Source organism: Bacillus sp. PPSBB_11 (genome assembly GCF_038023285.1).
Classification (GTDB): domain Bacteria; phylum Bacillota; class Bacilli; order Bacillales; family Bacillaceae; genus Bacillus; species Bacillus altitudinis.
The window spans coordinates 309,489-367,159 of the sequence record NZ_CP150633.1 but is presented as its reverse complement, the minus strand read 5'-3'; the positions used below and the strand labels follow the sequence as shown (position 1 = coordinate 367,159).

Below are 57,671 nucleotides of genomic sequence, written 5' to 3'. Positions count from 1 at the left end.
GGAGGATGGAACATCTTCAGCTGTTTCAGAGGAAGAGCTTCCACTGATTTTGCCTAAGACGACTGAGATTAAGCCAAGCGGAACAGGTGAATCACCTTTAGCCAATATTAAAGACTGGGTTGAGGTTGTAGATCCTGTAACAGGTAAGAAAGGCCGCCGTGAAACGAATACGATGCCACAATGGGCAGGTAGCTGCTGGTACTTCTTACGTTATATTGATCCACATAACACAGAAGAACTTGCATCTCCTGAAAAGCTAAAGAAATGGCTTCCGGTTGATGTGTATATTGGTGGAGCAGAACATGCTGTGCTTCATCTGCTATATGCACGATTCTGGCATAAATTCTTGTATGATATTGGTGTTGTTCCAACAAAAGAACCGTTCATGAAATTGTTCAACCAAGGAATGATTCTTGGTGAAAATAATGAAAAAATGAGTAAATCAAAAGGGAACGTTGTCAACCCAGATGATATTGTAGAATCTCATGGTGCAGATACATTAAGACTGTATGAAATGTTCATGGGGCCTTTAGATGCGTCAATTGCTTGGTCTGAAACAGGTCTTGATGGTGCTCGTCGTTTCCTAGATCGTGTATGGCGTCTGTTTACAAATGAAGATGGCTCCATCAGTGATAAAGTGACAGAGCAATCTGGCGGGCCATTAGAGCGAAGCTACCATGAAACCGTCATGAAGGTAACAGATCATTATGAAGGCTTACGTTTCAATACTGGGATTTCACAATTAATGGTGTTCATCAACGATGCATACAAGGCTGACACACTACCGAAAGAATATGCAGAAGGCTTTGTGAAACTTCTTTCTCCAATTGCACCGCATGTAGCGGAAGAGCTTTGGAACAAACTTGGTCATGAAGGGTCTATTTCTTATGAAGCATGGCCGCAATATGATGAGTCAAAACTTGTCGATGATGAAGTGGAAATTGTCGTACAGCTAAATGGAAAAGTGAAAGCAAAATTAACGGTTCCTGCTGATGCAACAAAAGAGCAACTAGAAGAGCTTGCGAAAAATGATGCACGGATAAAAGAACAGCTTGAAGGGAAAACAATCCGTAAAGTGATTGCGGTTCCTGGAAAACTTGTCAATATTGTCGCGAACTAATGAACGCACCCATCGGTATCAGCCGATGGGTGTTGTTTATTTCCCGGGACATAATTTTGTCGAAAACAAGGTGATTCCTCCATCAATCTCGTATTTAACAAGTTGATCAAGAAAATGAGGAGTGACGTCAATGGAAAAGGAAAGCAAACGTGAACAACTGCTCAGTTTATTAGGGGAAATGCCAGAGCGCCATCGTGTGGAGGCGTATACGTTAAAGATTGAGGAACGTGAATCGTACTTAGTAGAAACACTCATTCTCTCTATTCATGGGGTGGAGGAAGTTCCGGCTTATTTTGTGAAGCCGAAAGATACAGTGAAAAAAAGGCCTGTTGTCTTGTTCCAGCATTCTCATGGTGGGAATTATGTGGATGGGAAAGAAGAGTTATTGAAGGGGGCTCATTATTTGCAAGCGCCTTCATACGCAAAAGAATTCACTTCAAAAGGTTATAGTGTGTTGGCGATTGACCATGCGGGATTTGGTGAAAGAAGGGGCAGAACTGAAAGTGAAATTTTCAAAGAAATGCTGTTAACAGGAAAAGTGATGTGGGGCATGATGCTGTATGAGAGCATGTGTGCAATTGATTATTTGTTGTCCCGCTCTGATGTGCTCCCAGAGCGTTTAGCTGTTTTTGGGATGTCAATGGGCGGTCTTCTTTCATGGTGGACGGCAGCACTTGATGAGAGGGTCAGTGTGTGTGTGGATCTTTGCGCACAGGTTGATCATCACACATTGATTGAAACGAATCATTTAGATAGACACGGTTTTTACTATTATGTACCAAGCTTAGCTAAGCACTTTACAGCAGCTGACATCCAAGAAATGATTTTCCCGAGACCGCATTTAAGCTTAGTTGGAAAACATGATCAGCTTACACCTGCTGAAGGTGTTGGACGAATTCAACAGACATTAAGTCAAGCCTATCAAGCTGCTTCCTTAAAGGAACGTTATCAGCTTATAGGTCTACATGCAGGTCATTTTGAAACGGCTGCTATGCGCCACGAGGCTACACGTTTTTTGAAAAAGTGGCTGTAATCAATAGACGGCATGGACATACTACTCCGATAGAAGATGAAGGAGGAAACAGATGAAAAAAATCACCATGATTGGCGGATGTGGTGTCATCGGACGTTTATTAACTAAAGAGCTCTCTTCGGAGTATGACCTGACCATCATTGATCAAACAAGATGTGTAGAAGAAGTCATTTTTGCAAATGCGGCAATTGAAGAGGAGTTGTTTCAAGCCATTCCAAGAGATACAGATGTGATCATTCATCTTTTAAACATAGACATGACGCATGATGTGATGAATGAAAAGGAGTTTGCAAAAATGAATGAGGTGTTTTGGATAAGCACGTATAATATGTTTCGTTCAGCGGCCAGGTTAAGCATTCCAAAAGTCATTTTTGCAAGCAGTAACCATGTGACAGATCGCTATGAAAAAGATGGTCACTCCTTACTAGGGAGAGAAATTACGACTGATGATGTACCAGCAACGAAAAATGTGTATGGCATTTTAAAATTTGCTTCCGAACAGCTTGGGCGTTTGTTTCACGATCAAACAGGTATGTCTGTCATCAATTTGAGAATTGGAACCGTCGTGACAGATGAGGTGGAAGGATTGCACACCAAAAAAAGAACGAAACGAACGCTTCTTTCACATGAAGACCTTTTCGGCATGATCAAGGCTGCCATCGAAACGGACGTTCCATTCGGGACTTATTATGCTGTATCAGAAAACGAAGGAAAACCTTGGTCTACTCAGTCAACGAAGCAGGAGTTAGGCTACTGGCCAGATGTCAATACGGCAGAAATTTTGAAAGAAAACGATCAGGCATAGGGCATAATCATGACATTAGCTCATGATCTTTTTCTTTTCATTGATGAGGCTAAAAGCACGAATGGCATGATCATCTCTGTGGTCTGTCATGATGATTATAGACGCTTTCTTCCCCCGTTTGTTACATTTTAATCACGATATCGTCAAAGGCTGCAGCTTATGTTCAGACGAAATGATAACGCTTACAAAGAAAGGGCGTGATGAACATAGATCGTTCTATTAAAGGCCGATTGTTCAATGTATTTAATTACTCTTTTCTACTCATGTTCGCATTAATATGTGTGCTCCCGTTCATCCATGTCATTGCCGCCTCTTTTGCGACAGTAGAAGAGGTCATCTCAAAGAAGTTTATTTTGTTTCCAACGACGTTTTCTCTAGAGGCCTATCGCTATATCTTTTCTACAGATATTGTGTATCGCAGCCTGATTGTATCCATTCTTGTGACACTCGTTGGAACAGCGGTCAGCATGTTTTTGTCCTCACTCATGGCGTATGGGCTGTCTCGTCAGGAGCTAAAGGGCAGGAGAACCCTCATGTTTCTCGTTGTCTTCACGATGCTGTTTAGCGGAGGGATGATTCCGACGTTTATTGTCGTGAAAACACTTGGGCTGCTTGATACTTACTGGTCACTCATTCTGCCAGTGGCCATCAATGCATTCAATTTGATCATTTTGAAAAACTTCTTTCAAAACATTCCGGCAAGCCTTGAAGAATCAGCGAAGATGGACGGCTGTAACGATTTAGGGATCTTCTTTAAAATCGTGCTGCCACTTTCTTTGCCAGCTATTGCGACGATTTCACTTTTTTATGCCGTGACGTATTGGAATACGTACATGACAGCCATTTTATATTTAAACGATTCGGTGAAATGGCCAATTCAGGTCCTGTTAAGACAAATCGTCATTGTATCAAGCGGTATGCAGGGAGATATGTCAGATATGGGCTCATCCACACCGCCGCCAGACCAAACCATTAAAATGGCGGTCATCGTCGTGGCGACCATTCCCGTTCTGCTTGTCTATCCATTTATTCAAAAGCATTTCAACAAAGGGGCATTACTAGGTTCTGTAAAGGGTTAAAAAGATGGAATAACGGAGGGATCTTATGGGGAGAAAGAAATTATGGCTGATTGCCTTTGTTTTGTTATTTGCCGCAAGCGGTATTCTGTCAGCTTGTTCAAGTAAAGGGGCAAGCTCATCAGATGAAAAGGTTGATTTAGACAAAAAGGTGAAGCTGTCATGGATGGCGATTTTGTATCATCAGCAGCCGCCAAAAGATTCAGTGTTAGAAGAGATTGAGAAGCTTACAAATACAGAGCTTGATATTACGTGGGTGCCTGATGCGGTGAAAGAAGACCGTTTAAATTCAGCACTTGCCGCAGGGAACCTCCCGCAAATTGTGACGATTCAAGACATTAAGAATTCATCTGCTATCAATGCGTTCAGATCAGGCATGTTCTGGGAAATCGGTCCATACTTAAAGGATTATCCAAATTTAAGTAAGATGAACGAACTGATTAATAAAAATGCCTCTATCGATGGGAAGCTTTATGGCATTTATAGAGAGAGACCACTTTCAAGACAAGGGATTGTCATTCGAAAGGATTGGCTTGAAAATTTAAATTTGGATACACCAAAAACGCTAGATGACCTTTATGAGGTAGCCAAGGCATTTACTGAAAAAGATCCGAACAAAAATGGCAAGGACGATACAATTGGTTTTACAGACCGTAATGATTTGATTTACGGTGCATTTAAAACGCTTGGTTCTTATGAAGGAATGCCAACAGATTGGAAAGAAGAAAATGGCAAATTTACGCCAGACTTTATGACAGATGAGTATATGAATACAATGAAATATATGAAAAAGCTGCGTGACAATGGTTATATAAACAAAGACTTCCCAGTCACAAGCAAAACGCAGCAGCAAGAATTGTTTTCACAAGGAAAAGCGGGTATCTATGTTGGAAATATGGTAGATGCAGTGAACTTAAGAGATGATGCAACAGATAAAAACATGGAAGTGGATATTATCAACCGAATCAAAGGCCCAGATGGCAAAGAACGTGTATGGGCATCAGGCGGCCATAATGGCATCTTCGCCTTCCCGAAAACAAGCGTCAAATCAGAAGCAGAGTTAAAGAGAATTTTGGCTTTCTTTGACCGCATTGCAGAAGAAGACGTGTATGGTCTCATGACATACGGGATTGATGGAAAGCATTATAACAAACAAGATGGAAATACATTTGTGAGGGAAGAAAGCCAAGTGAAAAGCTGGCAGACAGATGTACAGCCGCTTGTCAGCCTCGTAGGGATTGATAAACGTTACTTGAAAAATAAAGGCGATGCAGTTCGTACAAAATATGAAGAGCTGGAAGAAGACAATAAAAACATCATTGTCGCTAACCCTGCTGAAAGCCTGTATTCAGAAACAGCATCAGAGCGAGGAAATGAATTGAAGAAAATCATCGATGATGCGACCTATAAGTTCATTCTTGGTGATATCAACGAAGAACAATTTAAGAAAGATGTAGAGAAGTGGAAATCAAATGGTGGAAATAAAATCATAGAAGAATATGAAGCTTCCTTTAAAAAATCAAAATGATGAACATGAAGACCCCCGCTTAGTAAAAAGCGGGGGTGTTTTCATTAAAAATCGAAGTTGTCTGGATCAGGACCAATTCGTTTATTTTCATTTAAGTCAGACAGGCGCTTCATATCCTCATCAGATAGGACAAAATCAAAAATATCGGCATTTTCTTTTAAACGATGGGCTTTCGTTGATTTAGGAATCGTAATGACGCCTTTTTGCACATCCCAGCGCAAAATAATTTGAGCAGGTGTTTTGCTGTATGTGCCTGCAAGCTCCATGATCAGCGGGTGGTGCAGCAGCTCTCCCTGCATAAGTGGTGACCAGGCTTCCATTTGGATGCCATGTGTTTTCAAATACGTAAACAGCGTTTCCTGCGTGAGTTTTGGATGAAACTCGACTTGATTAATCGCTGGAATGATGTCCGCATCTTTCAATAATTCATCAAGATGATGCGGCTGGAAATTACTCACACCGATTGCTCTGACTTTTCCTTCACGGTACAGCGTTTCAAGTGCGCGCCATGCTTCCTTGTATTTTCCTTCAACTGGCCAGTGAATTAAATACAGATCAAGGTAATCAAGTTGAAGTTTTTTCAGGCTGTCTTCGTATGCTTTTAGTGTCGCTTCATATCCTAAATCGGCATTCCACACTTTGGATGTCACAAAGATGTCTTCGCGGCGAAGGCCTGTTTCTGCTAGACCAAGTTGTATGCCTCGTCCAACACCTTCTTCATTGCCGTAAATAGAAGCTGTATCAATACTGCGATATCCTAATTGAATGGCTGTTTTAACAGCTTCAATTAATTCCGTTCCCTCTTCAACCTGAAAGACCCCAAGACCAAATCCTGGCATGCGGACGCCGTTGTTTAATGTTTTTGTACTTTGTAAATCGTTCATATGAAAGACTCCTTTACATGGTTTGTTTGTATTCTTTTTGTTCGATTTGATGACTCACCATCGTGAGTATGGCCGCCATGAGCACCATGATGCCGCCAACCCAGCCGGTATGCACAAGCCCAAGGGTATCTGTCACGATGCCGCCTAAAAATGAACCAATGGCGATACCTGCATTAAAGGCAGCGATATTCAGAGCGGAAGCAACGTCGACAGCTCCAGGTGTATACCTTTCTGCAAAATCAACGACGGCAACTTGAAGGCCGGGGACATTCATGAAAGCAAACAGTCCCATCAGCATTACAGTTCCAATCCCGAGTGCCATAAATCCAGCAGTAAAGCTAAGGATAAACAAGATGAGACTTTGAATGATAAACATATAAATCAGTGCTTTCATTGGCTGTTTATTCGCTGCTTTTCCGCCAATGACATTCCCAGCGGCGATGGTCATCCCGTATAACAGCAGGATCAAGGCAACTGTTCCAGGTGCAAGGCCTGTCACATGCTGTAAGAGAGGGGATAAATAGGTGAAGACGACAAAGGTTCCTCCATACCCTGTAGCAGTAATGACAAATAAAAGCAAAATTCTTTTCGTCTTTAATAAGGCCGCTTGATCCTTAAACGTTGTTTTCACGCCCTGTTTCAATTGAGACGGAACAAGGAAATAGTTAGAAATCAGTGCGATTAGGCCAATCATGACAATCACACCAAATGACGTACGCCAGCCGAGCTCATGACCAAGAAACGTACCGAATGGCACACCGGTCACAGTAGCGACTGTTAAACCAGTGAACATAAAGGCAATAGCGCTTGCCCGCTTTTCTTTCACCACAAGGCTTGCGGCAATGGTCGAGCCAATCGACATAAATACGCCATGTGATAGGGCTGAAATCACTCGTCCGATTAAGAGCACAGAAAAAGTTGGGGCAATCGTGGCGAGTGTATTTCCGATCAAAAAGACGAGCATAATGAGCAAAAGCAATGTCTTTTTTTTCATTGTTGACGTAAGTGAGGTTAGAATTGGTGCGCCAAAGGTAACACCGAGCGCATATAAAGAAACGGTCCATCCGGCCTGACTGACACTCACGCCAAAGTCTTCTGAGATCATCGGCAGAAGACCTACAGAGATAAATTCAGTTGTACCTATAGCAAATGCACTAATCGCTAGTGCGAGAAGGGCAAAGTGATTTTGTTTGTTTTGCATCGTGATTCACATCCTTCTTTCATGACATTTTGATAGACGAAGCCGATCGGCAAGAGTTATTATCTAACATAGATGACAGAAAAAAAAGTACGTACTTTTTTGTAATATAGGTACTAAAAAGTGCCTGTACAGCATCAAAAGGAGTGAAGCGACGTTGGAAAAGAAGAAATATAATATCTCTGTGGAGGCAACGCTTGAGGTGATCGGCGGGAAATGGAAGTGTGTCATCTTATGTCATTTAACACATGGGAAAAAGCGGACGAGTGAACTGAAGCGCCTCATGCCAAATATCACCCAAAAAATGCTCACACAGCAGCTGCGAGAGCTTGAAAATGACGGTGTGATTAACCGCATTGTATATGAACAAGTGCCGCCTAAAGTGGAGTATGAATTAAGTGAATACGGACAGTCACTTGAGCGAATTTTGAATGCGTTATGTGATTGGGGGGCAGCCCATATTGAACGAGTGTATGGCGAGCCGCTTTCAGTGCTGGAAGACAGTATTCTAAATGAACAGTTTAAATAAAAAAGTCCCGCTTCTTGTGAGAGCGGGACTTTGCTTTATGTGCCTTTTTTCTGATCACGGTATTTTCCAGGCGTCGTGCCTTCCAGCTTTTTAAAGGAGCGGATGAAATTTTGCGGATTTTTGTATTTTAGCTTTTCCGAAATTTCTTTCACCGACATATCCGTCTCTACCAACCAGTTTTTGGCGACATGATGTCTGTAAGACGAGAGATATTCACTAAAGGAGATATCCATTTCTTTTCTAAAAATACTACTTAAATAATTTGGATTGTAGTGCAGGCGTGTAGCGATTTCGTCCAATGTCAGATCTGAGTCAAATTCTTGATGAATGATATGAATGATTTTCTCTGAGATATTTTTATATTGAGAGTCTTCACGTGCGCCGAGCTGATCAATGATGGGTCGAATGATCTCATGTTTCAGCCACGCTTCTGTATCTTCAAACGTTTTAAACTCAAAGATCGTATCATAGAGCATTTTATTATCTTCGACTTCAAACAATTCAATGCCTAGCAAATGCATCAGCTCGATGAGATTGTTTAAAAAACGAGCGAGAGCAATCTGGTACTCATGTGGTCCAGCATTTTTAGAAAAAATGGATTGCAGAAGCACATGTAAATAGTGATCTGCCTTGCCTTGATCGCCTGCTTTAATGGCATCGAATAAATCATGTTGCAGCTGTTTTGGGAAGTGAGTTTTAAACGTCTTTCCTTGCTGAATGTGTTCGTATAAAAGAATGGATTTTTTCTCTGCTTTGAGCCTGTATTTTAAGGCTTCTTTTCCCTCAATATAAGCATGTTTGGCCATAGAGAGCTCTTTAAATGAGCGACTGATCCCAATGCTGATCGACAAGCCCAGCTCTTCCTCAATTCGCTGCTGAATTGTTTCGGCTAATTGATTTAAATATTCAGTAAATTCCTCTTCTGACTTCGATTGATTGAGGACAATCGTCGTTTGATGCTGATTGACAACGGTTGGCTGAAGATGCTCCTCTAGCGGAATAATCTGCTCAATCAGTCCATTTATCGCAAATAAAAGCAAGTCTGCATCCTTTTTTTCATACGGCGTTCCTTTTAGTGTATCGATTTGGGTCACAAGCATGGACAAATGGGACCAGTCACGAGGAAAGCCTAGACTTTGAAATCGGTTGTGAATCTCTTCTTCCGTCAGCTTGCCAAGCAGCAACCGCACCATAAAGTATTGCTGTAAGTGTGTCACTTGCTGCTCAATCCGTTCCTCTAGATCATTGTTTTGATCTTTCATTTGTTTAATGCTCGATTCGATGAGCTCAAATTCATTTTGGAAAGGCTGTTTATGCAAAAACGACTCATTACGTGCAAAGGATTCGTATAATAAGCGAATCGGTTTATAAAAGTGTCTAGAGCCAAACCATGAAAATAATAATGAAAGCGCTAACAAAATAAAGCAAATAATAAAGGTGATCCACCCGATTGATTTCGTTTGTTGCTTTAGTTCGGGAATGGAGACAAAGGATAAGTATGTCCATTCGTTATAATCTGATTTTTGAAACGTAATTTGATAGTTTAGTTCATCGATTTTCATATCAAATTGTCCGGATCGTTCTTCAAGTGACAGGACATGTTTGACGAAATCTTGATTTTTTAACGAGTCACCAATTTGTTCTTTTCGATTATGTAGCAGTACTTTTCCGTTTGTATCAATGACAAACATACTATCAGATTGAGAGAAGTCAGGCATGTTGTCAGCAATCACGCAGCTTGGAATGCTGGCGACGGCGATCCCCTTTTTTTGGACACTATTCATCGGAAGCTGCTTGATTAAATTCACATTGTATTTGCAAAAGGATGTCTTTCCTTCTTTTGTTGAGACAAGTGGATTATTTTCTTCAAGTGCCCAGCTGGAATGACTCGGAATATTGAGGTAAGAGGTTAACGCTTTCTCTTGATCCCCGTTTGAGACATGATAAAGACCAGAATTGTTCATATACCAATCTTCCATTTTACTAACAAGTGTAATATTGGAGAGATCGGTGTCGAAGGTTTGCAGGTAATTCAGTTCTTGTTGGACTTGATTATAAAGTTGGAATTGATCTGGATTTAAAGGTTCTGCCAGTGTTTGAAGGAGAGGCGGCGAACTGACATAGTGAGTGAGAGAATGATCTACTGTCTTTAGAATATGCTCAATATTGGATTGCGTTTGTTTGACGCTGTCCAGCTTTTCATTTGAAATATTTTCGAGTGCAGTTTTTTGCGAATGCTGATAAGAAAAAATACCGACAATAATAACAGGAATCGTACTAAGCACGAAAAAAAACGTCACCAGCTTGTAATAAAATTTATACTGCTTTCTTTTCATAAAACCCCCCATTTCAAACGAAACAATCTTTTCCCCTTAGTTTATTAATCCAAAAATCTGGTAGGTTTGTCAATAATCATTTTCTGAGATTAGGATCATTTTCTTATGTTTTATGTAACGTTTTGAGTAGCTTCCCCTGAGTAAATATGATCTGATGATATGATTGTAGACGGATTTTTCATCCTTAAGATACAGTTAACACATGCATCAGCATGAGGGGAGGCTTTATCTGTGAAAACACAGGATGTCACTGCCAAGGGTGTGCCTGCGGCAGCTTTGAAAAAAGAAAAGAGAAAGCGCTTACTTAATCAATTGCTTAGTCAAAAATTTCTGTATTTAATGATTTTGCCAGGGCTCATTTATTTTCTTGTCTTTAAATATGTCCCTATGTGGGGGCTGATCATTGCCTTTCAAGATTACCAGCCGTTTCTCGGAATTCTTGGCAGTGAGTGGGTTGGCTTCAAACACTTTATTCGATTATTTACAGAACCAACATTTTTCATCTTATTAAAAAATACGCTCATTTTATTTGCCATGAATGTCGTGATTTTCTTTCCGATTCCGATCTTATTAGCCCTTCTTTTAAACGAGGTCAGATTGGCACTGTTTAAGAAATTTGTTCAGACGATGATTTATATCCCTCACTTCATGTCATGGGTGATTGTCGTGTCCTTATCTTTTGTTTTGTTAACGGTAGATGGCGGGTTAATCAATGAATTGATTGCTTTCTTTGGAGGAGAAAAGATTAACTTCCTTCTTAGTCAAGAATGGTTTAGACCCATGTACATTTTGCAGGTAATCTGGAGAGAAGCGGGTTGGTCAACCATTATTTATCTTGCAGCGATTACAGCAGTAGATCCGCAGCTATACGAAGCAGCAAAAATGGATGGAGCCGGCAGACTCAGACAAATGTGGCACATCACCCTTCCTGCGATTAAAAGTGTCATTGTTGTACTGCTCATTTTAAAAATCGGTGATACGTTAGAGCTTGGATTTGAACATGTCTATTTATTACTCAATGCGACCAACAGGGAAGTTGCAGAGATTTTTGATACGTATGTGTATACAGCTGGTCTGAAGCAAGGACAATTCAGCTATAGTACTGCTGTTGGTTTATTTAAAGCAGCCGTTGGACTTATTTTGGTCATGATGGCAAACCGTTTAGCGAAGAAGTTTGGAGAAGAAGGGATTTATTAAAAGGGGAGATGAAGACCAATGACATTATCGATTGAAAAGGGATCACCGCTTGAGCATGCAGAGAAATTAGCACAAACAATAATGAAAGCGTATACACCGATTGAACTTCCGCCAGCTGGAAGGTGGCACTATCATCAAGGGGTTTTCCTTTGCGGAGTGATGAAGCTTTACGAAGCAACAGAAAACGAGGCGTACTTTGATTATGTGAAAAATTATGCAGACTCACTCATTGATGACCATGGGAATCTATTATTCCGCAGAGACGAGCTTGATGCCATTCAAGCAGGGCTCATTTTATTCCCGCTGATTGAAAGAACGGGAGAGAAGCGGTATGTGAAGGCAGCAGAAAAGCTTCGGGGGCTTTACCTGACGCTGAATCGCACGTCTGAGGGCGGATTTTGGCATAAAGACAATTATGCCTATCAAATGTGGCTAGATGGTCTTTATATGGGTGGGCCTTTTGCTTTAAAGTATGCCCAGTTGACAGGAGAATCGGAGCTGGTGGACATGGTCATCCATCAAGAGCATCTCATGAGAAAGCATACCAAAGATGAAAAAACGGGCCTTTACTATCACGCATGGGATGAACGGAAAGTGATGCCATGGGCTGATCAACAGACGGGCTGTTCCCCAGAATTTTGGGCAAGATCCTTTGGCTGGTATGTCCTTGCGTTAGCCGATATGATCGAAGATTTGCCAGAAGGTCATGAAGGACGAAAATTGTGGAAGGACACACTGACAGATATGCTGGAAAGTGTAGCAAAGTATCAGGACGACGAAACAGGTCTATGGCATCAGATCATTGATAAAGGAAGTCATAGCGACAACTGGCTTGAAAGCTCAGGGTCATGTCTATTCATGTATGCGATGGCAAAAGCCATGAATGAAGGGTATGTCAGTCTTCGATATGTTGATCATGTGGTCAAAGCGTATCAAGGGTTGATTGAGTATAAAACGGAGGAAAAAGACAACGGCGATTTTACGGTGAACGACATTTGTATTGGAACATCTGCGGGTTTTTATGATTATTACGTCGGCAGAGAGCGGAGCACGAATGATTTGCATGGAGCAGGCGCTTTTATTATGGCGTTAACTGAACTAGAAAAGCTGTCTGTGTTTCAAAAGGTATGAGGCGGCATCAAAGGGCTGCGGCATGGCTCTTAAGCTTCATCGCTGCCTTTTATTTGTCCGCCTGTCAGGGGAAAACAGAGGGGATTGATGTCCTTATTTTTTCTGACATGTCAAAGGGAATGAAAGACCAATTAGTGGAGAAAGCTTTTCAGCCAAATCAGGAGACATACGACGTTCACATCTTCCCTGCAATTCCTGAAAAACTTCTTGTTGAAATTACTGCAAAAGAGGGGGACGTGATGTTTGTCCCGGAAGAAATGTTTAGAACATATGATGACCCTGAAAGCTTTCAGCTGCTTGAAGAGATGCGGGTAGATGGCGAAGGGGCAGGACCATATACGATTCAAGATCCAAAGACGGGAAATACAGTCGATTATGCGGTCCAAATCAAGAAAGGAACGAAGCAGCTAAACGGCTATACCTTTCGATTACACCGAGATATGGTCGCCTTCATTCCTGTGTATGCGGAGAAATCTAAAGAGGCACTGTCTCTCATGAAGCAGCTTCGTGAAAACCAATAGAAAAAGGGGTGGGGGAATGTGAAAAGGGTCGCCGTTTGCGGGCTCAGTCACCGTGCTTTCAATATGTTTATCAAACCGCTCACCGAGGATTTCAATGAGCATTACAGGATTACAGGGCTCTTAGATGTAGATGAGAAGCGGTATACACTTTGTCAGGAGCGTTTTCCATCACTAAGGGGCGTCTCATTTTTTCATGAGGATGCATTTGATCAGATGGTGAAGGAAGCAAGACCAGATATCGTCATTGTGGCGGGGCGAGATGATACACATGTCACATATATCCTGCAGGCACTGGATCATGATCTGGATGTCATAACGGAAAAGCCGATGGTCACAACAGCAAAAGACGCCAAACAGGTGATGGAAAAAGAGGCAGAAAGCAAAGGGAAGGTCACCGTCACCTTTAATTATCGCTACAATCCATTCCACAGAAAGATAAAAGAGCTCATTTTAGATGGAAAGATTGGAAGGGTCACGTCTATTGAGTTAAGCTGGCTCATTGATACGTATCATGGAGCGAGTTATTTCAAAAGGTGGAACCGCTCGCGTCAATATTCAGGCGGTCTGTCTATTCATAAATCGACCCATCATTTTGACTTGGTCAACTGGTGGATTGATCAAAAGCCGAAGCAAGTATTTGCCTATGGCGCACTGAATTATTATGGGAATGAAAGTCCTTGGAATCCTTTGCAGGGTGAAGGGAATCGATATTGCGGAACCTGTCATGTAAGAGATACCTGTCATTATGAAGCAAGGTGGAATCCGCGGGTAGAGCGTTCAAAGGTGGAGGATGACCATATTGAATCAGGTGAGCAGCAGTCAAAGCAATACTCGAATTATCGCCCGGATGCCTGTATTTTTGATCAAGAAATTGATATTGAGGATACATACGTGGCGTCAGTGGCTTATGATCAGGGAGCTTTGTTAAGTTACTCGATTCAATTTTCAGCGCCATATGAAGGCTACCGGCTTGCGATTAACGGGACGAAGGGACGGATTGAAACAAATGAGTTTCATGTGCCATCGAGAATCCCTTTTCAATTCCCTGAACAGACAATTGCATACTACCCGATGTTTGGTGGAAAAGAAACGATTGAAGTTGTGAAGCAATCAGGTGGTCATGGAGGCGGAGATCCGCTATTATTAGCAGATTTATTTTTAGGAAAAGATCCGCTCATTCCTTATGACATTTCAGCAGGAGCAGAGGCGGGTGCTTATTCCATTGCACTTGGCGAAGGCATGTGGCGATCAGTTACAGAAAAACGCCCGATTGAAATAGAAGAATTGTTTCAAAAAGAGACGGTGTAACGAGAAAGAGAGGAGGGACGAGAGATGGATCATGATGGATCAATGAGCAGAATGCTGCGCATGTGTGAGTGGGTGATGAGACTCGCCTATACGAATTTGTTATGGCTTTTGTTCACTTTACTTGGGCTTGGGATCTTTGGCTTCATGCCTGCAACAACAGCGTTATTTTCTGTGACGAGAAAGTGGATACAAGGGCATGAGCAAGTCAGCGTCTTTCAAACCTTTTGGAAAGTATACCGCGAAGAATTTGTACGCTCTAATGTCATTGGAGTGGTGCTGGTCATCATCGGGACGATTATTTATGTAGACCTTGCTTATATTTATCCAACGAGTTGGTTTTTACACGTGCTTCGCTTTGCGATCTATATCTTTGGTTTTCTGTTTATTGTCAGCTTGTTTTATATCTTTCCGCTGCTGGCTCATTATGATTGGAAAAAGCGTCTTTATTTGAAATTTTCCCTTCTGCTTGGTATCTCGTATTTGCAATATACGCTCTCTATGCTCGTTTTCTCGGCTGTTCTCTTTATCCTATTTGCTTATTTGCCAGGGATCGTGCCGTTTTTTAGCATCAGCATTCTCGCATATGGCCACATGTGGCTAGCCTATCAAGTGTTTAAAAAGATAGAGTTTGAAAGCGAGCAGCCGGCAGTTGATGTGAAGAAACGATTCCCGTCTTTCCTTCAATCCAAGCGGGTGAATACGCAGTGATGTGTATGATTTGCTATAATGGTGTCACCGTGAATAAAAGGAGAGATGAGAGTCGTGTCAGTAAAAGAAATTTCAATAGAAGAATTAAAGCAAAAGCTAGAGCAAGAAAAAGCCATTCAACTCGTCGATGTGCGTGAGGATGAAGAGGTAGCAGAAGGCATGATTCCAGAGGCAGTCCATATTCGAATGGGGGATATTCCTGAGAAGCTAGATGCGTTTGATAAGACGCAAGAGTATTATATTATTTGCCGTTCTGGTAAACGCAGTGAGAATGTCTGCTATTTCTTAGAAGACCAAGGCTATCAAGCAACCAATGTCGTTGGCGGCATGCTTGCATGGACAGGAGAAACAAAACCGAAACTGTAAAAAGAAGTCCTTTCATCGACAAGATGGAAGGCTTTTTTTGTTCATATGTCCGTCTCTATTTGCATAAAAATAGAGTAGCAAGAGAAGGGAGAGTGGCATATGTGCTGAAGGTAGCTGTATTTGATGAAGAACACGAGAAAGATTTGCAAAGCGAAATCAATCTTTTTTTAAAAGGAATGGACGACGACCAAATTATTGACATCAAATACAATGTGGCGGTGATCTGTGAGCAAGGAGGAGAGCAACTCTACTGTTTTTCAGCGCTCATTTTATATAAAAAATAAAAGGACCTGCTGAAAGGTCCTTTTGCCATGATCAACTAGCGTCAATATGTAAACGATGCTTTTTGCAGTGAACGCATTGAAAGAGGTAGCCTTGCAAGTCTCCTCCGTTCACGAGCCATTGTTTCAAGTTCTCTTTTGTGAAATGTCCACCACTGCAAATCTCTTCAATATCCTCTGAGAGTTCTTCCTCTAAATGCTCAATTTCTTTCCAACCAACATACTGCACAATCGCACAAAAATCCCCGCAATGGCTTAACCAATATTCCTGCTGCCATCCGCGGTAACCCGGCGTTCTGTAGATCAGTTCATCTATATATTCCTCATGATCGACGTCATCACAACTCACATCGTCTTGAAACATTCCATTATATGTTTGAGCAGCTGATCCATCTTTAATGCACCAAGGACAAATGCCAGAAACGTCTTCAACAGAATAAAAGGGACCATGATATACATAATCTCGTTCTTTCTCACAAACGGGGCATATCGTCTGCTCTTTTTTAATCACATGTAATGAAACTGGGTCTGGGTTGTACTTGAACGTAGGTAACGTCATATAAACCTCCATTATGTAGAAAAGTGATGATTCAACACTATTTTATCGGAATACGCGATGTCATGACAATCTTCAATTATTTCAACGAGAAAAAAAGCCGTTCGGATGAGGAACGACTTTTCTCTTGTGATGATTATGCTTTTTTTACTCTTGGACTTCTTGGTTTATTGTACTTATTTGCTTGTTTAATCGCTCTTCGTTCTTCATTTAATGATTTGTACAGGGATACAATCATTAAAATGATGACAACAGAGAACGGTAAAGCAGCAAGTTTGGCTGTGTTTTGCAAGGCCTGAAGACCGCCTGAAAATAAGAGCACTGCCGCTACTGCTGACTGAATAATACCCCAGCTGATCTTTACACTATTCGCTGGATTTAATGATCCGTAGGTTGTCTGCATTCCGAGAACGAATGTAGCTGAGTCTGCTGATGTGATAAAGAATACCGCAATTAAAATCAGTGCCAGAATGGATGTAATCATGGCGAGTGGATATTCATTTAAAACACCAAACAGCATCGTTTCAGTAGACATGTTTGCAACATCGACGATATTGTTCTGTTGCAAGTCCATCGCAGATACGCCAAAGATTGAGAACCAAAGGAACACGAGGATGGAAGGAGCCACTAAGACACCAATTAAAAATTCTCGAATGGTTCTCCCGCGTGAAACCCTTGCAATAAAAATACCGACAAATGGCGACCAAGAGATCCACCATGCCCAATAGAAGATGGTCCATCCATTAATCCATTCTCTCTTTTCTGGATCATTTGGTGATAATCTAAAGCTCATTTGTACAATATTTGATAAGTATTGTCCGATTGAATCAGTAAATGAATTTAAAATATACACAGTAGGTCCAACAATGAGTAAAAAGAACATGAGTAAAGCAGCAAGAATCATGTTTGTGTTACTTAAATATTTAATCCCTTTACCAATACCGCTCCAAGCAGAGAGAAGGAACAGGACCGTGACGATTGCAATAATAATGAGCTGAGTCAGGAAGTTATTTGGAATTCCAAATAAATAGTTTAATCCGCCATTAATTTGTGCGGCACCCAGTCCTAAACTAGTAGCTACACCGACCACCGTTGCAAATACTGCGATGCAATCAATGGTTTTTCCAATCCATCCATGAATTCTGTTTCCGAATACTGGGTATAAGGTGGAACTGATTAATCCAGGTGCATCTTTTCTAAATTTAAAGTATGCAATGCAAAGGGCGACAATTGCATAAATGGCCCATGCATGAAGTCCCCAGTGGAAAAAGGTATAACGAAGGGAATCACGGAAGGCTTGTGCATTTTCCGTCTCGCCTGTTGGGGATTGAATGGCAAAGTGGCTGATCGGTTCAGCGGCTCCGTAAAAAACAAGCCCAATGCCCATTCCAGCACTAAACAGCATGGCGAACCAAGAAAAAAGACCAAATTCAGGCTCTTCACCTGGCTTTCCTAACGTAATTTTTCCGATAGGGCTAAAGATAAAGAATAGACAAAAGCCGACTAGCAGCGATACGACTAATAAATAATACCAGCCAAAGTCATTTGTAATGTATGTTTGAATTTGATCTGTCACATTTTGCAGTGATTCTGGAGAAAGGGCTCCCCATAGAACGGCAATAAATGTGATAGCAATCACAATCCAAAATACACTTGATACGTTTTTCACACCATCTCACTCTCCTGTTGTTCTACACGTTTAAGCAGAGGATTTAATTTAATATCCCCTGTCTCAACTATTTTCAAACAAAAAGAGGCGAGTTTCTCACTCGACCTCTATTTTACCGTAACATGTTTTCCTTCCATTTATCAACCATCGATATGTGAAGATGACTTTTCTTCAATTCGTTTGCGCAGACGGTAGACATATTCTTTTAAACAAACAGCGAAAATCGTAAACGCTAAAACAATGGCGACTTTTAACGGGGTAATGGACAGCTTCATAAAGAAAGCGGCTGTCAAACTAATGACAACTGCAAGGACAATCGGAAGTGCGCGTCTAATCATTGGAATCTCTCCTTTACTTCTAGTGCGGCATTCATGCCCGCTAATCTGCCTGTCACAAGTGCTGACGTAATATTGTAACCGCCTGTGTAACCGTGAATATCTAAAATTTCTCCGCAGAAATAAAGACCGGCCATTTTTTTGGATGCCATTTTCTTCGGTTCAATTTCTTTGACAGAAACGCCGCCTCCTGTAACAAAGGCTTTATCTAAAGAAAGCGTCCCATTTGCATGGACGATGAAATGTTTACAATCATGAGCAAAAGCGCGCAGTTTATCTTTAGCGAGACCAGAAAATGTTTCCTGCGGATCAATGCCATTTCGTTCTAAAAGGAACAATAAATAGCGCTCTTGCATCCAAGATTTTAGGACATTTTTAATGGCTTTTTTTGGCTCATCTTTTAGATCGCGATGAAGCTTTTGGAATAGCTCCTCGTCATTGAGCTTTGGGTATAAGTCAATTTGAAGACGGACGGCCGGTTGCTTTTTCAGTTCTTTCACAACAAAGCCGCTGCATCTCAGAACGGCAGGACCTGATAAGCCAAAGTGTGTAAAGATCATATCCATGACATGAGTGACGACGGGTTTTCCTTTTTTATTTAAAACACTCACGGCCACACTTCTTAATGAAAGACCTTGAAGCACTTTGTCCTTAATAAAACGCTCGTCTGACGTGACGGGTACTTCTGTTGGGAAGAGCTCTGTAATGGTATGACCAGCGGCTTCTGCCCATGCATAGCCATCGCCAGTAGAGCCTGTATGCGGCACACTTTTCCCGCCAACAGCAATGACAACGGCATGACTTGAAATTTTTTCATCATTATTTGTAACAATTCCAGCTGCTTGTCCGTCTTGATACAGAACGGTTTTAATCTTTTCATTCGTTCGAATGGTCACATTGAGCACGCGGAGCCTATCTAATAGGGCATCCACAACAGATTGTGCTTTGTTTGAGACAGGGAACATACGTCCATGGTCTTCTTCTTTTAGTTCAATACCTAGATTTTCAAAGAACGAAATAATATCCTCGTTATTGAACTCAGAAAATGCACTATATAGAAAACGGCCGTTTCCGGGAATATGCTTGATGATTTCTTCTACTGGAAGGCGATTGGTCACATTGCAGCGTCCACCGCCAGAAATGGCGAGCTTTCTGCCAAGTTTGTTTCCTTTGTCAATTAACAGAACCGATGCACCGTGTTCTGCCGATGCAATCGCGGCCATCAGTCCAGAAGGTCCACCGCCAATGACAATGACATCATAATGTTTCATGTTACATTCCTCTTTCTACTTTCAGTCATTTCTCTATTATAACGAAGATTGGGGAAGGCTGAAATATGAATTGATTGGTTTTGTGACTTCTGTATTGGATTTGTTACCTGTGCGATGAAATGATGTGTTAAAATAGTTAAGTTGAATATTCATTAGAAAAATGGTGGTTAAGCGCATGTCTAATAAACTGCTTCGTGGTACGTTGGTTTTAACGATAGGGACTTATCTCTCTCGTATTCTTGGTATGATTTACTTAATTCCATTTAGCGCAATGGTCGGAGCGACTGGTGGTGCGCTATTCCAATATGGATACAATCAGTATACGATCTTTTTAAGTATTGCTACGCTCGGTTTTCCAACAGCGGTATCGAAATTCGTCTCTAAATATAATGCAATCGGCGATTATGAGACAACAAGAAAAATGTTCAGGGCGGGTATGTCGGTCATGCTTGTCACCGGTATTATCGCCTTTTCTATTTTATATTTGACCGCACCGATCTTTGCCAAGATTCAGCTTGGAGGATCGAATGAAACTGGCGGTTTGACGGTTGATCAAGTGGTTTATGTGATTCGGATGGTCAGTTTGGGTCTATTGGTTGTACCCATTATGAGTCTTGTGCGAGGGTTTTTCCAAGGCCACTCGATGATGGGCCCGACAGCTGTTTCCCAAGTCATCGAACAACTTGTCAGAATCATCTTCCTATTAACAGCGACGTTTATCATTTTAAAAGTGCTTGACGGCGGTCTTGTTATTGCGGTTGGTTATGCCACATTTGCCGCACTCATTGGTGCGTTTGGCGGTCTATTTACGCTTTATTTATATTGGCTGAAGCGGAAAGATCGGCTTTTGGCAATGCAGCCGAATACAGGGGACTATTCTGGATTATCTTATAAGCAAATGTTTACAGAGCTTTTCAGTTATGCAGCACCCTATGTGTTTGTTGGACTTGCCATTCCGATTTATTCTTATATTGATACAAATACAATTAACAGAGCGATGATTGCATCAGGACATCAGGATATTAGTACAGCGGTTCTGTCTATTGTGACGTTATATTTACCGAAGCTTGTCATGATTCCTGTGTCACTTGCAACTGCATTTGGTTTAACATTGATTCCAACCATAACGGAATCCTTTACAGCGCGAAATTACAAGCTGCTGAATCGGCAAATTGATCAAACGATGCAGGTCATTTTATTCTTCGTGTTGCCTGCTTCATTTGGTATTTCGGCATTGGCTGGACCAGTTTATTGGTTTTTCTATCCGTCTGTGCATCCTGAGATTGGGACTTCTATTTTGTTTTGGTATGCACCTGTTGCGTTACTGTTTTCTTTATTCACCATTAACGCAGCGATTTTACAAGGGATTAACAAACAAAAATTTGCGATCGTCAGTCTTTTGTTAGGGATTATCATTAAAACGGTTCTCAATATCCCGCTGATTAGCTGGCTGCAAGGAAACGGTTCTGTGCTTGCAACGGCATTAGGCTACAGTGCCTCGATTTTGTATATGTTCATCATGATCAAACGCCATGCAGGCTATTCGTTCCGCAGGATTTTCAAACGGTTTATTTTAATTGGTATTTTAACGGCAATCATGGCTGTAGTGGCTTATGTGACATGTCAGCTTGTGAGTCAAGTCATTTCATATGAAGGTGGAATCGTACAAGCTGGTATTGTTATTTTGATTTCAATGATCACTGGCGGCGGTGTGTATATGTTCTTATCTTATAAAGTTGGATTGTTAGAGCGTGTACTTGGCAGCCGGATGCCGTCATTTTTAAGAAAAAAGAGTTAAGAAGAGGTGGAGAAGCATGAGGCTTGATAAATTGCTGGCCAATACCGGCTTTGGTTCAAGGAAAGATGTAAAGAAGCTGGTCAAGGCCCGGGCCGTCACAGTGAATGGAGAAGTGGCGAAGCAGGTGAAAGATCATGTCGATCCAACAAATGATGAAGTGCTCGTGCATGGAGAGCGTGTAGAGTATAAAGAATTCATTTATCTCATGATGAACAAGCCAGACGGTGTCATTTCAGCAACGGAGGATCTGCGAGATGAGACGGTTGTTGATCTACTAGAGCCAGAGGATATTGCAAGGGAGCCATTCCCTGTAGGGAGACTGGATAAGGATACAGTTGGTCTCCTCCTCCTTACAAATGACGGCCAGCTTGCTCATCAATTGTTATCTCCGAAAAAGCATGTCCCGAAAACGTATGAAGTTCATCTAAAATACCCGCTTGGAGATCAAGACATCACTCGTCTTGAAGAGGGAGTTGTGATTTTAGACGACTACCGAACGAAGCCGGCGAAGGTTGAAGTAGATGCCAACCAAGAGGCAGATACACGAATCCGTTTAACGATTACAGAAGGGAAGTACCATCAAGTGAAGCTGATGGCACAAGCAGTGGGCAATGAAGTGATCTTTTTAAAACGGCTCTCGATGGGGGCTGTTTCATTAGACGAAGATTTGGCGCCCGGAGAATACCGTGAATTGACGGAGGAAGAGTTAGACAGCTTAATCAATCGTGATTAATATAGAGAAAATGAAAAGAACCGGCGATATCGCCGGTTCTTTTAGCGTGTAGACAAACCCTCGCATTCGGTGTCAGTCCTGCGTGCTGGTTCTCACGAATGTCAAATTCGCTCCGCTCCAGTACTCGTCCTTCCTAGGGCTGCAAAGGTTTTCTATCACGCTAAAAAGAAGACAAAGGGCTAAAATCAAGTTCATTTTAGCCCTTTGTCAACAAAATGAAAAGAGCCGGCATTTTGCCGGTTCTTTTTGTTATATGGAAGTTCATTATTCGCTTATGATGATATTTTTACTTTTTTTCTCGTTGTTTCCCATTTGCCTCTGCTTGGACTATGAACAAGATCGTTATAGGCAAGCACGTTTAAGTCTCTTTGGATGGTTCTAGGTGTGATCCCGAATTCATCAACCAGCTCTTGTGTCGTCACAAGACCTTTCTCTTGAATGAACATATAAACTGATTTTATTCGAGTCATCATACGGTTTGTTGAAGGTTTCAAAAAACCACTCCCTATCAATAAGATCGGATGGACTTGACTAACCACAACTTACTACACTAAAACTGCGAAATAAGGACATGCAACAATGGTAAATGTTCGTGTTTCTTAATGATTTATTCTATTATACACGTTATTATGCATCTAGTTCCACCAAAAAGTCAACTTTACGTGTTTTTAAACTTGTCTTCATGAATGAAATTATGGTATATATCATGATTTGAATCCGGTTACAACCCAATAAACACAAGGCGTATAAAGAAAATTGCCACTTAAGAAAGATCAAAAAATAAACACAGAAAATTTACAAAATAAAAAATTATTCATACAAAAAAGACACATTCAAATGAGAAATGTGTCTTTTTATTTTGGTTATCCTTCTAAGAAAAAGAGCTGCACGAAAAATAAGACGGCAAAAATGAGCACAAGAATATGCACTTCTTTCCATTTTCCTTTTGCCAGCTTCACAAGTGGATATGAAATAAATCCTAGTGAAATTCCTGTAGAGATGCTAGATGTCAGCGGCATGGAAAGAATCACAAGAAAAGCAGGAAATGCTTCGTCAAGCTCATTCCAGCGAATACGTGACACTGAATTCATCATCAAACAGCCGACAATGATTAAGACAGGTGAAGTGATGGACGGCAAAGACGAAATGGCTTGAACGAGTGGACCAAAAAACAAGGCCACAATAAACAATGCAGCAACGGTTAAAGAGGTCAGCCCAGTTCTTCCGCCAGCAGCAACTCCTGATGAGGATTCAATGTAAGCTGTGGTTGGGCTTGTTCCAAACATTGAGCCAATTGTCGTCGCAGCAGAGTCAGCAAGTAAGGCTCTGCGTACTTTTGGGAGCTGACCATTTTTCATTAAACCTGCTTGTTCCGCAACCCCAATCATTGTTCCTGTTGTATCAAAAATCGTCACAAGTAAAAAGGAGAAGACAACAGCATACAAGTGATGGGAAAACACATCGCCAAACGCAGCGAATGGATTTGTAATCAGCATTCCTTCAGGCAGTGCTGGGGTATCCACTAGCACTTTAGGAAAATGAAGCTGACCTGTTACAAGTGCAATTAACGTGGTTGCTAACATGCCGATAAACAGCGCTCCGTTCACTTGAAGAACCATTAATATGACAGAAATCATTAAACCAACGAGTGTCAAAATGACAACAGGTGAGCTTAAATTGCCAAGCTTCACAAGATTTTGTGGATCAGCAGTGATGATTCCAGACTGTCTTAGCCCAATGAATGCAATAAATAGTCCGATACCTGCTGTAATCCCGTACTTTAAATTATCTGGAATCGCCTCAATGAGTTGTTTTCTAAGGGATGTTAACGATAAAATGATAAAGAGTATTCCAGCAACAAATACCGCACTAAATGCTGTTTGATAGCTGAGACCCCCACCACCAACAACAGTGACGGTGAAATAGACATTCAGCCCCATACCTGGTGCAATGGCAATCGGATAGTTTGCAAAGAGTGCCATCCAGAGGGTACCGACAACAGCAGCGATAATGGTTGCAGTAAAAACTTGGTCAAAAGGAATGCCTGCATCTGAAAGGATTCCTGGATTGACGGCTACAATATATACCATCGTAAAGAATGTCGTCATACCAGCGAGTAATTCTTTCTTTATGTTGGTTTGGTTCTCTTTTAACTGAAACATAAAATCCTCCATTTACGAACATTATTACAAAACACTTAATATAATATTCGTTTTAAGGGTGGATTGCAACCTTTTTTCAAGGAGGAATGGAAAAATGAATTGGGAAGCAGAAGTCATACGAAAAAAAGACAGTTTGATTCAGGATACACAATCTTTTTTACAAATTGAAAGTGTCTTGGATGAAGAAGGCGGCACAGCAGGAAAACCGTTCGGTGAAAAAGTGGATGAGGCTCTTCAGTATATGCTCAAAAAAGGGCAGGACGAGGGCTTCAAAGTGAAAAATGTTGATGGTTATGCTGGTCATATTGAATATGGAGAAGGCGAAGATATCGTCGGTGTGCTATGTCATGTGGATGTCGTGCCTGCGGGAGACAACTGGACAACCCCGCCATTTTCAGCGGACATAAGAGAAAATAAAATCTTTGCAAGAGGAGCCATTGATGATAAAGGGCCGACCATGGCGGCATTTTACGCATTGAAAATGTTAAAAGATGCCGGTCTGCCGCTGTCGAAAAAGATTCGAATCATCATTGGCACAGATGAAGAAAGCGATTGGAGATGCGTCGATCACTATTTCAAGCATGAGGCGATGCCGCAAATTGGCTTTGCGCCAGATGCTGATTTTCCAATTATTCATGCTGAAAAAGGGATCATAGATGCCATCGTATCCTTTACATACGAACAATCAGAAGAAAACAAGCGTTACATCCTCAAGCAATTCACATCAGGCATGCGTCTCAATATGGTCCCAGATGAGGCTCGCGCGATTGTGGCAGCAGCAAATGATCACGATGCTGAAGCATTAAAAACGGCTTTTGCAGCCTATCTTGCGGAAAATCAGTTAACCGGTGAGACAAACCATACAGCAGATGGACTGACATTCACATTAAAAGGTGTATCAGTTCATGCAATGGAGCCGGCGAATGGCATAAATGCGGGCATTCATATGGCGAATTTCTTATGTGCGCATGAATTAGATGAAAGAGGGCTCGCTTTTACATCACAAATAAATGCTTTATTTGATCAAGACACAAGAGGACAAAAACTCGGCATCGCTTGTAAGGATGATATTAGTGGTGACTTGACCTTGAATGTTGGCACAATCCGTTATTCGCAAAACGAAGAAGCGAAGCTTGGGCTGAATGTCCGCTATCCCGTAACAGCGGACGGTGAGGAAGTCAAAAAAGGGATTGAACGAATAAAAGGGGCAACGATTGAGAAATTTGACGACAGTCCGCCTCATCACGTCTCAAAAGACCATCCACTTGTGAAAACATTACAGCGTGTCTACGAAGAACAAACAGGAGATCCTGCCCATCTAATTGCGATTGGGGGAGGAACGTATGCAAGGTCATTAGAAGCAGGCGTTGCCTTTGGCCCTCTATTCCCTGGAAGACCTGATTGTGCACATCAAAAGGATGAATATATCGAAATCGATGATTTACTTAGAGCAACTGCGCTATATGCACAAGCCATGTATGAATTGGCGAAATAAAAAAGGAAAGAGAAGAGGGGATTCACCGTGAAAAAAATGTTCTTATGCTCTTCATTCAAAGACAGCTATTCTCTCTTGTCTGACTTTGCAGGCGACACCTTAAAAGGAAAAAGTGTGACATTCATTCCGGTAGCCAGTGAAGTGGAAGAAGTCACGCACTATGTCGATGCAGCAAAAGAAGCCTTTCATCAATTAGAAATGCGTGTAGAGACTGTTCAGCTGACCGGGCAAACGGTTCAGGAGATCACACAGATCATTAGGAAGAATGATGTCATGTATGTATCTGGCGGCAATACCTTTTATTTGCTGCAAGAATTAAGAAAGCACGGGCTCGATCGTGTATTGAAAGAAGAGATTGGCAAAGGCAAGCTGTATATCGGAGAATCTGCAGGGAGTATTATCATGGCGCCAAGCATTGAATACATCTCACTGATGGATGATCAGGAGAAAGCGCTAGAGTTATCCTCCTTTGAAGGATTCGATGAGATCAACAGCTATCCGGTACCGCATATAAACAATCCTTATTTAGGTGAAGCCGCGCAGCATATCATAGAGAAAGATCAAAATACGCTCTCTTTATGCCCGCTCACTGATGAACAAGTTTTGCTTGTGACAGGCGAACAGACTGAGGTCAAGACGGTCTGAGTTGTTCATATGACGATGAAAAAGGAACAGGAGCATACGCCCTGTTCCTTTTTTAATCTTGAAACACATCACTTGATAAATAACGTTCACCCGTGTCTGCTGTCATACAAATGACAATGTGATCCTTTGGCATTTGCTTGGCTGCTTCAATCGCTGCATAGCATGCCGCGCCAGATGATGGACCGACTAAAATACCTTCAAGACGGGCGAGCTTTCGTGTGATGTCGTAAGCATCTTCATCACTCACTTGCACAATCTCATCATACACCTGTTCGTTTAAAATTTGTGGGATAAATCCTGGACTTGTGCCAACAAGCTTATGTTTGCCAGGTTTCCCGCCTGATAAAACAGGAGACCCCTTTGGCTCTGCCACATGTATCGTCAATTCCGGGAATGCTTTTTTGAGTTCCTCTCCAGTGCCTGTAATGGTTCCGCCCGTTCCAGCAGTGGCGACAAAAGCGGCAAGCGGCTGCCCAATCTGTTGCACTGCATCCATAATTTCTACAGCCGTTGTCCCTCTATGAGCATCAGGGTTCGCACCGTTGTCAAATTGCATGGGAATAAAGCTATTAGGAATTTGAGCAGCTAATTCTTCTGCCTTGCGAATACAGCCTGGCATTTTTTCCTCCCCCGGGGTTAAAACGACCTGTGCGCCGTATGCCTTTAAAATATTGATTCTTTCTTGGGTCATCGTATCAGGCATGATCAGAATGGCTTTGTAGCCTCTTGCAGCAGCGTTCATCGCTAAGCCAATTCCTGTATTCCCGCTTGTTGGTTCAATAATCGTTGCCCCTTTTGTGAGTTTTCCTTGTTTTTCTGCCTCAAGGATCATATTGTAAGCAGCCCGATCTTTTACACTTCCGCTAGGATTAAATGATTCCAATTTTAAATAAATAGCAGCGCCATGTTCTGGCTGAAGGCGCTGTAATTTTACAAGTGGTGTATGACCTATTAATTCAGCTATATTTTGTGCAACCTTCATCATGTGACACCCTTTCTTCTCATTCCGCATTACTTTAGTTATACTATCATCAATGGGGATTCGTAAAGTTTGTTAAAAAGGACAGGTGAAAATATGGCCGAAAGCCGTCATTATTTTATCGGGATTCCAATCCCTGAACAACTCGCGTATCAATTGAAAGCGGATATAGACAAGAGGAGCGGACTTTCCTTTCAAAAATGGACAGCACCCATTGATTATCATGTCACCCTTGTGTTTTTAGGCGCGATTCCAGAGGACCGTTTAAATAAGATATCTGAGCTGCTTGAACAGCTGTCTCATGAGGTGTCTGCTTTCCCGCTGAAGCTGAATGAGATAGGGGTATTTGGTCAAAAGGAGCGGCCGAGAGTCTTTTTTGCAAAGCCTAGTGAAAGTAAGCCTTTGATGGATCTAAGAGAAAAGGTAAAAACAGCCGTTTTGACAGCAGGTCATCCTGTCGAAAAGAGACCCTTTCATCCACATATGACGATTGCGCGCAAATGGAATAGAGAACAGTCCTATATAGAACAAGCGCCCTTACGGAAAGAACCATATACGATGGAGGTTTCTAGTATCGCTTTATTTGAAATTCGTCTAAAAGAAACCCCACGTTATCACGCGATCAAACAATTTACACTACATAAATGATTCTAGAGGTTGGAGTGAGCAGCAGATGGCGCAAATTATTAAAATCCAAGATTATATATCACGATATGAACAAGACCCGCATCATTACATCAATCAGTTTATTCGGTTGAAAAAACAAAGATGGGACGAGTTAAAAAAGGCTTCCAAAGAGCAGGTGCAAAAGCAGGCTGACCAAGCCATCGAGCAAGCACCTGAGCAAGAGGAAGAAAAGAGAAAGAAATTCTCCTTAAAAAGAAAGCAAAAAGAAGCCGATATGAAAAAGGAACGTGACCTGAGTCTTTTTAACGAGCCAACAGATTTAGAACAAGGTGTTTTTACAAACGTTCCTACCGATGAAACGAAACTGATTCACTTTTTTAAAGATCATCTTTACGATGTTCAGTTAAAATGGGCCAGCTCGACGATCTCTCATATTTCAACTGTCTCTCACCACATTCGATATGATGAAAAGCTGCGGATGCTTGCAAGGCAGCTGCCAGATTCTTATTTTGTGATGTACAAGCCGGTGCTGCTCATTCAAAAAGCTGAGATGGAATTGTGTCCAGTGCTCATTACGCCGCTTGAAGTCATCTGTTTATCTTTCTTAGAAGCAGAGCCAGACAGCGTATATATTGGATCGAAGGAACGTTTTTGGGAAAAGCGGGCGACGGGAAAAGCTGTTCAATCCGTTTTAAACCCTTGTGCAAGCCTTCTGCGCTCTGGAACTGTTGTGTCAAAAATTTTACAGCAAAGTGGTGTAGAACTTCCTGTGAAAAAAATCCTCATCAGCCGCACCTCGTATATTGATTTGCCCGAAGTTCCATTCGGGATGGAGGTTGTCGATAAGAAGAAAGCGGAGGATTGGTTTGACAAGCAACGGAAAAACACCGCGCCGACAAAGCACCAGCAATTCAAAGCGACAAAGGCATTGCTTGCTTATGGTGAATCAGACAGCAAAAGAAGGCAGGAATGGCTCGATTAAAGGCATATCAAGGTCACCAAAAAATGAGACCTGAGTGGAGCTAATATATGAATGAATGGTACTTTATCGTCAATCCAGCAGCAGGACAAGGAAAAGGACTCCGCACTTGGAGAAGCATAGAGAAAGAATTACAAAAGGTAGAGATCTCCTACAGATCGTTTCTTACCCAGCATGAAGGACATGCCGAAGTTTTGGCGAGACAGATTAGCGCTATGCAAGACGACAGATTGAAACGGCTGATCGTCATTGGCGGTGACGGCACATTTCATGAAGTACTGAATGGTTTAAAAGAAATTGATCATGTGCAGCTAAGCTTTGTCCCAGCAGGTCATTGGAATGATGCTGCGAAGGGGCTGGGCATCCAGCGTCATGATGTGATCAAAGAAGTGAGAAAACAAAAGAGGATGCTGACGAAAACATTTTCTCTCGGTTCCTTTCAAGATCATGCAGAAAGTCCGCAATCTGTTCTTTTTCTCAATCATATTGGTGTTGGGTTTGATGCGCATGTCTTGAAGAGAACGGTACATTTTAGAGGGAAAAAGTGGCTCAACCGACTCAAACTCGGGTTTATCATCTACCCGCTGTCTTTTCTACATTCGTTATGGTCATTCAAACCGTTTGACCTTGCTCTTTTTATTGAAAATGAGAGAAAAGTTTTTCGCCAAGTGTGGTTTGTGATCGTATGTAATCACCCTTACTATGGGGGCGGGCTGGAAGCAGCGCCGGAAGCGAGTGCGAGGCAATCAGGATTTCAAACGCTCGTTGTCACGGATTTGAATCCATTGAAAGTTCTCTTATTTTTAAGTGCAATGGTTTTTAAAAAGCACCTTGTAATGGAAGGAGTCACCCTTTTTCAGCATGAAGAAGCCTACTTGGAGGCAGATGAAAAAATTTTATTTCACGCCGATGGAGAAGTGATTGGCGCCACTCCAGTGTTTGTTAAGGCTAGTGAGCGATCGTTAAAATTACGTGGCTAAGAAGCAGCCAGTGTGCGCACGAGCAAAAGAAACATGAAAAAAGACTTCCTTTTTCATAAGGTTCTTGTCCTGATTTTCTAGTTTTGCTTGACGAGTATAAGAAGGTAGCGATAAAATCTATAGGACGGCTATTGTTTAGCATCTCATTCTCAATAGCTGTCCTTTTTGTTTTTATGATCATATAAATAAAAAATAAACAGCCAATTGATCTCAATCGGCTGAATTTTGTCGACTAAAAAAGCATGATTTAAAATATTTTAAGAAATGATGGGTTGAAAATTGATATGAACTGGTTGGGACAAATATTAGGTAGCGAATGGCACATCTCTCCTGCTGGAGGCGCTACGGGAGATGCGTACTTCGCAACACACAATGACCAAAAGCTATTTTTAAAACGCAATACGTCACCGTTTCTTGCGGTTTTGTCAGCTGAAGGCATTGTGCCGAAGCTTGTCTGGACAAAACGGATGGAAAATGGGGATGTCATTACTGCGCAGCACTGGCTGAGCGGCAGAGAGCTGAAGCCAAAGGACATGAATGACCGTCCTGTAGCGGAGCAGCTAAGAAAAATTCATACATCAAAAGAGCTGCTCGATATGCTGAAACGATTAGAAAAGCACTCGCTTGACCCGGCATCGATCTTGATGCATCTCAAGGCATCGATCTTAAAAGAGCAGATTGACTCACATGATATCACGCGCGCCATCCAGTATTTAGAGAAACATGTGGACGCAGTTCATTTCGAGGATAAGGTCGTATGCCATTGTGACCTCAACCATAATAATTGGCTGCTGACAGATGAAAATCAGCTCTATTTAATTGATTGGGACGGGGCAATGATTGCAGATCCAGCGATTGATCTTGGACCGCTCTTATACCATTATGTTGAAGAAGAGAACTGGGAAAGCTGGCTCTCTATGTATGGTGCTCCGCTGACCGACAACTTGCGAAAACGCATGGCATGGTATGTGCTGGCTGAAACCGTCTCGTTTGTCGTTTGGCATAAAAGAAAAGGAAATGAAAAGGCGCAAAAAGAAGTGCAAGCCGAGCTACATGCACTCTTAAAACGGTTAAACATCCATTAAGACAGTGGAATGTTCTCGACCCAGTCAGATAGATGCGATTGATGCGCTTCGATATGTGCATCAATTGAACTGACAGAGGTACCTTTTTGGCTGTAATCATAAATATCTGTTAGTAGCTGACGAACGTCAGCATCCAAATCTTCTTTTGCCAGCATTAATTGAATCACGCGTCCCACCTGTTCATATTCTGCAACAGTCCCGCAGCAATCCAGCTGGTGATCAGTTAAAATATCTTTGATTAATTGAAGCTGATGTTGGCGGTTTAATCCCATACGTATGCTCCTTTCAAGGCGTGTCATTTATGTGGTTAAACTGTGCATTCAGCTTTGAATTTATACATGAAGCAGACCAGCCCAATTAGCAGCTGGTCTTTTTCATATGTGCGGATAAGATGCTGTCTTGCGGCTCTTTATGTTTCATGGTATCTTGATAAAATGTAAAGAAAATAGAGGTGTATCAAATTGAGAATGCGACATAAACCATGGGCGGATGATTACTTAGCTGAAAATGCTCATATTGCTTTAGCCAACCCTGAACAATACAAAGGGAAATGGCATGAGCTGTTTGGAAATGATCATCCAATCCATATCGAAGTCGGTACAGGAAAAGGGAGTTTTATTGCCGGAATGGGCAAGCTTCATCCTGAGATAAACTATATCGGCATTGAATTATTTAAAAGTGTCATTGTGACGGCAGTCGATAAAATCAAAGAAACAGATGTAGAAAACGTAAAGCTTCTAAACATCAACGCAGAGACACTGACAGATGTCTTTGCGGAAAATGAGATTGACCGGGTGTATTTGAACTTCTCTGATCCGTGGCCAAAATCAAGGCATGAAAAACGTAGGTTGACGTTTAAAGCCTTTTTAAAGCGATATGAACAGATCCTCCGTCCAGGCGGTGAATTACATTTCAAAACCGATAACCGCGGACTATTTGAATATTCCTTGAAAAGCTTTTCGTCTTACGGACTCCTTTTAACGTATGTGAGCCTTGATTTACATGAGGATGGTCTCGAAGGAAATGTCATGACAGAATATGAAGAGAAATTCTCTTCCATGGGACAACCGATCTATCGATCAGAAGTAAAATTCCCTGAATAACAAGCGAACAAAGCTGGCTGCAACGAACGATTGCGGTCAGCTTTTTTTGATAAAAGATTAGCACATGCGATTTTCCTTTGTATTTGCTACGATAGAAAAAGGAGGGATGACAGCAATGGAGACAATGAAAATAGGTGAAATGGAACTGTTCTGGTTAAATGGGGGAGATACACACATGGATGGCGGTGCCATGTTTGGCGTGGTGCCAAAGCCATTATGGTCAAAAAAATACCCTGTGAATGATCGAAATCAAATTGAATTACGGTGTGATCCAATGCTCATACGGTGGAACGGTCTTCATCTGTTAGTAGATTCTGGCATCGGGTCAGGGAAGCTGACAGAGAAACAAAAACGCAATTATGGCGTCACAGAGGAAACGAAAATAGAAGAATCACTTGCGGCTCTCGGTTTGCGCCCATCTGATATAGATTACGTCTTAATGACTCATTTGCATTTTGATCATGCAAGCGGGCTGACAAAACGTGAAGGCGATGAGCTCGTGTCTGTTTTTCAACAGGCAAAAATCATCACGTCCAAAATTGAATGGGACGAAATGAGAGCGCCGAACATCCGCTCAAGAAATACATATTGGAAAGAAAACTGGGAGCCTGTTGCCGATCAAGTCATGACATTTGAAGATAGCATCGAAGTAACAGAAGGCATCCGCCTGCATCATACAGGCGGACATAGCGATGGGCATAGCATCTTAACGCTCACAAGTCAGGGAGAAACGGCTATTCATTTAGCGGATATCATGCCGACACACGCTCATAAAAACCCGCTTTGGGTGTTGGCATACGATGATTATCCAATGACCTCGATCCCGGCGAAGCAAAAATGGCAGGCATTCGCCGAAGAAAACAATGCATGGTACTTGTTTTATCATGATGCCATCTACCGTGCTGTAAAGTGGGATGAAGACGGGGCAATGACCCATGAGGTCAAAAGAGAAACCGGAAGATAAAAGATCATCTGTATGTTTTTTCGCCTTTCACACAAAATAACGACAAAATGAACTTGTGAAAGGAAGAGTGCAGGTGAATCAATTTTATCGTGTACATGGTGATGTCATCGAGACACCGTTAAGAGGGATGGAAGTCATGTCTGTCCCTTATTTAAACAAAGGGGTCGCATTTACAAAGGAAGAGCGGGAAGAGCTTGGGTTAAAGGGATTTCTGCCGCCGAAGGTGTTAACACTAGAGGATCAAGCAAAGCGTGCATATGAGCAGTTCAAAGCACAGCCAGACGCACTTGGGAAAAATGTCTATTTAACTGCGCTTCATGACAGAAATGAAGTGCTCTTTTATAAATTATTAAATGAGCATTTGGCAGAAATGCTGCCGATTGTTTACACACCGACCGTAGGAACAGCGATTCAGCGTTACAGCCACGAGTATAGAAAGCCAAGAGGAATTTATTTATCTATTGATGACCTAGAAGGAATGGAAGAAATTTTTGCATCTTACGGAGTGGATGAATCAATTGATCTCATTGTCGCAACAGATGCAGAAGGAATTTTAGGCATCGGTGACTGGGGTGTTGGCGGAATCGCCATTTCAGTCGGAAAACTGGCTGTTTATACAGCTGCAGCAGGTATTGATCCTAGCCGTGTGCTGGCAGTGGTGCTTGATGCTGGGACCAACCAGGAAAGCCTTTTAAATGATCCGCTTTATGTGGGAAATCAGCACTCCCGCGTTCGAGGAGAGCGCTATGATCAGTTTATTGATCAATATGTCGAGCTTGCCCGTGCGACTTTTCCAAATGCACTTCTTCACTGGGAAGACTTCGGTACAAAAAATGCGCGCGCCATTTTGGAAAAATATAAGGACCGTATTTGTACATTTAATGATGATATTCAAGGAACTGGAGCCGTTTCACTTGCTGCCGTTCTGGCTTGTGCAAAAGCATCGAAGGTTCCGCTGAAAGATCACCGAATCGTGATCTTTGGAGCAGGTACAGCAGGGATTGGTATAGCCGAGCAAATTCGTGATGCCATCGTGAGAGATGGTGTCAAAGAAGAGGAATCATATGATCATTTCTGGTGTATTGATAAAACGGGATTGCTCACAGATGATTCACCCGACATTCAGCCATTCCAAAAGCCGTATGCAAGACGTTCTGATGAAGTGAAGGATTATGCACGTAATGGTCCAAAGCATTCCATTGATTTGTTAGAGGTCGTGAAGCAGGCGAAACCTACGATCTTAATTGGTACCTCAACTGTAGGTGGGGCATTTACAGAGGAAATAGTGAAAGAAATGGCGTCACATGTAGAGCGGCCAGCGATTTTACCGATGTCAAACCCGACACCTCTTTCAGAGGCAAAGCCGGAAGATCTCATTGAATGGACAGAAGGCCGTGCGCTTGTCACAACGGGAAGCCCGTTTGATCCGGTTGAATATGGTGGTGTGACATATGAAATTGGGCAGGCAAATAATGCTCTTGTGTTTCCAGGGCTTGGTCTTGGAACGATTGTGTGTAAAGCCCGCCTCATGACAGACAGCATGTTTGTTGCGAGTGCTGAAGCGATTGCGAGCATGGTCAATGTCGGAAAACCGGGTGCTGCGATGCTTCCAAGTGTTGATCAGCTCAGAACAGTTTCAGCGACAGTGGCTGTCCGTGTGGCACAAGCAGCGATTGACGAAGGAATTGCGGAAGAAACCCCTGATGATCTCATTCAGGCTGTGCAAGACGCCATGTGGCACCCTGTATACAAAAAAATCAAAGCCATCTAAAAAAAGCTTCGCAAGGACTTGTCTTTGCGAAGCTTTCTTATTAAGCAACAGAATCAATGACATCAACGATCATGCCTGTTTTTGCATCAATCATGACTTCATACTGTTCCAGCTCGCCAAAGGCGGAGCGTGTAATGCCAGATTTGTACACATCAATCGTTTCACCATTTACGGTATACGGTTCTGGTACAGTATAAATCCAAGAGCCATCAATCGGGCCGCGCTGTTTAAAAGCAGATTTCACAATTTTTAACGCTTTTTCAGACGAGATATACGTCGGGAAAAAGACTTTCTTTGCAACAATTGCAGCGGCTACGCCAATACTCGCACCAATCAGAACATGTTTTAACTTCAACGTGCTGCACCTCCGTATTGCTGTTTTTTCCATTATACAAAACTTGTCCAGCGATGTTAAGAAATCCGAATACTTGAAAGCATATTCAAAATTTCTGGAGAGATACTTGGAAAACCGAAAGAATTCTTATAGTATAAAGTGAGTGTTATTTTTATAGGAATTTATATGGTCATTACATAGAAATGAGGGTAACTGTCAAATGAACGAAGAAACAATGTCGCTTTTCCGAAATTTAACAGAATTACAAGGGGCTCCAGGTAATGAGCACCATGTGCGTGCTTTTATGAAAAAGGAACTTGAGAAATATTCCGATGAACTCATACAGGATCGTCTTGGCGGAGTGTTTGGTGTCCGCAAAGGCCCAGAGAACGCGCCGAAGATTATGGTGGCTGGTCATATGGATGAAGTCGGCTTTATGGTGTCATCCATTACGAAAAATGGAATGATTCGTTTTCAAACACTTGGCGGCTGGTGGAGTCAAGTGATGCTTGCGCAGCGTGTGGATGTTCATACGGATCACGGGCCAATTCCGGGCGTTGTATCGAGCACACCTCCTCATCTTCTGACACCAGAACAAAAAAGCAAACCAGTAAAACCGTCAGATATGCTGATTGATATTGGTGCAGACAGTGAAGAAGAAGCGAAAGAGCTTGGCGTTCGCCCAGGGCAGCAAATCGTTCCTGCAACGGTCTTTACCCCAATGGCCAATCCGAAAAAGATTTTAGCCAAAGCTTGGGATAACCGCTATGGGTGCGGACTTGCCATTGAATTATTGAAAGAATTAAAAGACGAAGCTCTTTCATGTCAGCTATATTCAGGCGCAACCGTCCAAGAGGAAGTAGGGCTCAGAGGGGCTGAGGTAGCTGCGAATATGATTAAACCGGATCTGTTCTTTGCTCTAGATGCGAGTCCTGCAAATGATGTGACGGGAGACAAATCACAATTTGGCCAGCTTGGAAAAGGTGCACTTCTTCGTATTTATGATCGCACGATGATTACGCACCGAGGCATGAGAGAATTTGTCCTCGATACAGCCGAAACAAACAATATTCCATATCAATATTTCGTATCGCCAGGCGGTACGGATGCTGGACGTGTTCATATCTCAAATCAAGGTGTACCATCTGCTGTTATTGGTGTATGTGCGCGTTACATTCATACAAGTCACTCTGTCTTGCATGTGGATGATTATGCAGCGGCAAAAGAATTAATTGTTCGTCTTGTGAAAAATTGTGATCAAAGCACGGTGGATTCGATTTATCAACAAGTGTAAACGATAAGAAAAAGGCTGCCTCATTAAGAGCACAGCCTTTTTCTTATTCCTGTTCAAACACGTATGACAACGCCTTAATCGCTTGATTCACTGTTTCGACAGTGATATTTGCTTTGTTTGATAATTCCTTTAGGGGATGATGTAATTCTTTAGGACGAATCAAAATAAGGGGTTTCCCTTTGGCGATGGCAGAAGAAGCATCCATTGCCGTGTTCCACTGTTTATATTTCTCACCAAAGCGGGCGATGACAACGTCTGCCTTATTTAATAATAGTTCGGTGCGGAAATTGTTCAAATCAGAAGCCGCATCGTCTTTCAAGATGGCATTTGGCTGCCCGCCTAAAATATCTTCTCCGATGTTATCTGATCGGTCATGATTCTCCATTGGACCAACAAACGTTACTGGTAGTTTCAACGACTGGCTTTTTTCCTTAATTTCATCGCGCCACTGGCTATGAATTTCTCCAGCTAAATAAACCGTTAATTGCATAACAATCTCCTCCTTGTGCACAAACTTAGTAAAGGTTTGCCCTGTTTCTTTTCATGTTACACAAGAAGTGCTTGATAAAGCAAAAAAAATATGATTATGATATTCATGGTAGAGACTATTTTTCATCGTAAGAAGACTACATATAATGGGAAGGACAGGCCTCTTCGTCTTTCCTATGAGAAAGCAGGAAGACGACGTTGATGACTTATTTAAAAAGAAAGGGTATTTCCCTTTCGCCAAAGGTGTATTTTATTGATGCACTCTCTTATATGGCTTTAGGTCTATTTGCTACATTAGTGGTAGGGCTGATTTTAAAAACAGCAGGCGGCCTGTTATCATTTCCTCTCATCGTGGAAATGGGAACGCTCGCTATGGGGCTGATGGGACCAGCAATTGGCGTAGCGGTTGCTTATCGCTTAAACGCTTCTCCTTTAATTATTTTCGCAAGTGTTGTTTCAGGTGCCGCTGGAGCAGAGCTTGGGGGACCCGCTGGAAGCTTCGTGGCTGCTCTCATTGGTGTGGAATTAGGCAAACTGATCAGTGGTGAGACAAGAATTGATATTATTTTAACGCCGCTTGTGACCATTATCACAGGTTTTCTCACTGCTGCTTTTATTGGCCCTGGGATTCAGGCGGTGATGACAGGGCTCGGCAGGCTGATCGTATGGGGGACTGACCAAAGTCCACTCATCATGGGCATGCTGGTTGCAACCATTGTTGGACTTGCTCTTAGCTCACCGATTTCAAGCGCTGCGCTTGCGCTGATGCTTGATTTAAGCGGTCTTGCTGCTGGTGCGGCAACGATTGGCTGCTGTGCTCAGATGGTCGGCTTTGCTGCTGCAGGATTTAGGGAAAATCGTTTTGGCGGTCTTGCTGCGGTAGGCATTGGAACATCAAAACTACAGCTGCCGAACATTGTGAAAAATCCGCTCATTCTCATTCCGCCGACGATTGCAGGACTGATTCTTGCGCCAATTGGTATCATTGGCTTTGGGATGGTCAATAATGCGGCAGGAGCGGGTATGGGAACGAGCGGACTTGTCGGCCAGCTCATGACTCTCACAGTCATGGGATTTCATCCTTCCGTTTTCCTCGCTATTGCTCTCTTGCATATCGTTGGCCCGGCAGTGATTAGTTTGGTAGTATCAGAATGGATGAGAAAGAAAGGCTATATACAATTCGGAGATTTAAGTATACAAACTGGAGGAATCAAACATGAAAAAAATTGAATCAAACGAAGAATTACAAAAAGTGATTCAAGAAGACTTAACCGTATTACTATTTTCAGCTGACTGGTGCCCGGACTGCACATTTATTGAGCCGTTTTTGCCAGAGCTTGAAGCAAACTATCCAGAATTTGAATACTTCTATGTGGATAGAGATCAGTTCATCGACACTTGTGCAGAGTGGGAAATTTACGGAATTCCAAGCTTTTTAGTCTTTAAAAACGGACAAGAGATCAACCGTTTTGTCAGCAAAGATCGTAAGACAAAGGAAGAGATTGAAGCATTTTTAACAGATTCTCTTTCTAAATAACGAAAGGAGAGTCTTATTATGGCGAAAATGACATCAAGACAGCTTGCCAATCAATTGAAAAGCCGTCTGACGAACGACAGCTGGACCCACCAGTTTGACAGGGAAAAAGATACGCTTCGTGTAGAAGATAAACATACAGGAAAGGGCATCACGCTTGAGCTCCCGCCGATTATTGCAAAGTGGGAAGTAAAGCCTGATGAAACACTGGATGAGATCGTTTATTATGTGAAAGAAGCGCTCAGCGCTATGAAAGGTGAAGCGCAGCACATCTCAGGTAAAGAGAAGCACATTTATCCGGTCATTCGTTCAACGTCCTTTCCAGAAACATCGAGTGATGAGATTCCGCTCGTTTTTGATGAGCATACAGCAGAGACAAGAATCTACTATGCACTTGACCTTGGAAGCACCTACAGATTAATTGACGAGAAGATGCTGCAAAAGGAAAACTGGACAAAAGAACGAATCAGAGAAACCGCAAGTTTTAACGTCCGTTCACTAAAGACTGTCGTGAAGATGGATGAAGTGGCGGGCAACCGTTTTTATTTCTTCCGTGCAAACGACGGGTACGATGCAAGCAGAATATTAAATGAATCGATTTTACAAGAATACGCGCAAAAAGTAGAGGGGCAAATGGCTATTTCCGTTCCCCATCAAGATGTGTTCATCATTGCAGATGTACGCAATGAATCAGGCTATGATATTTTAGGGCAAATGTCGATGAGCTTCTTCGCCAGCGGCACGGTTCCGATTACGGCCTTGTCATTTTTATATGACGAAGGCAAGCTTGAACCGATCTTTATTCTTGCAAAAAGTAGACCAAAACAGCAGTAGAAGGGAATTTTGAAGAATGAACGTTTTTTATAATGCAGAAGGTGTCGGCGACACACTCCTTATTTCATTGAAAGATGTAACAAGAGAAGAAGTAGGTCATGAAACGTTTGGAGATGTCGTAAGAATCTTCAATCAAGACACAAAAGAAACAACAGGTTTTAATATTTTCAATGCATCTACTTACATGAAAATTGAAGAAAACGGATCTGTACCGCTTTCTGAAACGCTTGTTCAAGATATCAATGAAATTTTGAACCGCAACGGTGTCAGTGAAACATTAACAGTTGATCTATCACCTAAGTTTGTGGTCGGTTATGTGAAGGAAAAAGAAAAACATCCGAATGCAGATAAACTGAACATTTGCCAAGTAGATGTTGGCGATGAAACCTTACAAATCGTGTGCGGTGCACCAAACGTTGATCAAGGTCAATATGTTGTGGTTGCAAAGGTCGGTGCTGTGATGCCGAGCGGTTTGGTGATCAAAGATGCTGAACTAAGAGGTGTTCCTTCAAGCGGAATGATTTGTTCTGCAAAAGAATTAGATCTTCCGAATGCGCCTGCTGAAAAAGGAATCCTTGTTCTAGAAGGAAGCCACCAAGCTGGCGAACCATTTGAAGCGTAACCTCCCATAAACGGGTACAAATGAGCGAAGAATGTGTTATACCAAAAGTCACTAAGTACGCACTTAGTGACTTTTTTTCATCTACAGACAGCATGAACAGCAAAGCGTAGCACTTTTCTCGCTTTTCTGCATGAAAAAGCAATGGTATACTAAAAATCGCCCAAGAAAACGTAAGGGGAGTTAAAGTGAGTGATAAATGATGAGTTGGTTAGATAAATTTTTTAGTGTATTTTTAGGAGAAGAAAAAAAAGAAGAAAAAGCTGAGAGGCCTGAAACAGGTCCGATTGCACCAAAGCAGCCAGCTGTTGAACAGCATAAAGAATATAAAAAAGTTGAAGATACGAAAGTGTATTATGAATATCCAAAAGGCAATTTCCGCTTTCCTCTCGTTCCAGATAAACCTGCACGTGAGGCAGCAAAGCAACAAGAAAGAAGGCGCACGCGGCCAAGTCAGCCAAAGGCAAAGCAGACGACCTATCAGCCAAAACAAACGGTGCAGCCTGATCTCAATAAAAAGCCTTTTAAACCAGAGCAAATCCCTTCACCCATCTATGGCTACCACCAGGATATTCGTCCTAAACCTGCAGCAGCCAAAGAAGACACATCTTCTGTCAAAATGAAATCGGCAGAAGAAACGTCACAGCGTGTCACACTGTTATCAGAAGAAGCAGAGCGTGAACGGAATGTAAGACAGCAAATGAACATCCCGTCTATACGAAAAGAACAACGTATGGAAGACATGATGTCAGCCCAAACAGCAGAACAAGTAGAGAAGCAACCTGTCACGACCCCGCTTACTTTGCAAGAGGAACTCGCTTATCAAGATCACGTTCAATCAACGATGGAACGTTTATATGACGAGCCTTTCAGTGAGACAGAGGATCAAGATCAAGCTTTGTCACAGACCAAAGACGATCGGGAAGCATTCTTACATATGGAGCAAGCTGAAGCATCTAACGAGCCTCTAGAGATGGAGGAAGAACAGACAGTCACCATTGAACAAGAAGAGCCGATGATTCCGCTTGAAGATGATGCTCAGAAAAAAGAGAGCTTTACATTTGAAACAGCTGAAAGCCCATCACCAGCACTCGACATGGAGATAGAAAGCCCAGTAGAAGAAACTGCGATGCTGGAAGAGAATGAAGTAGAGGCTATGGAAAAAACAACAGAGGCTGCATGGATAGAAGAAAGTCAAGCAGACGTGTCAGCGGCAGCATTTGAACAAGAAGAACCGGTGATCATACAAGATTTGCAAGATGATGATTCCCTGCCGGAAGAAAAATTAACAGATGATGAAGTCATGCCAGTTGAAGAAGCATCAGATGAATTTGCTGACTCTGGACAAGCAGAGATCGCCGCGGATATGGCAGAAGAGCTTGAGGAAATACCTGAAGAAACGCTTGAAATAAAACGTGAAGAACCAAAACGTGAAGAACCAAAACGTGAAGAACCAAAACCGTCTTCTCCACAGCCAAAGCGCTCAAGCGGTCAAACCTCCACCGTTCCTTTTAACGTCATGATGTTAAAAAGTGATCAGCGCGTGCAAGGACAGAAGAAAACGGCAGATGCACAAGGCTATGTATTTCCGAGTTTAGCTCTTCTAGACGTTCCGCCAGCACAAAAAGAAGAGGACGGAACATGGGTGAAAGAACGGGCAGAACTGCTCAATGCCACACTGAAAAATTTCAATGTCAGAGCAAGTGTTGTTCATGTGACACAAGGTCCTTCTGTTACAAGATTTGAAGTGCATCCTGAACCAGGCGTGAAAGTGAACAAAATTACAAACCTGTCAGATGATATCAAACTCAGTTTGTCTGCAAAAGATATTCGAATCGAAGCGCCAATTCCTGGGAAGAACACGATTGGAATCGAAGTGCCGAACCTTCACAGTAAAATGGTTTTCTTAAGAGAAATGATCAGAAGCAGTGCCTTCAGAGACAATCCATCTCCATTAACGGCGGCACTCGGATTGGATATTTCCGGTCAGCCCGTTGTGGTTGATTTGCAAAAAATGCCGCACGGCTTAATTGCCGGAGCAACAGGTTCAGGGAAAAGTGTCTGTATTAATACCATTCTCGTAAGCCTGATGTTTAAAGCCTCACCTGATGAAGTGAAAATGCTGTTAATCGACCCTAAAATGGTTGAACTGGCGCCGTATAATCACATTCCGCATCTTGTGAGCCCAGTCATTACCGATGCCAAGACAGCGACAGCCGCCTTGAAATGGGTAGTAGATGAAATGGAAAGACGCTACGAACTGTTTGCACACTCTGGTGTGAGAGAAATCAAACGATTTAACGAACTGGTGAAAGAAAAACAAATGGGTGAAAAACTGCCATATCTCGTCGTTGTCATTGATGAGCTGGCTGATTTAATGATGGTCGCACCAAATGAAGTCGAAGAAAGCATTTGCCGAATTGCCCAAAAAGCAAGAGCATGCGGGATTCACTTACTCATTGCGACGCAAAGACCTTCTGTTGATGTCATTACAGGCCTCATTAAAGCAAACATCCCAACAAGAATTGCTTTCTCTGTTTCAAGCCAAGTGGATTCAAGAACCATCATTGATATGGCAGGTGCTGAAAAGCTTCTCGGAAAAGGAGACATGCTGTTCTTAGAAAATGGCTCTGGCAAACCGACAAGACTACAAGGGAACTTTGTATCAGATCGAGAGATTGATGAAGTGGTAGCGCATGTGAGAAAACAGCGCAAACCTGTGTTCCTTTTTGAACAGGAAGAATTGATGCTCCAAGGCTCTGCTATTACAGACGAAGATGAATTGTTTATGGACGCATGCAGGTTCGCCATCGAGCAAAATAGTGCAAGTACATCCAGTTTGCAAAGAAGATTTAGAATTGGCTACAATCGAGCAGCGAGATTGATTGATATGATGGAACGTGAAGGAATGATCTCTGGGGCAAAAGGTAGTAAGCCAAGAGAGGTCCTCATGACACTGAGTGACTTAGAACAATTGATCTAAACAAACCACTTCATTTTTTTGATAAACATGGTATGATAGCACATAGGTGCAATTTTTGAATTGGACGCTTTTCGCATGCCTGTCTGAACGCTTTTTAATGAAAATGAGCGAAAGCAGGTGTTAGAAATGGGAAAGTTGTCGGATACTAATCATAGTTAATATTGATTAGAATAGGAAGATCGGAAAAAAATCTTTATTTGGAGCTGCGATTTGTGATCAGCTAGAGACAAAAATCACAAGTTGCAAATTGAAATGAGCGTCATATACTGTAAGTCAGATAGACGTTTGTTGGAGGTACAATTATGACTGTTTATCATTTTGTTGGAATAAAAGGGACAGGTATGAGTCCACTGGCCCAAATTCTTCATGATACTGGGTATACTGTCCAAGGATCGGATATCGAAAAACATATCTTTACACAAAAAGCATTAGAAGAACGAAATATTAAAATTCTTCCATTTGACCCAGATAATATTCAGCCAGGGATGACGGTGATTGCAGGAAATGCATTCCCAGATACACACCCTGAGATTGAGCGTGCTCTTTCTGAAGGGATTCCTGTTATTCGTTATCATAAATTTCTTGGAGAATACATGGATTCATTCACAAACGTTGCAATTACTGGTGCTCATGGTAAAACATCGACAACAGGTCTGCTTGCACATGTGATGCAAGCGGCAAAACCAACTTCCTACTTAATCGGTGATGGATCTGGAATGGGGAAAGAAAACAGCGAGTATTTTGTATTTGAAGCGTGCGAATACCGCAGGCATTTCCTCAGCTACCATCCAGACTATGCGATTATGACCAATATTGATTTTGATCACCCTGATTATTTCACGGATATTGATGACGTGTTCGATGCGTTTCAAAACATGGCACTTCAAGTGAAAAAAGCCATCATCGCTTGCGGTGATGACGAGCATCTGCTCAAGATCCAAGCAAAAGTACCTGTTGTGTACTACGGATTCAATGAAGAAAATGATTTCCAAGCACGAAATGTTGTGAAAAACACAGAAGGCACGACATTTGATGTATTTGTACGTAATACGTTTTATGATACCTTCTACATTCCTGCTTACGGAAACCACAATGTCCTTAACTCATTAGCGGTCATTGCATTATGCCACTATGAGGCCATTGATGTAGAGCTCATCAAAGGTGCTTTAACGACATTTGGCGGTGTGAAACGACGCTTTAATGAAAAAGTAGTCGGTGAACAAGTCTTAATTGACGATTATGCGCACCATCCGACTGAAATTGAAGTCACGATCGAAGCAGCCCGCCAGAAGTATCCAGACCGTGATATTGTAGCAGTCTTCCAGCCGCACACTTTCACTCGTACACAGCAATTTTTAAGTGAATTTGCAGACAGTCTGAAAAAAGCGGACTATGTGTACCTTTGTGATATTTTCGGTTCAGCTCGTGAAAACATTGGGAAACTAAGCATTGAAGATTTGCGGGAAAAAATTCCGCAAGCCCAATTGATTGAAGAAGAAGAGACATCTGTGCTGAAAGCACATGAAAATGCGATCTTGGTCTTTATGGGAGCAGGAGATATTCAAAAGTATCTTCGTGCTTATGAGAAAGTCGCAGTATAATTGCCTGTCAAAAAGTGCCGATTCAATCGGCACTTTTTTATTTTGAATAAAATGTGACAAAGGGGCTAAATGTGACAAGATGTGCCGCTTTTTTTCGTTCGCTGTGGACAGGAATTGGCGAATAAGTGTAGAATTATTATTCAATCGGTCATTCTAGGCGATGTTTGAATGATACAACGAGAGGGTATTGAATTGAATATGCCCGCAGCAAAGGAGGTATCAGATGATTATTATTCTCTATTTAAGCGTTGCACTCATCGCAATCGCTTTCCTCATTCTTGTCATCTACTTGTCCAAAACATTGAAATCCTTACAGCTGACATTAAAGAATGTCGCATCAACTTTAGAAGGTCTTGAAGGACAGATGCAAGGCATCACCACAGAGACAGCACAGTTGCTACATAAGACCAATCAGCTTGCTGAAGATATTCAAGACAAATCGGCAAAACTTAACACAGTTGTGGATGCGGTGCAGGGAATTGGTGGCTCGATCAACCAATTTAATACAAGCATAAAGCAGGCAGCTGGTGCGGTTACTTCATCCGTTGAACGAAATCAAGAGAAAGTCACGGATGTGGTAAGCTGGAGTAACGCAGCACTTGAAATCTATAAAAAGTGGAAACAGCGTAAACAACAATAAACAACCATTTTCGCATAGGAGGAATAATCATGAGCAAAGACGGAATCAATAGCAAAGACTTTTTGATCGGAACACTTATCGGTGGCATTATCGGTGCAACAACGGCATTATTTTTAGCACCAAAGTCAGGGAAAGAGCTTCGCGATGATTTGAACACCCAAGCGAATGCCCTAAAAGAAAAAACAGATCGTCTTACAACAGATGCAAAGGAAAAAGGCACTGAATATGTGACGATTGCGAAAGACAAAACATCTGAGTTGTCTCAGCTCGTAGCAGAGCAGTCAAACCAGATTTTAGACAAAGTAAAAGACATAAAAGATCGTACAGCTGGAAAAGCTAAACAAGTAAAAAGCGAAGCAGAAGATGCTGCAGCAAATATTGCAAATGAAGCTTCAGATGTAGCAGATGAAGCAAAAGTAAGAGCACAAGAAGCAAAAGCAGACATTGAAGACGGCATCAAAGATGTCAAAGAAAAAGTAGAACAATCTACGAAAGGCTAACTCGCTGCTTAAGTTAGGAAGGAGCACATCATGTCTAAACAACTCATAGAAACAGAAGAACAGTTTGACCAACTAACAAATCAAGACGGAACCTTTGTCTTTTTTAAGCACAGTTTGACATGTCCAATCAGCCAAGCTGCTTTTCAAGAGTTTGAAGCGTTTGCGTCAGAACATGAGGATGTTCCTGCTTATTTCTTGCAAATTCAAAACACAAGAGAGCTTTCATCCTATGTGACTGAAAAGTCAGGGATCAAGCACGAAAGCCCGCAGGCACTCATCTTTAGCGGTGGCAAAGTAAAGTGGCATGCTTCTCACTCAAGCATTACAAAAGAAGCGCTTGAACATAACATGTAGAAAAACGTCAGCGATTGCTGACGTTCAAGATTGTTGACAAAGGGCTAAAATGTACTTTATTTTAGCCCTTTGTCTTCTTTTCAGCGTGATAGAAAACCTTTGCAGTCTAGGAAGGACGAGCACTGGCACGGAGCGAATTTGTCATTCGTGAGTACCAGCGCGCAGGACTGACAAAGAATGCGAGGGTTTGTCTACCCGCTGAAACGTCAGCGATTGCTGACGTTTTTTTTATAAAAAAGGTTTACTTGCATCAAAAGTATGCTATAATCTTACACATAATACTTTATCGCTTAAAAGCGTTTGGGTAATAAAGAATTTTTTCGTGACAATTCCGAAATCTTTGTTTATAATAAACCCTATTATAAGAGATCAAAAATAAAAAGCGAGAGCGGGCAGAGGAAAGGATGACAAAAATGAGCAACAATGAATTGGAACAATTGAGACAGCAAGCAGATGAACTAAATCTTCAAATCTTAAAACTGATCAATGAAAGAGGAAACATTGTAAAAGAAATTGGAAAGGCAAAAGAAGCGCAAGGTGTCAACCGTTATGACCCTGTCAGAGAGCGCACAATGCTTAATCAAATTCTTGAAGAAAATGATGGCCCATTTGAAAATTCAACGATTCAACATATTTTCAAAGAAATTTTCAAAGCAGGTTTAGAGCTTCAAGAAGATGACCACAGCAAAGCACTTCTTGTTTCTCGTAAGAAAAAACCTGAAAATACAATTGTAAATATCAATGGAGAAGCGATCGGTGACGGAAAACAACGTTTCATCGTTGGACCATGTGCCGTTGAAAGCTACGAGCAAGTTGCAGAAGTAGCGGCAGCAGCGAAACAGCAGGGACTAAAACTTCTTCGTGGCGGCGCATTTAAGCCTCGCACAAGTCCATACGACTTCCAAGGACTTGGCGTAGACGGTCTAAAAATTCTAAAACGTGTAGCAGATGAATACGGTCTTGCAGTTATTAGTGAAATCGTGAATCCTGCTCATATTGAAGAAGCGATTGAGCATATCGATGTCATCCAAATTGGAGCACGTAACATGCAGAACTTCGAGCTTTTAAAAGAAGCTGGATCAGTGAACAAACCAGTTCTTTTAAAACGCGGTCTAGCAGCAACAATTTCAGAATTCATCAATGCAGCTGAATACATCATCGCACAAGGAAATGACCAAATCATCCTTTGCGAGCGAGGCATCCGCACATACGAAACAGCCACAAGAAATACACTAGATATCTCGGCTGTGCCAATCTTGAAACAAGAGACACATTTACCAGTCTTTGTTGACGTGACACACTCAACAGGACGAAGAGATCTACTTCTTCCAACAGCTAAAGCAGCTCTTGCGATTGGAGCAGACGGTGTGATGGCAGAAGTGCATCCAGATCCATCTGTTGCCCTATCTGATTCAGCGCAGCAAATGGACATTCCACAATTCGAAAAATGGTTAGATGCATTAAGACCACTTGTCAACATTCATGCGTAATCATAAATAGAAAAGCCGCCGGATGACAGCCCGGCGGTTTTTTCATGAAAAAATACGATTAAGATTGGCAATGAAAGGAAGAGAGCACATTGCAAGCTAAAAATATGCTTGTTCACAATGTTTTCATTTTTAAAATTCGATAGAATCTGCTAAGATCATTGTCATAGCTGACGTTCGCGACGATTTTTGGTGAAATATGATTCAATTTACAGGTAACAAGCTCATTAAAGTTTGTTTAATTTAGTTATAAAAAGAAAGGGAACGTTTTCATATGAAGAAAAAACGTGTATAATTTCATAAAAGAATGTCATTTTGATGTAGATTGAAAAATTATGTGTCTCTTTTCATCGTTTTAATGACAAATAGGATATTATTTTCCTCGTATCTGACATGTCTCTATCCAATTGGTGAATGCTATAGATATGAAGTGTATTTGAAGGAGTGATTTATGTGAATAATGTTACAATATATGATGTAGCAAGAGAAGCAAACGTAAGTATGGCAACGGTATCACGCGTTGTTAATGGTAATCCAAACGTAAAACCAACAACAAGAAAAAAGGTGCTTGAAGCAATTGATCGTCTCGGCTACCGTCCGAACGCAGTCGCACGAGGCCTTGCAAGTAAAAAGACCACAACAGTTGGGGTTATTATCCCTGATATTTCAAGTATCTTCTATTCAGAGCTTGCACGAGGAATTGAAGATATTGCGACGATGTACAAGTACAACATTATTTTGAGCAACTCAGACCAAAATACTGATAAAGAACTTCATTTGTTAAACACAATGCTTGGCAAACAAGTAGATGGAATCGTTTTTATGGGCGGAAACATTACAGATGTGCATGTGGAAGAATTTAAGCGCTCTCCTGTACCAATTGTACTTGCTGCATCTGTTGAAGAGCAGGCACAAACACCATCAGTCAACATTAACTATGAACAAGCCATTTATGATTCAGTTCAGCTATTAGTTGAAAAAGGACATAAACGAATTGCGTTTGTATCTGGACCAATGTCAGAACCAATTAACTCTATGAGAAAGCTTGCTGGTTATAAGCGTGCGCTTGAAGAAGCTGGTATCGCGTTTGACGAAGCGCTTGTTGCTGAAGGAGACTACTCATATGACTCTGGTATTGAAGCGCTCGCTAATCTGCTTGAGCAATCTGACAAGCCGACGGCTGTGATTGCAGCTACTGACGAAATGGCGCTAGGTGTCATTCATGGAGCGCAGGACAGAGGCGTATCAATTCCTGAAGATTTAGAAGTGATTGGCTTTGATAACACAAGACTATCCCTCATGGTGCGCCCTCAATTGACAACAGTTGTTCAGCCGACTTACGATATTGGCGCTGTTGCGATGAGACTGCTGACAAAGCTCATGAACAAAGAACAAGTAGAAGATCAAATTGTTGAATTGCCACATAGAATCGAAGAAAGACAATCGACGAAATAAAAAAGAAAGCAGGCTCACTTGATCAGTGGACGCCTGCTTTTTTTATGCCTTTTTCTTTTCTCGTCGAACAGGCATGAGTGCTTTTTCTACCGTTTGTGCATTTTTTTCTGTAATTTCTGCTCTTCTTGGAATCGGTGGATATAGATCGTCAGGATCTAGCCATGTGGATGGAAGCGGAACAGGCGATTGTTTTTCCCATGCCCGAATCCATTCCTGAGGAAGTGCATCTGGTGGTGTGATGCCTTTCATCTCAAGCCAAATGCGGCTCCATGCTCTTGGAACGACACGCCAAATATCATAGCCGCCTCCGCCCACAGCGATCCATTTTCCATCACAATATTGATGCGCCAGCTCATGGGCAATTCTAGGAATTTCCTCATATATTTTCATGGTAGCAGATAAATGCGTCAAAGGGTCATAATAGTGGGCATCTGCTCCATTTTGCGTCAAAATGACATCTGGTTTAAAAAAAGCAGCAATCTCTGTCACTGCTGTTCGATAGGCTTCTAAAAATGATTCGTCTTCTGTAAATGCGTCAAGCGGGATATTATATGCATAGCCATAGCCTTTATCATGACCCCTTTCCTGTACTTGTCCAGTTCCAGGGAACAAATAGCGCCCTGTTTCATGAATAGAAACAGTACATACCTCTGGATCATCATAGAAGCTAAACTGGACACCATCGCCATGATGAGCATCTGTATCAATATATAAAATTCTAGCGCCATATGTCTTTTGAATATACTGAATGGCCACAGAGCTGTCATTATAAATACAAAAGCCAGAGGCACGTCCTTTAAATCCATGATGAAGCCCGCCGCCAAGATTGAGCGCATGCTGCGAATGTCCAAGCATCACTTGATCAACCGCTGTTAATGTCCCGCCAACTAGGAGAGAAGCTGCCTCGTGCATCCCTGCAAACATCGGGGTGTCCTCAGTGCCAAGACCATAACGTTCCCCCTCTGCGGTGGACAGTTTTCCTTCACTTGCCCGCTGTACTGCTTGAATGTAGTCTGCTGTATGGACAAGCTTTAACTCCTCCAGCGTCGCCATACGAGGTGCGACAATCTCATCATCCGTTAACGCCTTCATTTTTTGAAGAAGATCATAAGTTAAGTAGACGCGAAGCTGATTGAAGGGATGATCTTGGTGAAACTGGTACGTTTGAAAAGATGGTGAAAAAACAAAGGTCGCTTCCTTCATTTGATCGTCTGCTCCATAGGCCAGAGCACTTTATAGCCTTTTGCACGAATCAGCTTCATCACATGATCTGCATGCATCGTTTGAAGGCGGAAGACGAGCACTTTAGAGGCTTCATTGGCATGTGGGTACACGAGTACACTCAGCATTTGAATATGCTGCTCTTTTAAAATGGCCGTAATGTCTGCAAGACCCTCTGTCACTTGCGCTACTTCAACCTCTAAATGTGATCCAGGCTGATCTGCACCTGTTAGTCTTACAAACGTACGAAGTAAATCTGTTTTTGTGATGATCCCTACAAGCTTGCCGCGTCTTACAACGGGAAGACAGCCAATTCCGTGTTCAAAAAAGACACTTGAAATCTCCTCAACGAAATCAAGCGGATGAGCGGTAATCGTCTCTAGCACCATGATGTCTTCAACCGGCCGCTGAATAAAAAGCTGCCTTTTCTCTGTTTCAAAAATACTTGGACTGGCATTTTTAATATCCCGATCTGTCACCATCCCAATGACAGATCCCTGCTCAGATACGATGGGAATATGCCGAATGTGATGTGCACTCATTTTTTGTATGGCTTCTTCAATCGTATCGGTTTTTCGCAGCGTGATCACATCACGCTCCATAATTTGTTCAATCATCATGTTTACCAATCCCCTTTGCCAAAAAAACGAATTGAACGTTAATACATAAAGCGCTGATGGAAGCGAAGACGATCAAAACGCTCGATTGAATCTGGACTCACATGTTTTCCGATCCGTGCCATTAAACAATTGGCTGGATGTGAGCTGATCTCTGGCTCATCTGTTGCAAACCAGACCAGACCACCGGCGTTCATCATTTTCTCCATCATTTTGCGGTACTCCCACACGTTTTTCTTCGTCCCTTTTAAATCCCAATGCCAGTAATATTCGGTTGTAATGATAATGTAATTCTCCATTTGCTCATCCATCATGCTCACATCCAGTAAATGCTTGCCAAGTGAGCAGCCTCTGAATGGAGGAGCGACTTCAATGGCACCGAGCTCAATTAAATTGTCCATGTTGCCTTCTGACCAGCGTTCAAGCGGATCAGGGTACAAATACGTGACATAGCCTACGACAAGCTCATCCACCCTAGCAATGATAATACGTCCTTCAGGAAGATCTGCTATTTCAACAAGTGCTTGTTTCTGTTCCTCAGGCGTGCGAAATGCCGTTAGTCCTTCATGAAACGTATAGTTCGCCAGCTCTGATGCAGGTACCGGTCCTTCAATCAGGATGGTGCCTGTTTCTCTCGTAATTGTTTTTGAATAATAAGTTTTAGGATGCTCCACGTATCCACCGCCTCAAATTCTAGTGAGTCGTCTCTATTTTATCTTAAATCTGACAATAATTAAAACGGTTTCATCAGAAGTTTTTTAAAAATTGAGAAAAAAAGTCATCTATACTATAATGGTCATTGTAAACGTATGCAAAGGGGGACTGTTTGATGAAAGTGGAAACGCTACCATCAGTAAAAGGGGACTATCATTTAAATGATTATGAGCAAGCATACAAAGAATTTTCATGGGAGGAAGCGAGAAAAAATTTCTCTTGGTATGAAACAGGAAAAGTAAATGCAGCTTATGAAGCGATTGACAGACATGCGGACTCGTTTCGTAAAAACAAGGTGGCGCTTCACTACAAAGATTCACAGCGGGATGAAAAGTATACGTTCAGGGATATGAAAATCAAGACAAACAAAGCAGGAAATCTATTAAGAGAACAGGCACATGTGCAAAAAGGGGATCGCGTGTTTATCTTTATGCCAAGATCACCTGAGCTCTATTTTCTACTGCTTGGTGCTGTCAAAATTGGTGCGATCGTCGGTCCGTTATTTGAGGCATTTATGGAAGGTGCCGTCAAAGATCGTTTAGAAAATAGTGAGGCAAAAGTGATTGTGACAACGCCTGATCTGCTTGAGCGGATTCCGTTTGCAGAACTTCCAAAGCTTGAATCCGTCATCATTGTCGGTGGTGAAAAAGAGGATGCAGGTGGTGTGCGGACGATTCACTTTGAAGAAGCATTTGAGCAGTCAGCGAAGGAACTTGAAATCGAGTGGATGGATGAAAAAGATGGATACCTGCTTCATTACACGTCAGGGTCCACTGGTACGCCAAAAGGTGTGCTCCATGTTCATGGCGCAATGGTGCAGCAAGGCCAGACGGGTAAATGGGTACTTGATTTGAAAGAAGAAGATGTCTACTGGTGCACAGCTGATCCAGGCTGGGTAACAGGGACGGTGTACGGTATTTTTTCTCCGTGGCTGAATGGAGCGACGAATGTCATTTTAGGCGGCAGGTTCAATCCTGATACGTGGTACGAAACCATTGAATCGCTTGGTGTGACCGTTTGGTACAGTGCACCGACAGCCTTCAGAATGCTGATGGGAGCAGGAGACGATCTCATTCAAAAATATGATCTCAGCTCACTCCGTCATGTGTTAAGTGTAGGAGAGCCGCTTAATCCAGAAGTGATCCGCTGGGGAGACGCTGTATTCGGTAAACGAATTCATGACACTTGGTGGATGACGGAAACCGGTGCACAGCTGATTTGTAACTATCCATGCATGGATATCAAACCAGGTTCAATGGGGAAACCAATTCCAGGCGTTGAAGCTGCGATTGTAGATAATGCCGGAAATGAACTTCCGCCATACCGGATGGGGAACCTTGCCATCAAAAAGGGCTGGCCGTCTATGATGCATACGATCTGGAACAATCCTGAAAAATATGAATCTTACTTTATGCCGGGAGATTGGTATGTTTCAGGAGATTCAGCTTATATGGATGAAGATGGATACTTCTGGTTCCAGGGACGTGTCGACGATGTCATTATGACGTCAGGAGAGCGGGTCGGTCCATTTGAGGTAGAAAGTAAACTGGTGGAACATCCGGCCATTGCAGAGGCTGGTGTCATCGGAAAACCAGATCCTGTGCGCGGTGAAATTATTAAAGCATTTATAGCGCTTAGAAGCGGATACGAACCGACAGATGAGCTGAAAGAAGAGATTCGTACGTTTGTGAAAAAAGGACTCGCTGCACATGCAGCACCGAGAGAAATTGAGTTTAAAGACAAACTGCCAAAAACACGAAGCGGTAAAATTATGAGACGTGTGCTAAAAGCGTGGGAACTGAATTTACCTGCTGGCGATCTCTCGACAATGGAAGATTAATCGCTTCCGTCAGTTGACTTGATATCAAAAGTATGTTAAAAATGACTTTAGTTGAATATGAAAAGGTTTTGACTGAGATTCAGTAGAATCATCTTTCCCTGTCCAAGAGAGCTGACGGCTGGTGCGAGTCAGTACAAAGAGATATTCGAATTACCCTCACGAACCGCTTTTACGAAAAGGAGCATATGCTATCTGATTAGTGAAAGAACGGATCTGTCCGTTATCAGTGTAAGTGAAAAGACGTGTTGTTTTGTCTTTTAAGCAGGGTGGTACCGCGATATATATCGTCCCTTCGTTCATTCGAAGGGGCGTTTTTTATGTTGAATTGTAAAAAAAGGAGATTTGGATATGAGTCAATTGATGGAAGATTTATCGTTCAGAGGATTAATTCAGCAGCAAACAGATGAAGAAGGTTTAACAAAATTATTAGCAGAAGAAAAAATCAAGCTATACTCCGGCTTTGATCCAACAGCTGACAGCTTGCACATTGGTCACTTACTCCCAATTTTAACATTGCGCAGATTCCAAGAAGCAGGTCATCATCCGATTGCACTTGTTGGCGGCGCAACTGGACTGATTGGTGACCCAAGTTTCAAAAAAGCAGAACGTTCACTAAACCCAGCAGAAATCGTCGAACAGTGGTCAGAGAAAATCAAAGGCCAGCTCTCTCAATTCCTTGATTTTGAAGCAGGTGACAACCCAGCTGTTATCGTCAATAACTATGACTGGATCAGTCAAATGAATGTCATCACGTTCCTTCGTGATATTGGAAAGAACTTCGGTGTCAACTTCATGCTCGCAAAAGATATCGTCAGCTCCCGTATTGAAACAGGGATTTCGTACACAGAATTCAGCTACGTGATTCTGCAATCGTTAGACTTCTTGAACCTTTATAGAAATGAAAACTGTAAGCTGCAAATCGGCGGAAGTGACCAGTGGGGAAATATCACATCTGGACTTGAGTTGATCCGTAAGTCTGAAGCAGAAGGCGCAAAAGCATTCGGTCTCACCATGCCGCTTGTGACAAAAGCAGACGGCACGAAGTTTGGGAAAACAGAAGGCGGTGCCATCTGGTTAGATAAAGAAAAAACATCACCATATGAATTCTACCAATTCTGGATCAACACAGATGACCGTGATGTCGTGAAATACTTAAAATACTTTACGTTCCTATCAAAAGAAGAGATCGCATCGTACGAAGAAAAAGTGCAAACAGCCCCTGAAAAACGTGAAGCACAGCGCCGTTTGGCAGAAGAAGTCACAACACTTGTGCATGGCCGTGAATCACTAGAACAGGCTGTCAACATCTCAAATGCGCTATTTAAAGGTGAGATTAAATCTCTTACAGCAGAAGAAGTGAAAGTAGGCTTTAAAGATGTGCCATCAATGGAGAAAGACAGTGCAGAAGAATTAACACTTGTTGATGTTCTTGTCGAATCAAAACTGTCTCCATCAAAACGTCAAGCACGTGAAGATATCACAAACGGTGCCGTCTACATCAACGGAGAGAGACAAACCGACAAAGACTACGTTCTTTCAGCTGAAGATAGAATTGAAAACCAATTTACCGTCTTAAGAAGAGGGAAAAAGAAATATTTCCTTGTGACGTATAAATAAATCCTTATGAAACAGTAAGTATCATGAAAAGCACCTCAAATGTTCATATACATTGAGGTGCTTTTCTTTTTATTCAGAAGTAGGAATTAAGCTTTTACAGAGCGGTTTTCTCTCATTTGTCTGTTTCTTATTCAAGAAGTGAATCTTCGTTTGTATAAGCATGTTCTACCTTACAAATTCGAGTTGTATAGGATTCATACCAATCTTTTTTTCCTTTTTTTTGAACACGCTGATGTGCTGTATGTGCTTTCCATTCTTTGATGGCTGCTAATGAATCCCAGTAAGAGACAGTGATTCCAACACCATGTTCATCTCGTGCACTTTCTATTCCAAGAAACCCGTCTAGTTCTTTCGCTAATTGTTCCATTTTTTGAGCAGCCACGGCGTATTCTTTCTGCTCAACATTCGTTCGTTTTGATGTGAAAATCACGGCATAATAGGGTAGTGCAGGTGTTTGAGTAAACAGCATCTAGCAGAACCTCCTTTGTCTATTGATATTATATATGAAAGAAAGAAGGTCTCGTAGTCTTTTTGTTTTAATTTAAAAAAGTCCAAGGTGCTTTATGATTATTTATATTTCTGTAAAATCATCTCATAAACATTACCTTGTTCACTTTTCTGACATATTTTTCTTGTATAAAATAGAGTCGAATAAGATGAATAAGGGGGAATGAAAGTGATTCGATTTAAGAAAAAGAGTTTGCAAATTCTTGTTGCCCTTGCCTTAGTGCTAGGTTCAATAGCCTTCATCCAGCCGAAAGAAGCCAAAGCGGCTGAGCATAATCCGGTTGTAATGGTACACGGCATGGGCGGTGCATCTTATAACTTTGCTTCAATCAAACGTTACTTGGTATCACAGGGATGGGATCAAAACCAACTTTTTGCAATCGATTTCATAGACAAAACAGGCAATAACCTGAACAATGGCCCGAGGCTCTCTAGATTCGTCAAAGATGTACTAGCCAAAACGGGCGCCAAAAAAGTAGATATTGTGGCTCATAGTATGGGCGGTGCGAACACGTTATACTATATTAAGAACCTAGACGGCGGAGATAAAATTGAAAACGTCGTCACACTTGGTGGAGCGAACGGACTCGTTTCACTCAGAGCATTACCAGGCACCGATCCAAATCAAAAAATTCTTTACACATCTGTCTATAGCTCAGCCGATCTCATCGTCGTCAACAGCCTCTCTCGCTTAATTGGCGCAAGAAACGTCCTGATCCACGGTGTTGGACATATCGGTCTATTAACCTCAAGCCAAGTCAAAGGCTATGTGAAAGAAGGATTGAATGGCGGAGGACAGAATACGAATTAAAAAATCAAAAAGACAGCGATTTGTGCTGTCTTTTTTGATGTCATGGTTATATGGGTGCTGCTAGGTGTTGAAGAAGATTTTTAGGAGGATAAAAGATGACGCAAAAACTCAAATATGCTTTCTTGGGCTACTTTCTCTATTTCCCATGTTCATTTCTGATCATCTATATGATCTGGATGGCAATCGTCAAATCAGTGCAATGGGCAGAAGTCATATCTAATTGTACATCCATCATTGGTATCTATTACTTAATAGCCAGTGTGTGGTTTGTCTTTTTACTGCAAAAACAGACAAAACATCGTACATAGCCAAATAAAAACATGTACAAATCAACCGCCATTCCTTACACTACATATAATGAGCGAGAATCTTCGGAGGTGGGTATTTGTGCAACATCATCAAAAGGCTTTGATTATGGTTGATGTACAGAAAGCATTCGAGCACGAAAAATGGGGAGAACGGAATAACCTAGATGCAGAGAAGAACATCAGTCGTCTATTGACGTTTTGGAGAGAAAAAGGATGGACAGTCATTCATATTCAGCATACATCGGATCAGCCGCACTCCTTATTTCATCCAGCAAATGAAGGGCACTCCTTCAAAGGGATCGCTAAACCGCTAGATGAAGAAACGGTCATACAAAAGAAAGTCAACAGCAGCTTTATAGGTACAAACTTAGAGGAACAACTAAGATCAAACGAGATCGACACTGTTGTGATTGCTGGACTTACAACACCGCACTGCGTATCTACCACAACAAGAATGAGTGGAAACCTAGGCTTTGAGACATACCTCATGTCGGATGCAACAGCCGCCTTTGGACTCGCAGATCAAACCGGTACATACTATGATCCAGAAACGATCCATCGCCTTTCACTTGCAACACTGCATGATGAATTTGCGACTATCCTGACAACAGAGCAGCTCATCACAAATTGGGCAAGCAAAAGCTCCTAGAATCATCTCTAGGAGCTTTTTGCTTGTTCATCCAGTGGCTGTTTTCGTTGTTCAATACTTGAGTAGATGAGATCTATTCCAATAAATAAG

The 57,671-nt window shown here is 42.0% G+C and carries 58 protein-coding genes and 1 other annotated feature (1 of these 59 only partly in view); of the genes, 41 read left to right on the top strand and 17 right to left on the bottom strand.

The genetic code is table 11. The features are described from left to right. The 5 genes from leuS to V7L95_RS01745 all read left to right on the top strand — a co-directional run. Window positions 1-1,120 carry the 3' end of a leucine--tRNA ligase gene (leuS, locus tag V7L95_RS01765; protein ID WP_048003423.1) on the top strand. 1,295 nt of this gene lie to the left of the window's left edge, so the window shows 1,120 of its 2,415 coding nt (coding positions 1,296-2,415); its start codon lies beyond the left edge, outside the window; the stop codon is at window positions 1,118-1,120. A 130-nt stretch (window positions 1,121-1,250) separates the two neighbouring features. Then, window positions 1,251-2,153: an alpha/beta fold hydrolase gene (locus V7L95_RS01760; protein WP_047945261.1), complete on the top strand. Its 903-nt coding sequence runs from the start codon at window positions 1,251-1,253 to the stop codon at window positions 2,151-2,153. A 52-nt stretch (window positions 2,154-2,205) separates the two neighbouring features. Beyond that, entirely contained in the window at window positions 2,206-2,958 is a 753-nt protein-coding gene (locus tag V7L95_RS01755) for an NAD(P)-dependent oxidoreductase (RefSeq protein WP_340967864.1), read from the top strand. A 218-nt stretch (window positions 2,959-3,176) separates the two neighbouring features. Next, window positions 3,177-4,037, top strand: coding sequence for a carbohydrate ABC transporter permease (locus tag V7L95_RS01750; RefSeq protein ID WP_098680761.1), 861 nt, complete (start codon window positions 3,177-3,179; stop codon window positions 4,035-4,037). A 25-nt stretch (window positions 4,038-4,062) separates the two neighbouring features. Continuing rightward, window positions 4,063-5,562: an extracellular solute-binding protein gene (locus tag V7L95_RS01745; protein WP_007501870.1), complete on the top strand. Its 1,500-nt coding sequence runs from the start codon at window positions 4,063-4,065 to the stop codon at window positions 5,560-5,562. 44 nt (window positions 5,563-5,606) lie between these two features. Here V7L95_RS01745 and V7L95_RS01740 read toward each other — a convergent pair whose 3' ends face one another. Together V7L95_RS01740 and V7L95_RS01735 are read right to left on the bottom strand one after the other, a co-directional pair. After that, window positions 5,607-6,446 (bottom strand): aldo/keto reductase, encoded by an 840-nt coding sequence (locus tag V7L95_RS01740; RefSeq protein WP_138826292.1) that lies wholly within the window; start codon window positions 6,444-6,446, stop codon window positions 5,607-5,609. 13 nt (window positions 6,447-6,459) lie between these two features. Next, a complete protein-coding gene (locus V7L95_RS01735; protein ID WP_265153731.1) occupies window positions 6,460-7,647 on the bottom strand; it encodes an MFS transporter in 1,188 nt (395 codons plus the stop codon). Window positions 7,648-7,801: 154 nt separating this feature from the next. On the opposite strand from V7L95_RS01735, the gene V7L95_RS01730 reads away from it, so the two are divergent. Beyond that, a complete protein-coding gene (locus tag V7L95_RS01730; protein ID WP_008343017.1) occupies window positions 7,802-8,173 on the top strand; it encodes a helix-turn-helix domain-containing protein in 372 nt (123 codons plus the stop codon). 35 nt (window positions 8,174-8,208) lie between these two features. Here the strand turns inward: V7L95_RS01730 and V7L95_RS01725 are convergent, their stop codons facing one another. After that, entirely contained in the window at window positions 8,209-10,509 is a 2,301-nt protein-coding gene (locus tag V7L95_RS01725) for a helix-turn-helix domain-containing protein (RefSeq protein ID WP_019743703.1), read from the bottom strand. A gap of 231 nt (window positions 10,510-10,740) precedes the next feature. Between V7L95_RS01725 and V7L95_RS01720 the strand changes: the two genes are divergently transcribed. The 7 genes from V7L95_RS01720 (at window position 10,741) to V7L95_RS01690 (ending at window position 16,024) form a co-directional block, all read left to right on the top strand. Next, on the top strand, window positions 10,741-11,706 hold the full coding sequence (locus V7L95_RS01720) for a sugar ABC transporter permease (RefSeq protein ID WP_046344262.1): 966 nt from the start codon (window positions 10,741-10,743) through the stop codon (window positions 11,704-11,706). An 18-nt stretch (window positions 11,707-11,724) separates the two neighbouring features. Continuing rightward, window positions 11,725-12,837 (top strand): glycoside hydrolase family 105 protein, encoded by a 1,113-nt coding sequence (locus V7L95_RS01715; protein ID WP_272511812.1) that lies wholly within the window; start codon window positions 11,725-11,727, stop codon window positions 12,835-12,837. Continuing rightward, the gene (locus tag V7L95_RS01710) at window positions 12,834-13,358 is read left to right on the top strand and encodes a lipoprotein YteS (protein WP_340967858.1); all 525 of its coding nucleotides are present in this window, start codon (window positions 12,834-12,836) and stop codon (window positions 13,356-13,358) included. The genes V7L95_RS01715 and V7L95_RS01710 overlap by 4 nt, the downstream gene beginning before the upstream one ends. Window positions 13,359-13,376: 18 nt before the next feature. Continuing rightward, window positions 13,377-14,666: a Gfo/Idh/MocA family oxidoreductase gene (locus V7L95_RS01705; RefSeq protein WP_340967856.1), complete on the top strand. Its 1,290-nt coding sequence runs from the start codon at window positions 13,377-13,379 to the stop codon at window positions 14,664-14,666. Window positions 14,667-14,690: 24 nt separating this feature from the next. Beyond that, the gene (locus tag V7L95_RS01700; protein WP_017367879.1) at window positions 14,691-15,374 is read left to right on the top strand and encodes a YesL family protein; all 684 of its coding nucleotides are present in this window, start codon (window positions 14,691-14,693) and stop codon (window positions 15,372-15,374) included. Between the two features lie 54 nt (window positions 15,375-15,428). After that, window positions 15,429-15,740, top strand: coding sequence for a rhodanese-like domain-containing protein (locus tag V7L95_RS01695; protein ID WP_061419953.1), 312 nt, complete (start codon window positions 15,429-15,431; stop codon window positions 15,738-15,740). A gap of 101 nt (window positions 15,741-15,841) precedes the next feature. Beyond that, entirely contained in the window at window positions 15,842-16,024 is a 183-nt protein-coding gene (locus tag V7L95_RS01690) for a sporulation protein Cse60 (protein WP_003217582.1), read from the top strand. Window positions 16,025-16,055: 31 nt separating this feature from the next. On the opposite strand, the gene V7L95_RS01685 is transcribed toward V7L95_RS01690, so the two are convergent. The 4 genes from V7L95_RS01685 to V7L95_RS01670 all read right to left on the bottom strand — a co-directional run bounded on the left by V7L95_RS01685 (window position 16,056) and on the right by V7L95_RS01670 (window position 19,852). Beyond that, window positions 16,056-16,580, bottom strand: coding sequence for a CbrC family protein (locus tag V7L95_RS01685; protein ID WP_017358334.1), 525 nt, complete (start codon window positions 16,578-16,580; stop codon window positions 16,056-16,058). A 133-nt stretch (window positions 16,581-16,713) separates the two neighbouring features. Further along, a complete protein-coding gene (locus V7L95_RS01680) occupies window positions 16,714-18,246 on the bottom strand; it encodes a BCCT family transporter (RefSeq protein WP_340967854.1) in 1,533 nt (510 codons plus the stop codon). A 140-nt stretch (window positions 18,247-18,386) separates the two neighbouring features. After that, complete coding sequence (locus V7L95_RS01675; protein WP_019743705.1) at window positions 18,387-18,584, bottom strand: hypothetical protein; 198 nt, start codon at window positions 18,582-18,584, stop codon at window positions 18,387-18,389. After that, entirely contained in the window at window positions 18,581-19,852 is a 1,272-nt protein-coding gene (locus V7L95_RS01670; RefSeq protein WP_050827578.1) for an NAD(P)/FAD-dependent oxidoreductase, read from the bottom strand. Before V7L95_RS01670 ends, V7L95_RS01675 begins: the two co-directional genes overlap by 4 nt. Window positions 19,853-20,027: 175 nt before the next feature. Between V7L95_RS01670 and V7L95_RS01665 the strand changes: the two genes are divergently transcribed. Together V7L95_RS01665 and V7L95_RS01660 are read left to right on the top strand one after the other, a co-directional pair. After that, window positions 20,028-21,650, top strand: coding sequence for a polysaccharide biosynthesis protein (locus tag V7L95_RS01665; RefSeq protein ID WP_019743707.1), 1,623 nt, complete (start codon window positions 20,028-20,030; stop codon window positions 21,648-21,650). 16 nt (window positions 21,651-21,666) lie between these two features. After that, on the top strand, window positions 21,667-22,383 hold the full coding sequence (locus V7L95_RS01660; protein ID WP_017367874.1) for a pseudouridine synthase: 717 nt from the start codon (window positions 21,667-21,669) through the stop codon (window positions 22,381-22,383). A gap of 272 nt (window positions 22,384-22,655) precedes the next feature. Here the strand turns inward: V7L95_RS01660 and V7L95_RS01655 are convergent, their stop codons facing one another. Both V7L95_RS01655 and V7L95_RS01650 read right to left on the bottom strand, forming a co-directional pair. Then, the gene (locus V7L95_RS01655) at window positions 22,656-22,877 is read right to left on the bottom strand and encodes a DeoR family transcriptional regulator (RefSeq protein ID WP_008356419.1); all 222 of its coding nucleotides are present in this window, start codon (window positions 22,875-22,877) and stop codon (window positions 22,656-22,658) included. Between the two features lie 369 nt (window positions 22,878-23,246). Beyond that, entirely contained in the window at window positions 23,247-24,545 is a 1,299-nt protein-coding gene (locus V7L95_RS01650; RefSeq protein WP_046526516.1) for an NCS2 family permease, read from the bottom strand. A 94-nt stretch (window positions 24,546-24,639) separates the two neighbouring features. On the opposite strand from V7L95_RS01650, the gene pepV reads away from it, so the two are divergent. Together pepV and V7L95_RS01640 are read left to right on the top strand one after the other, a co-directional pair. Next, entirely contained in the window at window positions 24,640-26,040 is a 1,401-nt protein-coding gene (gene pepV / locus V7L95_RS01645; RefSeq protein WP_340967852.1) for a dipeptidase PepV, read from the top strand. 27 nt (window positions 26,041-26,067) lie between these two features. Then, window positions 26,068-26,685, top strand: coding sequence for a Type 1 glutamine amidotransferase-like domain-containing protein (locus tag V7L95_RS01640; protein ID WP_144625015.1), 618 nt, complete (start codon window positions 26,068-26,070; stop codon window positions 26,683-26,685). A 52-nt stretch (window positions 26,686-26,737) separates the two neighbouring features. Here V7L95_RS01640 and cysK read toward each other — a convergent pair whose 3' ends face one another. Beyond that, window positions 26,738-27,670 (bottom strand): cysteine synthase A, encoded by a 933-nt coding sequence (gene cysK, locus V7L95_RS01635; RefSeq protein ID WP_196297671.1) that lies wholly within the window; start codon window positions 27,668-27,670, stop codon window positions 26,738-26,740. A gap of 90 nt (window positions 27,671-27,760) precedes the next feature. Between cysK and thpR the strand changes: the two genes are divergently transcribed. The 4 genes from thpR (at window position 27,761) to V7L95_RS01615 (ending at window position 31,335) form a co-directional block, all read left to right on the top strand. Further along, window positions 27,761-28,312 (top strand): RNA 2',3'-cyclic phosphodiesterase, encoded by a 552-nt coding sequence (thpR, locus tag V7L95_RS01630; protein ID WP_048001455.1) that lies wholly within the window; start codon window positions 27,761-27,763, stop codon window positions 28,310-28,312. Window positions 28,313-28,337: 25 nt separating this feature from the next. Beyond that, a complete protein-coding gene (locus V7L95_RS01625) occupies window positions 28,338-29,273 on the top strand; it encodes a hypothetical protein (RefSeq protein ID WP_340967850.1) in 936 nt (311 codons plus the stop codon). A gap of 47 nt (window positions 29,274-29,320) precedes the next feature. Next, window positions 29,321-30,250: a YegS/Rv2252/BmrU family lipid kinase gene (locus V7L95_RS01620; protein ID WP_017367869.1), complete on the top strand. Its 930-nt coding sequence runs from the start codon at window positions 29,321-29,323 to the stop codon at window positions 30,248-30,250. A gap of 284 nt (window positions 30,251-30,534) precedes the next feature. Beyond that, window positions 30,535-31,335, top strand: coding sequence for a phosphotransferase family protein (locus V7L95_RS01615; RefSeq protein WP_026050132.1), 801 nt, complete (start codon window positions 30,535-30,537; stop codon window positions 31,333-31,335). Here V7L95_RS01615 and V7L95_RS01610 read toward each other — a convergent pair. Then, window positions 31,332-31,607, bottom strand: coding sequence for a YtzH-like family protein (locus V7L95_RS01610; protein WP_024719286.1), 276 nt, complete (start codon window positions 31,605-31,607; stop codon window positions 31,332-31,334). The two genes, V7L95_RS01615 and V7L95_RS01610, sit on opposite strands and share 4 nt — an antisense overlap. Before the next feature lie 189 nt (window positions 31,608-31,796). On the opposite strand from V7L95_RS01610, the gene trmB reads away from it, so the two are divergent. The 3 genes from trmB to V7L95_RS01595 all read left to right on the top strand — a co-directional run bounded on the left by trmB (window position 31,797) and on the right by V7L95_RS01595 (window position 35,173). Next, window positions 31,797-32,438, top strand: coding sequence for a tRNA (guanosine(46)-N7)-methyltransferase TrmB (gene trmB / locus V7L95_RS01605; RefSeq protein ID WP_025207815.1), 642 nt, complete (start codon window positions 31,797-31,799; stop codon window positions 32,436-32,438). Between the two features lie 115 nt (window positions 32,439-32,553). After that, window positions 32,554-33,402 (top strand): MBL fold metallo-hydrolase, encoded by an 849-nt coding sequence (locus tag V7L95_RS01600; protein WP_008343041.1) that lies wholly within the window; start codon window positions 32,554-32,556, stop codon window positions 33,400-33,402. Window positions 33,403-33,475: 73 nt separating this feature from the next. Next, window positions 33,476-35,173 carry an NAD-dependent malic enzyme gene (locus V7L95_RS01595; RefSeq protein WP_008343042.1) on the top strand — a complete coding sequence of 566 codons (1,698 nt, stop codon included), beginning with the start codon at window positions 33,476-33,478 and terminating at the stop codon, window positions 35,171-35,173. Between the two features lie 40 nt (window positions 35,174-35,213). On the opposite strand, the gene V7L95_RS01590 is transcribed toward V7L95_RS01595, so the two are convergent. Next, on the bottom strand, window positions 35,214-35,528 hold the full coding sequence (locus tag V7L95_RS01590; RefSeq protein WP_003217759.1) for a PepSY domain-containing protein: 315 nt from the start codon (window positions 35,526-35,528) through the stop codon (window positions 35,214-35,216). A gap of 199 nt (window positions 35,529-35,727) precedes the next feature. Between V7L95_RS01590 and V7L95_RS01585 the strand changes: the two genes are divergently transcribed. Next, window positions 35,728-36,801 (top strand): M42 family metallopeptidase, encoded by a 1,074-nt coding sequence (locus V7L95_RS01585; RefSeq protein WP_076822445.1) that lies wholly within the window; start codon window positions 35,728-35,730, stop codon window positions 36,799-36,801. Window positions 36,802-36,844: 43 nt separating this feature from the next. Here V7L95_RS01585 and V7L95_RS01580 read toward each other — a convergent pair whose 3' ends face one another. Then, window positions 36,845-37,291 carry a YtoQ family protein gene (locus V7L95_RS01580; RefSeq protein ID WP_007501817.1) on the bottom strand — a complete coding sequence of 149 codons (447 nt, stop codon included), beginning with the start codon at window positions 37,289-37,291 and terminating at the stop codon, window positions 36,845-36,847. 200 nt (window positions 37,292-37,491) lie between these two features. Here V7L95_RS01580 and V7L95_RS01575 point away from each other — a divergent pair, with 200 nt between their 5' ends. From V7L95_RS01575 to ccpA, 11 genes are all read left to right on the top strand, one after another. Continuing rightward, a complete protein-coding gene (locus tag V7L95_RS01575; protein ID WP_019743715.1) occupies window positions 37,492-38,520 on the top strand; it encodes a PTS sugar transporter subunit IIC in 1,029 nt (342 codons plus the stop codon). Next, window positions 38,507-38,827: a thioredoxin family protein gene (locus tag V7L95_RS01570; RefSeq protein WP_003217665.1), complete on the top strand. Its 321-nt coding sequence runs from the start codon at window positions 38,507-38,509 to the stop codon at window positions 38,825-38,827. The genes V7L95_RS01575 and V7L95_RS01570 overlap by 14 nt, the downstream gene beginning before the upstream one ends. Before the next feature lie 18 nt (window positions 38,828-38,845). Next, a complete protein-coding gene (locus V7L95_RS01565) occupies window positions 38,846-39,658 on the top strand; it encodes a DUF1444 domain-containing protein (RefSeq protein WP_008343044.1) in 813 nt (270 codons plus the stop codon). Window positions 39,659-39,674: 16 nt separating this feature from the next. Then, on the top strand, window positions 39,675-40,280 hold the full coding sequence (ytpR, locus tag V7L95_RS01560) for a YtpR family tRNA-binding protein (RefSeq protein ID WP_035702057.1): 606 nt from the start codon (window positions 39,675-39,677) through the stop codon (window positions 40,278-40,280). A gap of 196 nt (window positions 40,281-40,476) precedes the next feature. After that, window positions 40,477-43,260 (top strand): DNA translocase FtsK, encoded by a 2,784-nt coding sequence (locus V7L95_RS01555; RefSeq protein WP_340967846.1) that lies wholly within the window; start codon window positions 40,477-40,479, stop codon window positions 43,258-43,260. A gap of 302 nt (window positions 43,261-43,562) precedes the next feature. After that, window positions 43,563-44,861 (top strand): UDP-N-acetylmuramate--L-alanine ligase, encoded by a 1,299-nt coding sequence (murC, locus tag V7L95_RS01550; RefSeq protein ID WP_008343047.1) that lies wholly within the window; start codon window positions 43,563-43,565, stop codon window positions 44,859-44,861. A gap of 223 nt (window positions 44,862-45,084) precedes the next feature. Continuing rightward, window positions 45,085-45,501: a DUF948 domain-containing protein gene (locus V7L95_RS01545; RefSeq protein WP_008343048.1), complete on the top strand. Its 417-nt coding sequence runs from the start codon at window positions 45,085-45,087 to the stop codon at window positions 45,499-45,501. A gap of 29 nt (window positions 45,502-45,530) precedes the next feature. Next, complete coding sequence (locus V7L95_RS01540; protein ID WP_007501807.1) at window positions 45,531-46,001, top strand: YtxH domain-containing protein; 471 nt, start codon at window positions 45,531-45,533, stop codon at window positions 45,999-46,001. A 30-nt stretch (window positions 46,002-46,031) separates the two neighbouring features. After that, on the top strand, window positions 46,032-46,355 hold the full coding sequence (ytxJ, locus tag V7L95_RS01535; protein WP_007501805.1) for a bacillithiol system redox-active protein YtxJ: 324 nt from the start codon (window positions 46,032-46,034) through the stop codon (window positions 46,353-46,355). Window positions 46,356-46,768: 413 nt separating this feature from the next. Continuing rightward, window positions 46,769-47,845 carry a bifunctional 3-deoxy-7-phosphoheptulonate synthase/chorismate mutase gene (locus V7L95_RS01530; protein ID WP_017358315.1) on the top strand — a complete coding sequence of 359 codons (1,077 nt, stop codon included), beginning with the start codon at window positions 46,769-46,771 and terminating at the stop codon, window positions 47,843-47,845. 450 nt (window positions 47,846-48,295) lie between these two features. Beyond that, a complete protein-coding gene (gene ccpA, locus V7L95_RS01525) occupies window positions 48,296-49,297 on the top strand; it encodes a catabolite control protein A (protein ID WP_008343056.1) in 1,002 nt (333 codons plus the stop codon). A gap of 42 nt (window positions 49,298-49,339) precedes the next feature. On the opposite strand, the gene V7L95_RS01520 is transcribed toward ccpA, so the two are convergent. The 3 genes from V7L95_RS01520 to V7L95_RS01510 are packed head-to-tail and all read right to left on the bottom strand — an operon-like array spanning window position 49,340 to window position 51,809. Next, window positions 49,340-50,500 carry an acetoin utilization protein AcuC gene (locus tag V7L95_RS01520; RefSeq protein WP_024718705.1) on the bottom strand — a complete coding sequence of 387 codons (1,161 nt, stop codon included), beginning with the start codon at window positions 50,498-50,500 and terminating at the stop codon, window positions 49,340-49,342. Next, the gene (locus V7L95_RS01515; protein ID WP_041092583.1) at window positions 50,497-51,138 is read right to left on the bottom strand and encodes a CBS and ACT domain-containing protein; all 642 of its coding nucleotides are present in this window, start codon (window positions 51,136-51,138) and stop codon (window positions 50,497-50,499) included. Before V7L95_RS01515 ends, V7L95_RS01520 begins: the two co-directional genes overlap by 4 nt. A gap of 38 nt (window positions 51,139-51,176) precedes the next feature. After that, window positions 51,177-51,809 carry a GNAT family N-acetyltransferase gene (locus V7L95_RS01510; protein WP_113767067.1) on the bottom strand — a complete coding sequence of 211 codons (633 nt, stop codon included), beginning with the start codon at window positions 51,807-51,809 and terminating at the stop codon, window positions 51,177-51,179. Window positions 51,810-51,964: 155 nt separating this feature from the next. On the opposite strand from V7L95_RS01510, the gene acsA reads away from it, so the two are divergent. Both acsA and tyrS read left to right on the top strand, forming a co-directional pair. Continuing rightward, the gene (gene acsA / locus V7L95_RS01505; RefSeq protein WP_163116461.1) at window positions 51,965-53,689 is read left to right on the top strand and encodes an acetate--CoA ligase; all 1,725 of its coding nucleotides are present in this window, start codon (window positions 51,965-51,967) and stop codon (window positions 53,687-53,689) included. A 59-nt stretch (window positions 53,690-53,748) separates the two neighbouring features. Then, window positions 53,749-53,984, top strand: a binding site (T-box leader). 53 nt (window positions 53,985-54,037) lie between these two features. Continuing rightward, the gene (gene tyrS, locus V7L95_RS01500) at window positions 54,038-55,306 is read left to right on the top strand and encodes a tyrosine--tRNA ligase (RefSeq protein WP_039964123.1); all 1,269 of its coding nucleotides are present in this window, start codon (window positions 54,038-54,040) and stop codon (window positions 55,304-55,306) included. A 127-nt stretch (window positions 55,307-55,433) separates the two neighbouring features. Here tyrS and V7L95_RS01495 read toward each other — a convergent pair whose 3' ends face one another. Beyond that, window positions 55,434-55,775, bottom strand: coding sequence for an antibiotic biosynthesis monooxygenase (locus V7L95_RS01495; protein WP_008343068.1), 342 nt, complete (start codon window positions 55,773-55,775; stop codon window positions 55,434-55,436). A gap of 201 nt (window positions 55,776-55,976) precedes the next feature. Here V7L95_RS01495 and V7L95_RS01490 point away from each other — a divergent pair, with 201 nt between their 5' ends. The 3 genes from V7L95_RS01490 to V7L95_RS01480 all read left to right on the top strand — a co-directional run bounded on the left by V7L95_RS01490 (window position 55,977) and on the right by V7L95_RS01480 (window position 57,581). Next, on the top strand, window positions 55,977-56,624 hold the full coding sequence (locus V7L95_RS01490; protein ID WP_041092577.1) for a triacylglycerol lipase: 648 nt from the start codon (window positions 55,977-55,979) through the stop codon (window positions 56,622-56,624). 95 nt (window positions 56,625-56,719) lie between these two features. Beyond that, window positions 56,720-56,932, top strand: coding sequence for a hypothetical protein (locus V7L95_RS01485; protein WP_039170275.1), 213 nt, complete (start codon window positions 56,720-56,722; stop codon window positions 56,930-56,932). A 49-nt stretch (window positions 56,933-56,981) separates the two neighbouring features. After that, a complete protein-coding gene (locus V7L95_RS01480) occupies window positions 56,982-57,581 on the top strand; it encodes a cysteine hydrolase family protein (protein ID WP_340967840.1) in 600 nt (199 codons plus the stop codon). Window positions 57,582-57,671 lie beyond the last annotated feature (90 nt).

Excerpts from the sequence above, each read along its gene's own strand:
- V7L95_RS01575 (WP_019743715.1), top strand. The coding sequence starts at position 37,492 with ATGACTTATTTAAAAAGAAAGGGTATTTCCCTTTCGCCAAAGGTGTAT.
- V7L95_RS01610 (WP_024719286.1), bottom strand. The coding sequence starts at position 31,607 with ATGGGATTAAACCGCCAACATCAGCTTCAATTAATCAAAGATATTTTA.
- V7L95_RS01490 (WP_041092577.1), top strand. The coding sequence starts at position 55,977 with ATGAAAGTGATTCGATTTAAGAAAAAGAGTTTGCAAATTCTTGTTGCC.
- tyrS (WP_039964123.1), top strand. The coding sequence starts at position 54,038 with ATGAGTCAATTGATGGAAGATTTATCGTTCAGAGGATTAATTCAGCAG.
- ytxJ (WP_007501805.1), top strand. The coding sequence starts at position 46,032 with ATGTCTAAACAACTCATAGAAACAGAAGAACAGTTTGACCAACTAACA.
- V7L95_RS01755 (WP_340967864.1), top strand. The coding sequence starts at position 2,206 with ATGAAAAAAATCACCATGATTGGCGGATGTGGTGTCATCGGACGTTTA.
- V7L95_RS01570 (WP_003217665.1), top strand. The coding sequence starts at position 38,507 with ATGAAAAAAATTGAATCAAACGAAGAATTACAAAAAGTGATTCAAGAA.
- murC (WP_008343047.1), top strand. The coding sequence starts at position 43,563 with ATGACTGTTTATCATTTTGTTGGAATAAAAGGGACAGGTATGAGTCCA.
- V7L95_RS01520 (WP_024718705.1), bottom strand. The coding sequence starts at position 50,500 with ATGAAGGAAGCGACCTTTGTTTTTTCACCATCTTTTCAAACGTACCAG.
- V7L95_RS01715 (WP_272511812.1), top strand. The coding sequence starts at position 11,725 with ATGACATTATCGATTGAAAAGGGATCACCGCTTGAGCATGCAGAGAAA.
- V7L95_RS01515 (WP_041092583.1), bottom strand. The coding sequence starts at position 51,138 with ATGATGATTGAACAAATTATGGAGCGTGATGTGATCACGCTGCGAAAA.
- V7L95_RS01660 (WP_017367874.1), top strand. The coding sequence starts at position 21,667 with ATGAGGCTTGATAAATTGCTGGCCAATACCGGCTTTGGTTCAAGGAAA.
- V7L95_RS01700 (WP_017367879.1), top strand. The coding sequence starts at position 14,691 with ATGGATCATGATGGATCAATGAGCAGAATGCTGCGCATGTGTGAGTGG.
- V7L95_RS01665 (WP_019743707.1), top strand. The coding sequence starts at position 20,028 with ATGTCTAATAAACTGCTTCGTGGTACGTTGGTTTTAACGATAGGGACT.
- V7L95_RS01555 (WP_340967846.1), top strand. The coding sequence starts at position 40,477 with ATGATGAGTTGGTTAGATAAATTTTTTAGTGTATTTTTAGGAGAAGAA.
- V7L95_RS01480 (WP_340967840.1), top strand. The coding sequence starts at position 56,982 with ATGAGCGAGAATCTTCGGAGGTGGGTATTTGTGCAACATCATCAAAAG.
- V7L95_RS01485 (WP_039170275.1), top strand. The coding sequence starts at position 56,720 with ATGACGCAAAAACTCAAATATGCTTTCTTGGGCTACTTTCTCTATTTC.
- V7L95_RS01545 (WP_008343048.1), top strand. The coding sequence starts at position 45,085 with ATGATTATTATTCTCTATTTAAGCGTTGCACTCATCGCAATCGCTTTC.
- V7L95_RS01685 (WP_017358334.1), bottom strand. The coding sequence starts at position 16,580 with ATGACGTTACCTACGTTCAAGTACAACCCAGACCCAGTTTCATTACAT.
- pepV (WP_340967852.1), top strand. The coding sequence starts at position 24,640 with ATGAATTGGGAAGCAGAAGTCATACGAAAAAAAGACAGTTTGATTCAG.
- V7L95_RS01725 (WP_019743703.1), bottom strand. The coding sequence starts at position 10,509 with ATGAAAAGAAAGCAGTATAAATTTTATTACAAGCTGGTGACGTTTTTT.
- V7L95_RS01530 (WP_017358315.1), top strand. The coding sequence starts at position 46,769 with ATGAGCAACAATGAATTGGAACAATTGAGACAGCAAGCAGATGAACTA.
- V7L95_RS01760 (WP_047945261.1), top strand. The coding sequence starts at position 1,251 with ATGGAAAAGGAAAGCAAACGTGAACAACTGCTCAGTTTATTAGGGGAA.
- thpR (WP_048001455.1), top strand. The coding sequence starts at position 27,761 with ATGGCCGAAAGCCGTCATTATTTTATCGGGATTCCAATCCCTGAACAA.
- V7L95_RS01615 (WP_026050132.1), top strand. The coding sequence starts at position 30,535 with ATGAACTGGTTGGGACAAATATTAGGTAGCGAATGGCACATCTCTCCT.
- V7L95_RS01675 (WP_019743705.1), bottom strand. The coding sequence starts at position 18,584 with ATGATTAGACGCGCACTTCCGATTGTCCTTGCAGTTGTCATTAGTTTG.
- V7L95_RS01710 (WP_340967858.1), top strand. The coding sequence starts at position 12,834 with ATGAGGCGGCATCAAAGGGCTGCGGCATGGCTCTTAAGCTTCATCGCT.
- V7L95_RS01600 (WP_008343041.1), top strand. The coding sequence starts at position 32,554 with ATGGAGACAATGAAAATAGGTGAAATGGAACTGTTCTGGTTAAATGGG.
- acsA (WP_163116461.1), top strand. The coding sequence starts at position 51,965 with ATGAAAGTGGAAACGCTACCATCAGTAAAAGGGGACTATCATTTAAAT.
- V7L95_RS01735 (WP_265153731.1), bottom strand. The coding sequence starts at position 7,647 with ATGCAAAACAAACAAAATCACTTTGCCCTTCTCGCACTAGCGATTAGT.
- cysK (WP_196297671.1), bottom strand. The coding sequence starts at position 27,670 with ATGATGAAGGTTGCACAAAATATAGCTGAATTAATAGGTCATACACCA.
- V7L95_RS01670 (WP_050827578.1), bottom strand. The coding sequence starts at position 19,852 with ATGAAACATTATGATGTCATTGTCATTGGCGGTGGACCTTCTGGACTG.
- V7L95_RS01620 (WP_017367869.1), top strand. The coding sequence starts at position 29,321 with ATGAATGAATGGTACTTTATCGTCAATCCAGCAGCAGGACAAGGAAAA.
- V7L95_RS01495 (WP_008343068.1), bottom strand. The coding sequence starts at position 55,775 with ATGCTGTTTACTCAAACACCTGCACTACCCTATTATGCCGTGATTTTC.
- V7L95_RS01625 (WP_340967850.1), top strand. The coding sequence starts at position 28,338 with ATGGCGCAAATTATTAAAATCCAAGATTATATATCACGATATGAACAA.
- V7L95_RS01745 (WP_007501870.1), top strand. The coding sequence starts at position 4,063 with ATGGGGAGAAAGAAATTATGGCTGATTGCCTTTGTTTTGTTATTTGCC.
- V7L95_RS01585 (WP_076822445.1), top strand. The coding sequence starts at position 35,728 with ATGAACGAAGAAACAATGTCGCTTTTCCGAAATTTAACAGAATTACAA.
- V7L95_RS01650 (WP_046526516.1), bottom strand. The coding sequence starts at position 24,545 with ATGTTTCAGTTAAAAGAGAACCAAACCAACATAAAGAAAGAATTACTC.
- V7L95_RS01580 (WP_007501817.1), bottom strand. The coding sequence starts at position 37,291 with ATGCAATTAACGGTTTATTTAGCTGGAGAAATTCATAGCCAGTGGCGC.
- V7L95_RS01565 (WP_008343044.1), top strand. The coding sequence starts at position 38,846 with ATGGCGAAAATGACATCAAGACAGCTTGCCAATCAATTGAAAAGCCGT.
- V7L95_RS01740 (WP_138826292.1), bottom strand. The coding sequence starts at position 6,446 with ATGAACGATTTACAAAGTACAAAAACATTAAACAACGGCGTCCGCATG.
- V7L95_RS01540 (WP_007501807.1), top strand. The coding sequence starts at position 45,531 with ATGAGCAAAGACGGAATCAATAGCAAAGACTTTTTGATCGGAACACTT.
- ytpR (WP_035702057.1), top strand. The coding sequence starts at position 39,675 with ATGAACGTTTTTTATAATGCAGAAGGTGTCGGCGACACACTCCTTATT.